The sequence below is a fragment of the Bacteroides sp. M10 genome (genome assembly GCF_014334015.1).
In the GTDB taxonomy this organism is placed as follows: Bacteria; Bacteroidota; Bacteroidia; order Bacteroidales; family Bacteroidaceae; genus Bacteroides; species Bacteroides intestinigallinarum.
Window position 1 is genome coordinate 6,642,654 of record NZ_CP060488.1, and the last position, 57,671, is coordinate 6,700,324.

Sequence of the window (57,671 nt, forward strand, 5' to 3'; positions counted from 1 at the left end):
TTATGGGAAGGTGTTGTATGGCTTCATCGTCATCTGTGCAAACATTGTCGGACATTGCACATACAACGTCCCCGTAACAAGTATCTTGATGTAAGCCGTGCATACCTTGCTTACAGTAAACTGCGTAAACGCAGGAAATCACAGACCCGTATGGTTAAACGCAGACTACTTCAGTTATTGGAAAAGTTACTGGATCAGCTGGAGCAGCTTCATTCATCCTACAGACACAGGCTTACACTATCCTCTGATTATCAAAGACGTTTCTCGGTCATACAGACGGTCCTTGAGCAAGGGAAGAATTTATTTGCAGGCAAAAAAGTGCCTAACCGTATCGTGAGTATCGACCGGCATCACCTTCGCCCCATTATCAGAGGCAAGGAAACCAAATCCGTTGAATTCGGAGCCAAGGTCAACAATATACAGATAGATGGAATCTCCTTTATAGAACATATCTCCTTTAAGGCTTTTAACGAAGGAGTACGTTTAAAAGACTGTATTCATCTGCAACAACAACTGACCAAGGTTAGGGTTAAGGCGCTTGCGGCGGATTCAATCTATGCTAATAATGCCAACCGGAAATTTTGTACAAAATATCATATAAGTACTTCCTTTAAGCGTAAGGGCAGAGCTGCCAAAGATGAGCCGCTTCGGAAGATCTTACGGTCGGAACTTAGCCGTGAAAGAGCTACCCGTCTGGAAGGAAGTTTTGGTACACAGAAACAACATTACTCACGGGCCAGGATAAAAGCCAGAAACAGAAAAACGGAAATACTTTGGATTTTCTTTGGAATACATACGGCCAACGCGGTATGTATGATAGAAAAGGTTGAAAAGAAAAAAAGAACGGCAGCATAATCAGACTGAAATAAGAGCAGAAGAGGAGAGGTTTTTAACTTCACCTAAAAAAGCATGTGCATAACGCAGCGTTGCGAAGAAAAAACAATAATATGTAAATAATATTCTTGTAAAAAGATAGAAGAATCGAGAATTTACCAGGAAAAATACAGAGAAAAGTTCACGAAAAGGAGAACTGCTCTCTGTATTTACAAGAAAGAGGGACATTTACTGAATATCCCTAAAGACTTTTATGTTTCTCATAGATCTAAATACTGTTATTATATACAAATGTCAAGTCGACTCATTGATCGGCCAGTTTATAAAGTTCATATCCTCCCAATGCCAGTACATAGGGCAGATTAAGAATAACGTCAGCATCCTTCTCCACCTCTTCGGGGTACTTTTGCAGCAATTCGTTGAAAGGCATAATGAGAGGGTGTTGCAAGAAAACTTTATCTTTCACCTCGGCACGTCTCCAGCCAGCCACTGTACGCTCGGCATTCCATCGGTATTTCTCCATGCGCACCAACAGATACAAAACTTGAGACGGAAGATTCTCATTGAACATAGATCCGGATATGCGTGCCGGCGAACGTTCGCTCCGCTTAATACCGTAGCCCAGCGTACGACAAAATACACTATAGGCATCCAGTTGATAGCGGTTAGCCCAACGTAACGGCTCGCTCAATTTATTCCACAGATACTGTGCCTGGTGATTCATCAAAATGAAGTCGGCAGAGTGGTTGCCATAAGATTCATACATCTTCTTCAACACCTCTTTCTGCTTGAGGCTTTCATCCGTATAGCAACAATCGTAGAGATAATTCACATACAAAGCCAGTTTATCCTGCAAGATGTTTTTCTTCATTCCCCTGTCTACCATGCCGAACACCTTGACATAACGATAACGCCCTTGCTCATCGTCCACTATCGACGACAAATCGTTATTGAAATCCTGACGGATAAGTACACGACACTGATGCTGATAAACCTCATGCGGCAAGTTGAGCCCTAATGAGAGACTCAAATCGGGATCATGCACACAAATAGCCACTGTAAGCATACAGTGTTTATTTTGTACCCATTGTTGTAAACGGGTGCGCATAGCAGTACTACAAATATCGTCATGGCAATATTCTACCTCAATATCGTCTATCTGACTCTCTATATAAGGAAATTGAGCTTTGAAGTAGTCTTTCTGTGACTCCATCTCTCGATCTACCAAAGTGATGCGGGTACGTATGCGTTCATCTGTCGGCAGACGGTCATCGTAATTGGCATAATGGCAGATACGTAGTGCTTCAAGCAGCAACGAGCGTCCCATCCGATTGAATCCCACAATAACCAGATGCACATAGTCTTGGCTAGTAGCATTCCAGCTTCCATCAGGTTGTTGCGTTATGCTTATGGGGCGATAGTCTAGCGGATCATAATACCTTTCACTATCGGCAGCATAGAGACTCCATAGTTGCCGTGCCAAATTCTCGTGGAGGTTAAAGGGACGGAAAAAGATATTAGGTTTCCCCTCAACGCAAAACACCTCCGGCGGCAGATTCATTTTCTGTATGTTAGAGTATGAAGGGATACTGTCAAACTGCACATATACAGGCATCACCTTACCATCGGGGCATTTGCCACGCAGAGCACTTACCAAATGCACAATCGCTATATTTTTAGCATCGCGTCCGCAACGTTCCTCATCACCCAATACATACACTTCACTCGCGCTCGCTATGTTCAACCGCTGAAGTTCTTCGATCGACTCAATGTTGCCAAAGTAAACAAGCACTTGCCGCTCTATTTCGATGGGCAAGGCAGACTGTATGCGATGGCGTACCGTTGCCGCCTCTATACCGCTCATCAGTAAGATACGTACCGAAGGACATTCGTTATATAGTTCGCGTATCATATTGATAGATAGTTCATTGAAGCCTATCAATACATAATGTTGAGTTATGTTGCGGTAAGTCATTCGCCCCGTGTTTACTACATCCACACGCCGCTCTATAATGTTGGAAATGGTAGAGATGAGTACACCGCCCAATAAAATGGATCCCGAAAAGCTAACAATTCCCAGCAATAGCCTGCTAGACCAAGCTGTCTCGTTCATTTGGTTACCAGGATCCACAAAGTTGTTGTACACCACCCAGAGCCTTTCGCCCCATTCCTCATGTCCATACAATTGGATAGAAAAGAACATGACGATGATAAAGAAAATAGCCAGCACCGTAGCAATAGTAACGAGTAACAGGGTGAGTTGCGACTTGATACCCCCCGAAATGGTGCGATCCATATACTCTTGTGAGAATATCTTCTTGTAGTAGTTTATAAAACGGTTCATGCTTATAACTTATTGATAGCAAAACATACAAGTCCTGCCCATATTGTGTACATTTCGAGCTATTTGTTCTGATAATCGTACCATATCATGCACCAATACCATATAATCCGTATCAATGGGATTTAGTTGACAGTCGTGTTTCATAAATAGAACATTTAGAGTTGTGTACAAATATAGTATTTTTCAACAAACCAGGTAGTTTTTCACTTAACTATTTTCAGCAGTGTACTTTACCTTGTCATCGTGCGGCAGCATATAAAATGAAAATCACCAGTACAAGAAGACATTAATCGCAAGATAACAGCTATGGAACGAAGTAAAATTCGTATAAAAATGGAGTAAGACATTCTACTTCCATAAAGTAATATCTCCATAATCTTTATTGTATTTAAGATTATTCAGTGCATAGATTTAAGATTTTCTATGCAGAAAACTAGAATCTTTTATGCACTCGAGTAGTTGTCACCTTACAACGGGACAATAGTCACCTTATAGAATGACGAACGTCACTTTATAAGGTGATATTAATCATTCTATAAGGTGACCATCTATCTCTGAAAGGATGAAAACCACTAAAGATACAGAATAAATCAGTAAAAAGCAATAGTAAGATAGGAAATTTGCCTGGAATGCAAACACACTTAATTTATTTCAATACAGCATAATAAAGAGGCCGCATTCATATCATACAGATTAAATCTAACCTGCTAATTGCAGAACCTCCATCTCTCACTCTCTTTGTGATATGACGGACTTTTTACTTCCAATTATCTTATCCCTTTTCTATTAGAAATTTTTCCGGAAAGTACATCCATTTCTCCATTCCGAACATCCGTAAGCGGTTTTTCCTTTAATAATAATTCCCTTACCACAAAGCGGACATGGCTGACCTACAAACGTATCTACATCACCTGTAGCAGAAGGAATTGAAGCAGGAGTAGTAACCGGAGCCGGAGAAGGTGCCGAATTAGAACTCACTTCACTTACCGCTTTTTCTGCTTTCGGCTTTTTCTCTTTCGGTACACTCGGTTTACGTTCGCGCTTTTTAGTTTCTTTCTTTTCTTTCTCTTCAGCTTTTGCAGCTACTGCATCCTGAATAGTAATGCGTCGGTTTGTATTATCAGAAAGTACACTCATCACTATTTCCGAAACCATCTGTTTCAGTTCTTCGAGAAACTGGCGGGCATCGTATGTCTTCTTTTCAATTTCGCGAAGCTTCTTTTCCCAAATACCTGTCAGTTCCGCCGATTTCAATAATTCTTCGTGAATGAGCTGCACCAACTCCACTCCTGTTGGGGTGGCAATCAGGTTCTTTCTTTCTTTACGAATATAATTCCGCTTGAATAATGTCTCAATAATGGCAGCACGGGTAGACGGCCGACCGATACCATTCTCTTTTAAGGCATCGCGAAGTTCGTCATTATCCACCAGTTTTCCGGCTGTTTCCATTGCACGAAGCAAGGTCGCTTCAGTATAAGGTCTGGGCGGCTGTGTCCATTTTTCGTTCAAATCGGGAATGTGAGGACCACTTTCACCTTTTACAAAGGTAGGGAGTACATTTTCATCCTCTTCCTCTTTTTCTTCAGTAGGATCTTTTACGTCCTTTGCAAACACGACACGCCATCCCGGTTCCAGGATTTGTTTTCCGGTTACCCGGAATTCTATCTTATCCACTTCGCCCATAACGGTAGTAGTAGAAATCTTACAGTCCGGATAGAACACGGCTATAAAACGACGAGCTATCAAGTCATAGACACGACGTTCCATATCCGTCAGGTTTTGAGCATAGACTCCGGTGGGGATAATGGCGTGGTGATCCGTCACTTTCGAGTTGTCAAATACCTTTTTCGATTTAGGAAGTGTAGTGCCGGCTAACGGAGCTGTCAAGACTTCGTAATCACGGAGTCCTTTCAGGATAGCGGGACATTTCGGGTAAATATCGTCACTCAAGAAAGTGGTATCGACACGCGGATAGGTAGCTACCTTCTTCTCATAAAGAGACTGGATTAGTTTCAGCGTTTCATCAGCCGAATAAGCGAATTTCTTATTACATTCTACCTGAAGAGAAGTCAAGTCGAACAAACGTGGGGCGAACTCTCTCCCATCTTTCTTGCCAACACTGGTGACTACAAACGGAAGATCTTTTATGCGTTCTACCAATGCCTCGCCTTCTTCCCGGTTAGCAATAGGGTCGATACCCGGATTATCTATTTTCTTTTTTCCACCGTTCTTTTCTTCTTCCGCAGCTATTTCTTCATCACTTTTGCGGATAAGTGCGGAAAAAGTGGTATCCCGATAGTTGGTTTTCAGTTCCCAGTATTGTTTGGGTTCGAAATTGGCTATTTCCAACTGACGGTTGACAATCAGTGCTAAAGTCGGTGTCTGTACACGGCCGATAGAGAGCACCTGTTTATTTTGACCGTATTTAATGGTGTAAAGACGGGTGGCGTTCATTCCTAATAACCAGTCACCCATCGCACGGGAAAGTCCGGCTTCATAGAGCGACTGAAAATCTGTCTGATCTTTCAGCTTCGCAAACCCTTCCCGAATAGCTTCTTCTGTTAATGAAGAAATCCACAGACGTTTCACCGGACAGCGTGCACCTGCTTTCTGCATCACCCAACGCTGAATCAATTCTCCTTCTTGCCCGGCATCACCGCAGTTGATGATTTCATCTGCGTTCTGCATCAGTCCCTCGATAATGTGGAATTGTTTTTCGTATGTAGGATTCTCTATCAGCTTGATGCCGAAACGTGGAGGAATCATTGGCAGGCTACCTAAATTCCACGATTTCCAGTTAGGCGTGTATTCATGCGGCTCTTTCAGGGTACAAAGATGCCCGAATGTCCAGGTCACCTGGTATCCGTTTCCTTCTATATATCCTTCTTTTCTGGTATGAGCGCCGAGTACTTCGGCTATATCGCGTGCTACTGATGGCTTTTCGGCTATGCAAACTATCATTTTTTCTCTTCTTGTTTTTACACTAACAGCTTACAAAGTTACACGATTATTTCTCATTGACCGCATGAAGAGAGAAAAAAGTCCATAAAGGCATAGATCGGAGAAGTTCCACTGAATGAAATAAACCGCATCTATTCATATATTCATCTACTATGAAATCTTCTATTGAAAGCTGGACAAATGACAAAATTAGGAGAAGAAAAGGAATATAAACAAAAAAACATCCCACCTTTTAAACCTAAACCGGTCTAAAAGGTGGGAATACAATATGATTCAAAAGAATTTCAGAGATTATTCTTCATCCATTAGAATTTCCAAAATCTGACAAGCAGCTCTCGCTACCGGAGTACCCGGACCGAAGATAGCAGCTACACCTGCCTTATACAAGAAATCGTAATCTTGTGCAGGAATAACACCACCGGCAATCACTACAATGTCTTCGCGACCCAGTTTCTTCAGTTCTTCAATAATTTGCGGAACCAATGTCTTATGTCCGGCAGCCAGTGAAGAAACACCTACTACATGAACGTCGTTTTCAACAGCCTCGCGAGCAGCTTCCGCCGGAGTCTGGAACAACGGTCCCATATCCACGTCGAAACCACAATCAGCATAACCGGTTGCTACGACTTTAGCACCACGGTCGTGACCGTCCTGTCCCATCTTTGCAACCATGATACGAGGTTGACGTCCCTCTTTCTTCGCGAACTTCTCGGCCAGTTCACAAGCACGTTTGAAGTCGCTATCGTTTTTACTTTCTGATGAATACACGCCTGATATCGTTCTAATTATTGCTTTATAACGTCCTACTATCTGTTCGCAAGCATAAGAAATCTCACCCAATGTTGCGCGAACACGAGCTGCTTCCACAGCCAATTCCAACAAGTTACCCTTGCCAGTCTTCACACATTCGGTAATTGCTGCCAATGCTTTGTCCACTTCAGCCTGGTTACGTCCATCTTTCAAACGTTTCAGGTTTTCAATCTGTTCAAGACGAACGGCTGTATTATCAATTTCAAGAATATCAATCGGAGCTTCTTTTTCCAGACGATACTTGTTCACACCGACAATTGTCTGCTGACCACTGTCAATACGAGCCTGTGTACGTGCAGCAGCTTCTTCGATACGCATCTTTGGAATACCAGTTTCGATAGCTTTCGCCATACCACCCAGTTTTTCTACTTCCTGAATCAAATCCCAAGCTTTGTGAATCAACTCGTTGGTTAAGGTTTCTACATAGTAAGAACCACCCCATGGGTCAACGTTCTTACAGATGTTCGTTTCCTCCTGGATATAAATCTGAGTGTTACGGGCAATACGTGCGGAGAAGTCTGTCGGAAGAGCAATAGCCTCATCCAATGCATTGGTATGCAAAGACTGAGTATGTCCCAGAGCCGCAGCCATCGCTTCGATACAAGTACGTCCCACATTGTTGAACGGATCCTGTTCGGTCAGTGACCAACCGGAAGTCTGTGAGTGGGTACGCAATGCCAGTGATTTCGGGTTCTTCGGATTGAATTGTTTCACAATCTTTGCCCACAACATACGTGCAGCACGCATCTTGGCTATTTCCATAAAATGATTGGTTCCAATCGCCCAGAAGAAAGACAGGCGCGGTGCAAATGCATCAATATCAATGCCTGCTGCCGTTCCTGCACGAAGATATTCCAAACCATCAGCCAATGTATAAGCTAACTCGATATCCGCGGTTGCACCTGCTTCCTGCATGTGATAACCGGAGATAGAAATAGAGTTGAACTTAGGCATCTTCTGCGAAGTGTATTCGAAAATATCAGAAATAATCTTCATAGAGAATGCAGGCGGATAAATATAAGTATTACGCACCATGAATTCTTTCAGAATATCATTCTGGATAGTACCGGCCATTTCTTCGAGTTTAGCACCTTGCTCCAGACCGGCATTGATATAGAATGCCATAATCGGAAGTACAGCTCCATTCATTGTCATAGACACAGACATCTTGTTCAATGGGATACCATCGAACAGCACTTTCATATTTTCCAATGAACAGATAGATACACCGGCTTTACCTACGTCACCCACTACACGTTCGTGATCGGGGTCATAACCGCGGTGAGTAGCTAAGTCGAATGCCACTGACAAACCTTTCTGACCGGCAGCCAAATTACGGCGATAGAATGCATTTGATTCTTCGGCGGTAGAGAATCCGGCATACTGGCGGATAGTCCAGGGACGAAGAGTGTACATTACTGAATACGGACCGCGCAGATAAGGAGGAAGTCCGGCAGCATAGCCAAGGTGTTCCATTCCTTCGAGGTCTTCTTTTGTATAAACAGGCTTCACTTCAATGTGTTCCGGTGTTTTCCAGTCAGCGGAGATACCGTTAGCCTTTTGCCATTCAGCACCATTAGTCGGCTGAAATGCGGCATATATATCGATGTTTTTAAAATCTTTTCTCATCTTACTTCAATAGTTTAGCGTTAAACTCTTTCAAGGTATCCAATACATTGACACGAACATGGATGAAGTTTTCGATACCTGCAGCTTTCAGGTCGTCCATACAAGCCGGAGCACCGGCAACGATAAACATAGCACGACCATTCAGTGCTTTGAAAGCAGGAATTGCATATTCAGCATATTCATCATCGCTGGAACAAATAACAACAATATCAGCTTTTGCAGCCATAGCCGCCTCTACTCCTGCTTCTACTGTCTCAAATCCCAGATTATCAACGACTTCATAACCAGCACAAGCCAGGAAGTTACAAGAATATTGAGCACGTGCCTGACGCATGGCCAGATTACCAATGGTTAACATGAACGCTTTCGGACGTTTGCCTGATGCTTCTGTTTCGAGACGCAATGCTTCAAACTGACTGGCAGCACGATCGAACACCAGAGTATCCACCTCTTTTTCGCAAGTGTGAGAGTCACCTCCGCAACAACACTTACCTTCAACAGGTTGCTTATTGCCAGCCTTCTCATTGAAGTTCGGGAATTGGTTGGTACCCAACAGCACTTCACGACGCTGTGCAACTGCTTTATGACGAGCTTTGTTGCTCTCATTCACAGCAGCCTGAACAGTTCCTGCTTTCAATGCCGCATAGAAGCCACCTGCTTCTTCTACAGCAAGGAAGAGCTCCCAAGCCTGTTTTGCAATAGCCACAGTCAGATTCTCAATATAATAAGAACCGGCAGCAGGGTCAATCACTTTATCAAAATGAGATTCTTCTTTCAGCAACAGTTGTTGGTTACGAGCCAGACGTTCTGAGAACTCGTCCGGAGTCTCATAAGTCTTATCAAACGGAGTTACCGTCATAGAGTCTACGCCTCCTAATGCAGCACTCATGGCTTCAGTCTGTGTACGAAGCAGATTTACATGTGCATCAAACAAAGTAAGATTGAAAGTAGAAGTTTCGGCATGAACCGCCATTTTTGCTGCGCAACGACATTCTCCGTTAGAACCTTTATTCTCGCAATCACGCACACATTCGGGATTGTAAGAAGCTACAATATTTGCCCAAAGCAAACGTGCCGCACGGAATTTCGCTATTTCAAGGAAATAATTGGAACTGATACCAAAATTAAATTTGATTTTCTTGGCTACTATGGCAGCAGGAATACCGGCATCAGTCAATTGACCCATATATTCATTTCCCCAAGCCAGAGCATAACCCAGTTCCTGAGAAATATAAGCGCCTGCATTATTCAATGATAAAGCGTTTACATTCAGCACACGATAGAAAGGAAGCGGCTGAATTGCTTCAATCAAAGATTTGGCTGTTTGTACCATATCACCTTTCTCCTTGCCACGAGTCAGCATCTTGTTGAAGAAATCATAGTTGATAGAACCTTTCAGTTTCTTCACATCATAATCTTTCTTCTGGAAATAAGCTACCAGCAGATTAGCCAACTCAACCACATGCCCCTGACAAGTTGAGAAATTCAGTTCAACACACTCTGCCTGAATATCACTTAACAGTGTTTCAATATATTCCGCATTAAGTTCTTTTGCTTTCACATGGAAAGAAAGTGAGTCAACACCCTTATTTAGGATATCCAGTGCTTTCGCATTGGCTTCTTTCGGACATTCTACTCTAATTTCCTGACGAACCAACCATGCATTGTTGTCTTTTTTAGTTCCTCTTAAATAAGGGAACTCTCCAGGAAGTGCATCAGTAGTTTTTAAATCCTCCAGATCTTCCATCCGATAAAAAGGTTTCACTTTAAACCCTTCGTTTGTTTTCCAAACGAGCTTCTTCTCAAAATCAGCACCTTTTAAATCGGCTGTAACCTTCTCCATCCATTGTTCGGTGGAGGCAGGAGAAAAGTCTGAGAAGAGTTTTTCTTTTTTGTCTGCCATAGTTTATTTAAAATTAAAACAAGATTAATATTGTCTTTATTTTTATCTATCTCTTTCTAAATGTCAGTCGTTCGACCTGCAAATATAACCAATAAGTTAAAACGAATCTCTTTTTTAGGGAAAATTCGCACAGGACGCCCCGATTCGTCAAGTGCATACAATCTGTATAGAAATTCTTCATTCTTTATTTTTTTTAGTTCTCCATTTATTTGATTTGCTCCAATGTTATGAGTAATTTTGCACCCGTTTTTAGAAAAACATTATAAAAACTGCTATATTATGGATTGGTTACAAAGTTTATTGTGGGACCCCAGCTCCGTAGCTCACATCGTGCTTCTCTACGCATTTGTAGTGGCAGCCGGAGTGTATTTGGGCAAGATAAAGATATTCGGAGTATCTTTGGGCGTCACATTTGTTTTGTTTGCCGGCATCCTAATGGGACATTTCGGCTTCACAGCCGATACACACATCCTACATTTCATCCGTGAATTCGGATTGATCTTGTTCGTATTCTGTATCGGTCTTCAGGTGGGGCCATCTTTCTTCTCTTCTTTCAAAAAAGGAGGAATGACATTGAACCTGTTGGCTGTAGGCATCGTAGTGTTAAATATTGCTGTCGCACTGGGGCTTTATTACCTCTGGAACGGCCGGGTAGAACTGCCGATGATGGTAGGTATCCTTTACGGAGCAGTGACAAATACTCCGGGACTTGGTGCTGCCAATGAGGCTCTGAATCAGTTGCATTATACCGGTCCGCAGATTGCTCTCGGTTATGCATGTGCTTATCCCCTCGGTGTGGTAGGTATCATTGGTTCTATCATTGCCATCCGTTACATCTTCCGTGTCAATATGGCGAAAGAAGAAGAAAGCCTGAAAATCCAAAGTGGAGATTCACACCACAAACCTCACATGATGAGCCTGGAAGTTCGCAATGAATCAATTAGTGGAAAAACGCTGATTGAAATCAAGAATTTCCTGGGCCGTAAGTTCGTTTGCTCCCGAATTCGCCATGATGGTCATGTAAGTATTCCCGACCATGAAACAGTGTTTAATATAGGCGACCAGTTATTTATCGTCTGCTCGGAAGAAGACGCTCCTGCAATTGTAGTATTTATCGGAAAAGAAGTGGAGCTCGACTGGGAAAAACAAGACCTCCCAATGGTTTCCCGTCGTATTCTGGTTACCAAACCGGAAATCAATGGTAAAACATTAGGTTCTATGCACTTCCGTAGTATGTATGGGGTCAATGTCACTCGTATCAACCGTTCCGGTATGGACCTGTTTGCCGATCCGAATCTGATACTTCAGGTAGGTGACCGCGTTATGGTGGTAGGACAGCAAGATGCAGTAGAACGTGTTGCCGGTGTACTGGGTAATCAGTTGAAACGCTTGGATACACCGAACATTGTTACGATCTTCGTTGGTATCTTCTTAGGTATCCTTCTGGGTAGTCTTCCGATTGCATTCCCGGGTATGCCGACTCCTTTAAAATTAGGTTTGGCAGGCGGACCGCTGGTAGTGGCTATTCTTATCGGACGTTTCGGTCATAAGCTGCATTTAGTGACTTATACAACCATGAGTGCCAACCTGATGCTTCGTGAAATCGGTATCGTTCTCTTCCTTGCCAGTGTCGGTATAGATGCCGGTGCCAATTTCGTGCAAACGGTAGTCGAGGGAGACGGATTACTATACGTAGGTTCTGGTTTCCTTATCACCGTTATCCCGCTACTTATCATCGGCACCATCGCAAGATTATATTATAAGGTAAACTACTTCACCCTGATGGGATTGATAGCCGGTAGTAATACCGACCCACCGGCATTGGCTTATGCCAATCAAACAACCTCCGGAGATGCTCCGGCAGTGGGATACTCTACAGTTTATCCGTTATCAATGTTCCTCCGTATTCTGACGGGACAGATGATATTATTAGCAATGATGTAAATCAAGTTTAGCATATAAACAATAAAGCCGGCTATATCCAAATGGAATACGCCGGCTTTATTTATTTTTTCAATCTGCTTTTCTATCCTGTCATACAAGCTGCAGTTTCTTTACTACAAATTCTTCAATGAACCGCACTGTCTCTTCAATTCCCAAAGAAGAAGAATCGATGCACAAATGATAAGTAGCTGCTGCTCCCCACGTTTTATAGCTATAATAATTATAGTATTCCGAACGTCTCTTATCCGCTTTTTCGATCATTTCTTCTGCAGCTTCCGCATCAATATGATGCATGCCACACAACCGCGCTATGCGATCTTCTTTAGAGGCTGAAATAAAAACATTAGCGCAACGAGGATGCTCTCTCAGAATATAATCTGCGCAACGTCCTACAAAGACACAAGATCTTTCTGCTGCCAGATGACGGATCACATCACTCTGTACTTTGAACAAGGCATCATTGCTCAAGCAGTTGTTACATGGCATAGCTCCCTCACTGATAAAAGGGAAACGCATACCGAACAGTCCGCCAATAATACCCTGCGAGGCTTTTTCATCAGCCTTTTCAAAAAACTCCTTACACAATCCACTTTCCTCCGAAGCCAGATTAATCAGTTCCTTGTCGTAGAAGTTGATTCCCAAACGGGCTGCCAACTTCTCTCCTATTTCTTTTCCGCCGCTACCTAACTGACGGCCGATATTGATAACATAATTACCGCTCATAGTACATTTTGTTTTATGGTTCTGTAGCAAACATACGACTTTTTTCTAAAAATCACATCATCAAACGAAAGTTATATTTGAAAGTGACTATGAAATATCCTTTTATTTCCTGGTTACGGAACTCATAAAAACCATCAGAAGAAGTCGTACGGCCGAAACTTTTCCTCTTCCCGAGAATATCCGCCCAATAAGCAGACAGTTCCGCTTCTTTCTTTTTCAAGAACCGCCAGCTGGCACTTGCATTCCACAACATCTGGTCATCTTCGCCTTTACGGATATTCGTACCATTACGGAAAGAATAAGCCCCGTCAGTCCGTAATTGCAAGCCAAAAGGAAGATCAACGTACCCCTCAAGACGAAAACTATAATTACGCGTATAGGTATCGTTATCATTGATAGAATTAAGCGAATACTGATAATTCCAGGAAGTAGAGAAATCAATACCTCCCCAGGTGGGCTGATAAGATACATTCGCGTCACACCCCAATCCGGTATCACGTGTCGTACTTTTCTTCGGTTCGAGGCTCTTGTCTTCATTAATCATACTGACACGATTGCTATGATTACCGTTCATATCCAACCGCAAGGAAAAATGTCCCAGACGCTTCCACCAGTTGGCACTTCCATATACATTCCAGTTTCCGTTAATATTAATAGGAGATGTCTCACGTCCACCGGTTTTTGCATCATATAGCACTACCTGCGTCACACTGTTCTGTTCCATCTGCCCACCGATATTCGCAGATATACCTTTTTTTGAATGTTGAAAGCCCACACGGACACTATGAGAAAACATCTGTTTCAAATCCGGATTTCCCCGGGTGATATACAACGGATTACTGTTATCCGTCAGCGGCATTAAATCAGATAAAGAGGGTTGCCGGGTTCTACCGCTATAATTGAAAGTGATCCGCGCCTCCTTCTTTTTCCAATTCACCCATATCATAGGCTGAAAGTCGATAGTATGCACGGTAGTGTCTGCATAGAGCTTTCCCATTTTCCGTTCAATGGCACGTTTTTGCGGAGTCATCCCCAATGAGGCATTAAACATCCAGGTATCATCAGAGTAATTAAGCCCCACATCCAGGTTATGTCCATTCGTACGACTATGACTCCGATTACTCAAACTATCCACATATCCTGCTTCATAGTCGGGAGGTAGCTCACCAAAGACTTCCGACTTCGTCAGAGAAGATAATTCATACGTATCACGATTATCACGCTCATAGCTAGTATCCCAGTTATATGCTACCCGAAAATGCATCTTCTTGCCAATAGGCTGGGCAAAGGTAATCCCGACTCTCCATGAATTATTTTTTTGAGGCGACTTCAAATACTGGTTACGATAAAGCACCGAATCATTACCCAATTTATCTTCGAGACGGAAATAAGTAGTTTTGGAAAGCGAAAAACTTTCATTATCTCCCCACGAATCCGAGTTCTGGATATTCAATGCCAGCGTTGTACCTTTTTCATTCAGACGTCTCATAATACCCATCATCCAGCTATAACGGTTCGACTGATTTTCCGAACGCGACCGGTTCTCACTACGGTTCACTTTTATATCCCGGGGAATAGATTCAAAGTCATCAAACAAGCTCTCATGACTTATGCCGGGAGGAGCATCAAAGGATGCATTCTGGCTACTGTTTTCATTCCTATTAGGAGAGATTCCTAAATTACCGGTAAAATGTATACGTGTACGTTTATCTACTTCCCAGCTTCCCATGAAGTTAGAACTAATCGACCGCCCCTTAGAATTACTTTCGTTAGTAGACGCAGAGTATTGATTACCTGCCGGCAAATACTGTTCCTGATAAATGGAAGAAAGATTTCCGTTCCGGTTCAAATTATAGTTCACACTTCCGGTCAGGGAGAATTTCTTACCGAATTTATGAGTCATATTCATTCCTACCGAATTGTTGATATTATCCTTGTACGTACTATTCTGGTATCTGTTGGTAGACTGTGCGATAAAAGAAAGATTATCTCCGTCTTTACTAAAATAATTCACTTGCCCCTCAAAATCCTTCTTCTGGTTATTCCCGTATCCTACCGTTGCATTTGTCAGCCAGGTTTTATTCAATTCATCCTTAGTCTGCAAGTCAAGTACATATTTCTTTTCTCCTGAACTAATTCCGGTGAACTCCTCTTCTTTCGATTTCTTATCATATACTTTCAACTTACTAATCAGGTCTGCCGGAAGATTTTCGAGTGCCGTCTTTTTATCTCCGGAGAAAAAAGCTTCGCCATTTACATTGATTTCACTGATGGGCTGTCCGTTGTATGTCAACGAATTATCTTTCTTATTATATACCAATCCGGGAACACGCTTCACTAAATCTTCCAGATAAGCTCCTTCACGAGTTTTAAAAGCGGCAGCATTGATAACCGTAGTATCTCCCTCCATCACTACTTCCTGCAATTTTCCCGTTATCGTCACTTCACTAATCTGAATATCATCATCTTTCAATACCACTGTACCGATATTCACCGATACAGAGTCTTCCAGTGCCCGGTATACAGATTGCATTCCCATAAAAGAGACCTTCAACAGGTATTTCTTTTTCTTCTGCGGTTGATAATTAAGAATGAAACGCCCATTCTTATCACTTGTTATTCCCTTGATAAAGGCAGAATCGCTTTTCGCCAAAATAACAATGCTGGCAGATGGTAATGCCCGCTTCTCATTACTGCCGGCTTCCATTGTCTGCACTCTTCCTCGCACAGTTCTCACTTGTTGAGCATACAGAGCAGTATGTCCCCAAAGTAGCAGCAAAAGCAATCCCACTAACTTACAAGCGTTCATATCTAATAGTAGTTAAGTCTGATATTTATGTTGATCTAAAACAAATCGGGACAAAGTTAATAACTTTTACGTAAAACGTTTAATCCCAGAGTTATTTTTTATACCTTTGTCCATCCATTATTCAATCAGCAACTTAATGAAAAGGATTATATTAATCACAGGAGGACAACGATCCGGTAAAAGTTCGTTCGCGGAAAAAAAAGCGCATGAACTTACTACGTCACCGGTTTACTTGGCCACTGCCAGGATATGGGACGAAGAATTCAGAAAAAGGGTGGAACGCCATCAAAAGAACCGCGGTCCTGAATGGACAAATATAGAAGAAGAAAAAGAATTGAGCCGTCACAATGTAGCGGGCAGAGTCGTAGTGATAGATTGTGTAACTCTTTGGTGCACTAACTTCTTTATGGAGTTTGATTCTAATGTTGCCTCCTCATTGGAAGCCGTCAAAAAAGAATTCGACAAATTTACCCAGCAGGACGCCACTTTCATATTTGTAACTAATGAGATTGGTTGGGGGGGAGTTTCCGAGAACAAACTGCAACGTAAATTCACAGACTTGCAAGGTTGGACCAATCAATACATCGCATCGCATGCCGACGATGTATATCTCATGGCAAGTGGTATTCCCGTAAAAATAAAATAAACATGAAAACGTTTCATATTCAAAAGCCGGATGAAGCTATCAAAGAAGCTCTGATTGACAAAATCAATAATCTGACCAAGCCTAAAGGATCGCTTGGAAGACTGGAAGAAATCGCTTTGCAAATCGGACTGATCCAACAATCCCTTTCTCCACGATTAACTCATCCTCAAAATATAATCTTTGCCGCAGATCATGGCATCGTAGAAGAAAAAGTCAGCCCATCTCCTAAAGAAGTAACCTGGCAACAAATCAGCAACTTTCTTCATGGAGGAGCAGGGATTAACTTCCTGTGCCGACAGCACGGTTTCACTCTTAAAATTGTAGACGCAGGAGTCGATTATGATTTGCCTTATGAAAAAGGCATCATTAACATGAAAGTCGGAAGAGGAACACGCAATTTCCTTCATGAAGCAGCCATGACACCTGAAGAGATGGAACTCTGCCTGGAGCATGGTGCCCAATGTGTGGACACTTCTCACCAGGAAGGCTGCAATATCATTAGCTTCGGTGAAATGGGAATCGGAAATACTTCGCCCTCTTCCTTATGGATGACTTGCTTCACCGGAATCCCATTAGATCAATGTGTAGGTGCAGGAAGCGGACTCAATCATCAGGGAATAAATCACAAATACGAAGTTCTGAAAAGATCTCTCGAACAATATCCGGGAGAGCATTCCACAGAAGAAATCCTCTGCCGTTTCGGAGGTTACGAAATGGTAATGGCCGTAGGAGCAATGCTCAAAGCTGCCGAACTGGGAATGGTTATTCTAATTGATGGATTTATTATGACCAATTGTATTCTTGCCGCTTCACGCCTTTATCCGGAAGTGATGAGCTATGCCATATTCGGTCATCAGGGAGACGAGAGCGGACATAAGCTATTATTGGACTATCTCGGAGCACGTCCCCTACTCAATCTCGGACTAAGACTTGGAGAAGGAAGCGGTTCCGTTTGTGCCTATCCCATTGTAGATTCTGCTGTAAAAATGCTGAATGAGATGGATTCATTTGCTCATGCTTCTATCACTAAATATTTCTAAGATGAACCAGATACTTGCCGCCCTCATATTCTTTACACGATTGCCTTTCTGGAAAATAAAAGAAGTTCCGCAGGAGTGTTTCAAACACGTTGTCAGTTATTGGAGTTTCAGTGGCTGGCTGACCGGGGGAATGATGGCATTGATTTTCTGGGGAGCCAGTACTATTTTACCTCACGGAGTAGCCGTAATCCTGGCACTGACTTCACGTTTACTTATCACAGGAGCATTGCATGAGGATGGATTGGCCGATTTCTTCGATGGATTCGGAGGTGGAACGAACAGGGAAAGCACGTTACGCATCATGAAAGATTCCCATATCGGAAGCTACGGAGTTTTGGGATTAATCATCTATTATCTGCTTGCTTACAATCTACTGGTCGCACTTCCCTTAACAGTTACTCCTTTCTTATTACTAAGCGGAGATACCTGGAGCAAATTCATTTCTTCCAATATCATCAATTACCTGCCCTACGCACGGAAAGAAGAAGATAGCAAATCCGGAACAGTATATACAAGAATGAATTTGGGGGAGATCGTTATGTCTGCGATGGGGGGAATACTGCCTCTCCTATTACTTCCTCCAAGCTACTGGCCCGTGTGTATATTTCCTATTCTGGTATTCTCCTTTATCTGCCGGATGATGAAACGACGTTTGAACGGATATACCGGAGATTGTTGTGGTGCATTATTTCTCTTAAGCGAAATAAGTTTCTGGCTGGGAGCAGTGATGTCTATCTATATAAAATAAGTAATCCTATGAATATTTATCTAATCAGACATACCTCTGTCGACGTTCCTAAAGGTCTTTGTTACGGTCAGTCAGACGTTCCTTTACGTCCTACATTTGAGATAGAAGCAGCCGTAACCAAAGCTAAAATCGAATCCATTCACTTTGATATGGCTTACACCAGTCCTCTATCCAGATGCACCCGTCTGGCACAATATTGCGGATTCGGAGATGCCATCCGTGACCCAAGAATACTGGAACTTAATTTCGGAGATTGGGAAATGCAGTATTTTGATAAAATCAAAGACCCGAATCTACAGTGCTGGTACGACGATTACTTGAATGTAAAAGCAACCAATGGAGAATCGTTTGCCGATCAGTATAAACGGGTAGCCGCGTTTTTAGACGAAGTCAGACAAAAGGAGGCTGAAAATATAGTAGTATTTGCTCATGGCGGCGTATTGATTTGCGCACAGATTTATGCAAAGTTGATTCAACCGGAAGAAGCATTTCAGGCAGTACCTGCCTATGGAGGAATTTTTCTATATCAAGAGCGCCCGTAAACAAACAGTCAGGACAATCATCATCTCTTCTGCACGACGGTTGACAGCAACTCCCATCCGCATATCGGATGTGTCCAGCAAACGTTCATTCACTCCGATATAAGGCTTTGTAAAGAGTTGACCAAAATAGTGATGAGGACCGCCGAAACGACAATTCAGGATACCTGCAAGAGCGGCTTCCGGATAGCCGGAATTGGGACTTGCATGTTCCCTGCCATATCTCTTCACAAATGACAGGAGTTTCAGCCGACCACTTGCCAAGACCATCAGAAAAGCAGTAAGACGGGCAGGAATATAATTAGCGACATCATCAACACGAGCTGCCACACGCCCAAAAAGGAGATAACGATCACTATGATAACCAATCATGGAATCAAGCGTATTCACCATTTTGTAGGCCATCATTCCCGGAACGCCCAACAACAAATACCAGAAAAGAGGAGCAATCACTCCGTCACTCAAATTTTCCGCCAAAGTTTCAAGAGCAGCAGTCCTGACTTCCTGTGCAGAAAGTTCGGAGGTATCACGCCCTACAATACGGGCAACCTGAATACGTCCCTCTTCCAAAGAACGATCAACCGCCTCAAATACCATTCTGACCTCTTTAATCAATGTAGTTCCGGCCAGACAAAAGAAAATGCAGATTATATCAAAACCGATCACCGCAGGAGTTCCTAAAAAAGAAAGGGCATATTCGATTCCTATGGTGACCGAATAAACGAACAGGATCAACAGAACAGACATGATTCCTCCTTTCCATAACTTATAAGATCCTTTATTCAGTCTCTTTTCCCCGAAAGCAATCATCTTGCCGAACCAGATGACAGGATGAGGCAAAGACACCGGATCACCGAATAGACGATCCATCAACCAGGCCGGCAATAAAACACGCAGCACTACTCCTATAACGATAAAGTAACTCATCATAAACAAAAATATATCTTAACTCATTATCTGCTCCATCCATTCACTGATTGCTTTCACCAGCTTATCATTTTCTTCGGGAGTTTGCGTAGCAATCCGAAAGAAACGCTCGTCCAATCCCTCAAAGTTGGATGCATCCCGAATGAGTATTCCATGATTCACGGCTAGAAAATCCTTAAGGGCCGCCGCTTTCCCCATACGTAGTTTTATCAACATATAGTGCGTATCAGTTGGCCATATTTCTAACATCCCCGTGGCAAGCAGGAGGTTTGTCAGTCGCTCACGTTCTGCCAGAAGTTGCGGAATATCCGCTGAAATGCCGTCTCCCTCTTCCAGAAGATATTTTGCGGCTTCAATAGCCAGGCTATTCACAGACCAAGGCATCCGACGGCAACGAACATCATCGGTCAATCCCTCGGAGGCAGTAAAATAACCTACCCGCAGTCCCGGAATCGCGTATTGCTTGGTCATTGAATGGAGCAGGATCACATTTGGAAAGGAAGCGGCTTCTTTAATCCCAAGAAGTGACTTTAATGTGAAATACTCGTAAGACTGATCGAATATAAACAATTTATCAGGATGAGAATCGACCAATGCTTTCAGGTCTTCCTTATTTCGCACTTCACCTGTCGGGTTATTCGGATTGCAGATCCACACCAATTCCGCATCTTCCGGTAAAGCGTCCAACGAATAAAAAGGCTTCACTTTGTGCCGATGTACCCGGCATGCGTCCGCATACTCGCTAAAGGTTGGTCCCAACACAGCTGAAATACGTCCTTGAAAGACTTGTGCTATCAAGTAAATAGCTTCCGTCGCTCCATTAGTCACACAAACTTGGCGGGGAGTGAGCGAATACCTCCGGGCTATTTCACTTTCCAAAGAATAAGGCATCGGCTCGGGATAACTGCAAATGGTAGAGAGCCGCTCATTCAGTCGTTGGTAAAGTCCCGAATGATCGATCCGGTTATACACATTCGAACTGAAATTGCTAACTATTTTCTTTCCGTATTTATAAAGATCGTCTCCGTGTCCCTCAATCATTTCTTTCTAATATTTTATAAAGTAACGGCATATTGATGTGTTTTCTCACATGTTCCGCCAACTTATCATATTGTTCTTCCTTGAATGTTGCATAGTCAAAGGTCTGCTGTTCCAGTTTGTCGGCATAAGGCTTGAGCAGGAAATCTATAAATGACTGGTTGTCAAGTATGCCATGAATATATGTTCCCATACACTTCCGGCCATTCCGGTAACCATCCTCTCTTCCATCCTCCAGTTTATTTAAAGGAGAAGGGGAGAATCCTCCGGCAGGTACGCTTCTGCCCATGTGTATCTCATATCCCTTACAAACCGTATCCGACTCATCAAAAGTGAAATTCACCTGCCGGGTCACTTTATCTCCCTGCATGGTAGTGATGACAGGAAGTAACCCCAAGCCGGGAAGTAATTTAAAACTTCCCTCTACTCCGTCAGGATCGCGTACTTCCAGCCCCATCATCTGATAACCGCCACAGATGCCCATGATGGTCGCCCCTTCCCGATGAGCTTTCAGAATAGCTTGTACTACTCCGTTACAGCGCAATTCATAAAGATCATCCAGCGTATTCTTGCTTCCGGGCAACAATACAATATCTGCTTTCGCTATTTCATTCACATTATTGGTATAATACAAATGCACCCGTTCATCCCGTTCCAACACATTAAAATCGGTAAAGTTAGACAGATGACGCAGCAAGATCACAGCTATATTGATTTTTCCGGCTATAGCCTCCCGGTTTTTAGACTCAAGCATCACAGAGTCCTCTTCTTCTATATAAATTCCCTTATAGTAGGGCACTACTCCAAGCACAGGAACCTTGCAGAGGTCTTCGATCATCTTTATTCCGGACTCAAACAGGCGGATATCCCCTCTAAACTTATTGATAATAATACCCTTAATCAATGAACGTTCTTCCGGAGTCTGCAACAGAATAGAACCATACACACTGGCAAATACACCACCACGATCAATGTCCGCTACCAGAAAAACATCTGCCCCAGCGTGTTTTGCCATAGGCATATTGACCAGGTCGACGTCCCGCAGATTAATTTCCGAGATACTGCCGGCCCCCTCCATCACTATCGGATTATATCTGGTAGCGAGGCGATTATACGACTCATTGACTACTTTTCGTAATTCTTCCCTTCCCTCCTTGCGGAAATACTCATACGCATTCCGGTCACCGATTGGTTTCCCCAATAACACAACCTGCGAAGTATGTTCGGAACTTGGCTTCAACAACAACGGATTCATATCCGTATGACAGGGAACACCGGCAGCTTCCGCCTGAACGGCTTGCGCCCTGCCGATCTCCAATCCCTCGGGAGTGGCATACGAATTCAAAGCCATATTCTGGGCCTTGAACGGTGCAGGATGATATCCGTCCTGCTTCAATATGCGACAGAATGCCGCAGCCAGAATACTTTTCCCGACATCGCTACCTGTTCCGGCAAGCATAAAGGAATTTAGTTTTTTCTTCTCCATCTTTCTATTTACTTTGGTCAGGGGTTGAAGCTTTGCGCTTATAACCGAAAGCTTTCCATTTCTCTTCAGTCCAGTGCTGCCGATACATTTCATAGCGTGCCATGACAAAGAACAAGTCGGATAATCGGTTGATGAATTCAAGCAGAGATTGCGGCACCGGGTCCTGCCGATGTAATGTGCAAAGCCTCCGTTCGGCACGCCTTGCTATAACACGCGCATGATGCAATTGTGCAGAAATTTGTGTACCACCCGGTAGTATAAAATAGCCATTATCTTCCATAGCGGTATTCATTGTATCCATTCTTTTTTCCAGAAGACCGGTCAGATCCGTACGCAAGGTATTCGGGTTTTCGCCCCTTTTAACGAATGGAGTAGCCACATGACTCATGCATGACATCAGTTCCATCTGTATTTCATACAGCCATTCGTGCCATTCATCCTGTTCAGGAAGAAGTGAGCGGACTATTCCTATCACCGTATTCAGTTCGTCAATCGTACCGTTAGCCTCAATCCTGATATCATCTTTTTCGACACGCTCACCACCAAAGATTCCGGTAGTTCCATTGTCACCCGTACGGGTATATATTCTTCTCATCATTCCCAAAGTTTCATTAAGTTCATTTCACCCCAATAGAGGTGTGTATAGCCTGCAATCAGATTCTTATATCGATAAAGCGGAGTGGAAACAGGATTTCCTTTTGCATCTGTCACCTCCGCAATGGATGGAAGTTCTTTTTCAATGGAAGAGTAATGAAACTCATGTCCTTTCCATACCTGCTCTCCTATCCGGAGGGTTCGATAACCAAGCCTTAATTTCATATTTTCCATAGTAGCCCTCTGATGCAGTAATCCGACCATGGCATATTGTTTTCCATCCATTCCCCGGATACTGTCACAAAGATACATCATCCCACCACATTCGGCAAGCAAACGACCTCCGCTTTCCACATACATTTTTAATTGTTGCTTGACGGCTATGTTACTTTCCAGCTCTTTCAGGAAAAATTCGGGATAACCACCCGGCAAATAAACTAAATCACAATCGGGCAGATGTTCATCGCTCATGGGACTGAAAAAGGTAACTGTCCCTAATTCTTTCAGACGAGCCAAGTTCTCCCGGTACATGAAATTAAATGCTGCATCCTGCGCTACTGCTATCTTCCATTTTCTTTCTAAAAGAATGTCTTTGGAGATTTCTGTCGATGGAATCGAGGTATGTGCATTATAATCAACCAATGGTACACTACATACTTCAAGAATCCGGTCAACCGCCACATGCTCTTCAATCGCCTGCGCCACCACAGAAGCGAATTTATCAAACTGATAGGAAGCATCCAACGTCAATCCCAAATGACGGGAGGGTACTTCCAGTTCTTTCAATCGAGGAAGAAAGCCGAAACATTCTACACCTACATCTTCACAGGCTTTCTGTAAAAAAGAGTAATGGCGTTCGGAAGCTACCTGATTGAATACCACACCGGCAAGTCGCACCGACGGATTGAAATATTTAAAGCCATATAGAATCGGAGCTACTGTATAAGACGTTGATTTGGCATTGATTACAAGAACAACAGGGATATTCAATAAGGCGGCAATAGCCGCACTGCTTCCCTCCATTCCTTCGAAGCCGTCGAAAAGTCCCATCACTCCCTCGGTCACACATACATCCATTGCAGCCGCGTATTTTGCATACGTCTCCTTTACATGTTTTTGAGAAGAGAGCCAGAGATCGAGATTGACGGAAGCATTACCTGCTGCCATCTCATGATACTTCGTATCAATATAATCAGGACCACATTTATAAGGCTGCACATTCAGTCCTCTATCACGAAACAGTCTTAACAACCCTGTTGTAAAGGTTGTTTTTCCACCTCCCGAAGAAGCGGCTCCAATTAAAAAATGACTGGTCTGTTTCATCGTTTTATAGCTTTCAGTGTATCAATGGGATTATGCTCGTCTACTGTCAGTCGGATCACTTGTTCAAGTTTCAATCCATTATCGTCTATTGCTTTCTCAAATTGATTCCTACTGTCTTCGGATACAGAATTAAACACCAGCGTCCCACCAACAAGCAATAAAGGAGCTATTTTCTTTATCATTTCTCCCAACTTGCCACCATGACCTCCAATAAAGACAGCATCAGGCATGGGAAATTTCTCTAACGGTATATCCAAAAAATCTCCAATCACCGTCGTTATTCCCGGACAGCCAAACCGATGACTATTCGTTTCCATCAATTGCCGCCCCGCCTCTCTTTTCTCAAAAGCAACAATATCGAGATGAGGAAATTGCAACTTCGCCTCAATGGAAACAGAACCAGTACAAAAACCCACGTCCCACATCACCGATCTGTTTCTCAAATCGAGCAGACTCAATGACAGCAGACGAACAGGCATTTTGGTTATCATATTCGCCCGCCCGTCCAACAATTCAAACTGCTCTTCCGGAATTCCGAACGACCGTTCACGAACGGTAATACGCTTTAAAATCACACAATTCGGCATCCTGAAATGCCTTTCCATCGCTTCCTCCACACTATATTCTGCCACTGTTTCCTCTTCATTCCCCAACTGCTCACCCACAATCATCCGGTAGTTGGCATATCCGTACGCTTGCATCCGGGCAGCTATGGATGCAGGTGTTTTTTCTCTGTCAGTGAGCGAACCAATCAATGTCTCTCCGGAAATAAGAGCCTCATCCAAGGCTTTCCACGGTCTGCCAGTCAGAGAAATCGTCCGCATATCATGATAAGGTAACAAGGCTTTGTGCGCTAAAAGCTGCAAGGAACTAAAAGACGGATAGACTTTGACAACAGCCTCGGGCAGTTTACGCATCACCGTATTGGCAAAACCAAAAAACAAAGGATCACCGGAAGCAAAAACTACTATTTCCTGATAACCGGCATAACACTCGAACACAGCGTCAAGAGGCACAGTTATATCTATCCAAACCGATGATTCCGGTAACATGGCCGCCACAATTTCATGATGTCTCTTTCCACCCGAAAAGACATGAGAACGGGCAATCAAAGCCTGAACCTCCTTACTGAAAGAGAGTTCGCGACTATCTGTTATTCCTATGATATGAAATTCCTGCATTCTGTCATATAAAATGTCTATACTCTTCTATACATCTCTGCCGGGGCGCAGTGTCCGGGCATCATCAAAACATAAAATCGCGTTCACCAATGTAGCGGCAAGATTACTTCCTCCCCGTCTGCCCTGAACAATAATCTTCGGTACTTCCGTGAATGTCTTTATCATGTATTTCGACTCTTTCACATGCACGAATCCTACGGGAGCGGCAATAACCCCGGACGGGTGTGCTTTTCCTTTTCGAATCAGATCGCACAGTTCTATTAATGCCGTAGGTGCATTACCAAATACAAAAAGAGCATCCGGATGTTTTTCTACAGCCAGGCGAATAGCTTCCTGTGAGCGGGTAGTTCCCCGTTTCTTCGACTGTTCCACTGCACGTTCGTCGGAGAGATAACATTTCACTTCCACCCCTAAACGCTGTAAAGCACCTTTCCGTATGCCGGCAGCTACCATCGTGACATCTGTGATAATCGTCTTAATCCGTCCGGAAGCAATCTGTTCATACAAGTTCTTTACAACCTCCTTATCCGTATATACCAGCTTCTCCATTTCAAAATCCGCTGTGGTATGTATGGCATGAAATAAAGCCCACTTACGGTCAAGGTCGATCTCTTTATTCTGCATCTCTTCCTCTATCTTCCGGAAAGAGTTCATCATAATCTCCTGTCCTTTTCCGACTTCCCCCTTTTCCTGTTCGCGATAATATCCGCGAGGAGTTACCATCCGGTTCTGAAATTGATAAGTTTGTGAATTGCCAATCAGTATTACTGTAAACATATCCACTTCTTCCGGATCGAAATCCTGTAAGGTGGTCACTACCACCGTTTCTTCTTCCCGACCTGCCTGACGGACATAACCTACGGGCGTTTCCGGTGAACGGGATTCCTGAAAGATTTCTTTCAGACGATAAAGCTGCCAGTAACGTCCCTCACTCTTAGGGTTGTAAATGGCTGTTACAAAGTCGGCAGTAGCAGCGGCAGTGATTCTTTTTTCTATGATTTCCCAGGAAGTCATCAAGTCGGACAGAGAGATAATGCAAAAATCATGACCGATGGGAGCACCCAGCAATGACGCAGCTTTCTGGAAAGCACTGATACCGGGCAGCACGAGGATCTCGACCTCACTCCCCCGTTCCCGTTTCATTTCATAAATCAACGGAGCCATCCCATAGATTCCCGCATCACCGGAACTGATGACACAAACAGTTTTTCCCTGTTCAGCATATTCAAAAGCCAATTCTGCACGGGCTTTCTCCCGCTTCATTCCGGTATCTATGCATTCTGTCTGTTCCGACAGCCAGGAGGTAATAAACTGAAAATAATACTTATATCCAATCACTACATCTGACTCTTTCAAGGCATTAACGACAGCTGGAGTAATATCTTCCGGGCTACCGGGACCGATACCTGCTACTATGATCTTATTTTCTTTCATACATCTTCAGGATTATACCTGAAACAAAGGTAAAGATAAAAACTTAAACAAGATAAAATGTAATCAGATAGTTCTGAATAAAAAATCACAGAATATCCTGACTATATAAAAAGCCAACTAAAATGATCCCGTTTTATTTATAGCAAATACGGCCATTTTGGTTGGCTTTATTTTGTTTATTAGCAGTATGATTATTTCACACTCAACTAATCAACCAATTATTCTTCTTCCGCATCCGGATCATACATTGCATCATTATCAGCGACCTTCTTCTCAATATGGCTAACCCATACGCTTACAATCTTGGAATAATCACCTAATCCTTTGATATCACAGTTAGCCAACGGGCAAGTATATCCGGCTTTTGCCAATTCATAGCGCCAACTTCCTTCTTCAGCCGTGGCACCAACACCACCCTTCATATCATTATTAGCATGATCGCCTGCAATAGACATCAACGGATGACAGATCACATTACCTGATTTCTTGTTAGCTGCCTGCATACGGGAAATCATATCGTCTATATAATTATCTTCCATATCTACAGTAGCCACAAAATAATTAGAATTAAGTTTCTGCAACTCTGCTTCCATCATCGTGTAGCGAGAGTTACCATTCCCGTAGTTATAATTTTCGGGATTTCCATGTCCCATGAAAGTCACAATATTATTCGACTCCACTTTACTTTTATAAGTTTCATGCAGAATCTTTGCTACATTGGTTACATCTTCCTCTGTTTCCAACAACGGACCACCCAAATATACTTTCACGTTGGCAAATTCCGGGTGCTCACCATCATTATGGAAATCTTTCACGACATTCTGTACCCGAAGGAATTCTTCGCCGGGAATAACATGAAGAGATTGCACGCAAACCGTCTTATATCCTGCCAGACCAATAGCTTCCAAATAGAAAGAAGGTGCATAATAATTCCAACCTTTTGCCGCGCAACGGGTCATACAAATCTCCGAAGTGAAAGAAAAATAAATATCCATGTTAGGGAACTTACTAGCAAACTGCGCTTTCATATTATTGAAAGTCGTTTGAGGCGCATCCCACGTACTACCAAAAGTCACTAGCAGCAAGGCTGTATCATGCTTTTTGTTGGCTTGTACTTCGGCAGTTACTGCTTCCATCTTCTTATCGTGGTTGGATTTTGCCACATCATCATCGTCGTCGGAGCAAGATACTGCCGAAAGGGACATTACAGCTACTAAAGCTGTCATCATCATAAATCTAAACTGTTTCATGTCTTTAAAATTTTAAAGGGTTAAACATCATGTATTTTTTGTCTTTTTTTGTCCGAATTGTATCATCAACGAACCATAGAAAGTTCGTCCCGCTGTAGTTGTACCATAATTCAGGCTGTGATACGTTGTCTCATAATAATTGAAGATATTATCGATTCCCGCATTCACCTCGGCATTCCATCGTTTGCCCAATTTGAATTGGTGACGGGTATTCAGCCTCCAAAGATTATAAGCCTTGCCATTTCCATCATCCTGATAATAACGTTTACTCTGAATACGTCCATAAACTCCAATGCCAAGACGATAGTTACTCCGTCTCCACGCATGCGTCCAGATGGCACTCACAGTAGCACGATGATGAGCCATACCATCAATAATGACATGTTTCATTACTTGATCTTCTTCATCATATTGGTTCGCTTCAGTATCCAGATAGCTATAACCTCCTGTCAGAGTCAGTGATTGGACCGGTGTCCATTTGGCATTCACATCCACCCCATAAGTACGGGCATCATCCATGTTCTGATACTGGCGTACACGGGCAGGATCATAGGTAACAACCAGATCACCCGGAGCCTGCGAAAGAGGAATAGTGACTAGAGTTATCATATTATCTACCCAGTTACAATATCCCGTGACATTGATACTGAAACGAGTTCCATTATATTCCAGTCCACCGGAAACATAACGGCTGGTCTGTGGATCCAACTCCGTATTTCCCAGATTCAATGAGATTATTGACATCTGACGGATATAACGGTAATGCAATTCTTTCAGTGTCGGTGTCTTGAATCCTTCCGAATAGGTAGCACGCAGATTAAAAGCTCCTAACTTATAAAGTGCCGATACTTTCGGAGTGATGCGCACACCAAAGTTCTGATTCACTGTCAGTCTCCCTCCCGCTGTGATATTCAACCGTTCAATAGGCGTCCATTCATCCTGCGCATAGAAAGAGGTCGTATAATCGGATACCTGATCTTTTTCATCCAGTCGACGGGGAGCATCCAGCCAATTGATTTCCGTATCAGTACCCACACTCAAACGATTGAAGTATGGCAGATTGAATATACCTTTCAACTGCAATAACAAGCGGCTTTGATCGCTTTGCAATCCTTTATCACCAGGGAAATATGGAAAACTGATCTCCTTGCCACTATCATCATACTCCTTATCCCAAGTCTCGCGAGTGTACATATAATAATAAGCATGACTATCATAGTTGACGTCCAGCATAATGCTATTGCTATTTTTCAGCTTCAACTTACCTCCTGTCGCAACAGAAGAGTTACGATAAAGGAAATCATAAGTCTTATAGTCAGGCACTCCGCAAGGACGATATATCCGTTTGCGATAAAAGCTACCGTCAGCGTAAAGGCTCAAATCCTTTGTAGCCTGATAATCGAAACGCTGTGCCACTTGCCAGTCCGTATAGCGATTTACAGTCTTATTGATGGAATTGGTTATAGGATATTCATAACGGTTCGGATCTTCATAAGTTGTATTCTGCCATCCGTCTGAATGCTTCAGTTGGAAATTAGTGGAAGAAGTAAATTTACCAACCTTGAACTGTACGGTATTCGACTGCCGGAATTCTCCATACGATCCGCCGCGACTTGTATTTTCTATCAAAATATTTTCGCGGTGTTTCTTTAATATAATATTCACCACTCCTGCAATAGCATCACTTCCGTAAAGTGCCGAAGCAGCTCCTTTCACGATTTCAATACGTTCAATACGAGCCGGATCGATCAAGCCCAGATTATTCTGTCCGCCTACATCACCATGCATCTTCTTGCCATCAACAAGGATTAATATATAACCATTGCCGAGTCCTCCCAATTGCATATTGGCTCCCATATCACCAGCACTAAAATCAAAAGAAGCACACAGTCCGCTCAAAATATCTTCCAAGGTAGCCCCTGCATAACTATCCAGCATTTTGCGGCTAATCACTTCCGTCTGCACAGGTGCATCTTTCAGATAGTGTTCCGTTCCCGTACCTGTCACCACTATTTCAGGAATCGAATCCTGCATGGCGACATTGCTCTGTGCACTTACCTCTGCGGATAAAGACAACAAAACAAGTCCTGTTAACCATATTTGTCTCATTCGTTTCATCTACCTTTTATTATCATTAAAGAGAAATAAGGAAATTCCCTTGCCAATATATCTTTCTTATCACACGTATAAAATTCCCCGTCCGCTCCCACATTCTCGAAATAATGACAGACAAGTCCTTCCTCCAAACTTATAAAATGCTTCACTTCCTCCTCACACTGCGATAGTTTCATCACTACCGCCACTTCACTACCGGAAGCAATCCGGCTGAACAGTTCCCTGTCCACTTTTCCCGGACACACCGTCAACCGTTCTTCTTGTTCCACAATGGAAAGACCGATGGAAGCCGCCGCTGCAATAAACGCCGGAACACCGGCAATCTGCTTGATAGGTATCCCCGCTTTTTTGAGCCTTCCGACCAAATAACTGGTAGAAGAATAAAAACCTGCATCTCCTTCAGCCACTATCGCCACACATAAACCTTCCGAATACAGGCTGACTATTTCTTCAAAAACCTTATCGTAAGCCTCATAAGCCATCTCACGCTTCTTACTCATCGGCAATGTATAGCGTCTGATAGATTCTTTCTTTATCTTCAATTCTTTCAGAAGAACAGAAGACCGGGAACGCGCATTTGTTTTCGGGCAAAAAATAGCATTTGCCCGACATAGTGTAGCACCTCCTATCAAAGAGATAAGCCCCGCTTCACCCGGACCTAAAGAAACGATATATACCGGTTTCAAATCTTCCATCTCTCTTATCGATTATTTCTTATCCTTATTTTCTAAAACGAATCGTCAGGCTTGCATAGAAAGCTCTTCCCGGTGTAATGGTCGAATAAGGTTTCTTCGTATTCCAGGGACGGTCGTCTACCCAGTCGAACAGGTTCTCAACACCCAAACCGGCATTCAGAATGAAATATTTCAGATTGAATGTATGTCCTGTATTCAAATCCCAAAGCATAAAACCGGATGAATCATAGTCATACGTTTCGGAATATCTCTTTCCCTGTCCGCGACCAACCATATTGATGTTCAGTCCATACAATCCCCAGTTCTTAGACCATTGCGCATTTACGTTTCCTGCATACTTGACACTTTTGTCAATCGGTTTGTCCGTTATCAGATTTCTTGCATCCAACAGCGTATAGCCGGCTCCCAGATTGAATCCAAGTCCCAGGTAAGCATTTGCATTTACATTCACCCCTTTGATTCTCACTTTATCGATGTTGTCACGCTGGCGCACTTCATCATAATCACCGTACTGTGCAGCTTCTTCATCGCTCAAAGTACGGTAATTAATCATATCCGTCACATTATTTACAAAAGCCGTTGCTGATACAGAAAAACGGGAATGAGTATATTCCAGATTCAATGAGAAATTCTTGCTTTCTTCCGGTTTCAGTTCCAGATTTCCGATAGTATAGCGATTGGTAGTCTTTGCCAGATCCGTAGCGTAAATTTCAGAAAGAGTAGGCGTGCGGAAACCTGTTGCAAAAGACAATCGGCCACGGAAACCACCCTCCCTATACATAATAGAAGCTGTCGGAGTGAAATGATCTTCAAATGTTTCATTATAAATGTAACGCAATCCCACTACTGCTTGCAGAGATTCGGCAATCGTCCACTCATCCTGTGCATATAAAGCCATGGTGTAGAGCGTCTTATTAGAGATATTGTCCGATTCACTTTCCAGCTTTTCATCCAGATATTCCAATCCGGCAGACAGTTTGTTCTTGCTGTTCACCTTGATAATACTCTTCACATTTCCCCGGTAAAAATATTGTTTCTTACGAGTTTCCTTATCTCCAATCTTGAAGTCACCGCTTTCCTGAATATAGTCATAAGCCGACTTGTAATTGTCCGAATAGAAATCGGCATCGATATATGCTTTCTTATTCACAATATACTTCATACCGAAACCATACGTATAATTCTCATGATACATATTATATTTATATTCCGTTACCGGACGGTCATTCAGGAAATTATAGTACGAACCCTGTGCATACAGCGTTGTCTTATGATTCAGAGAATAAGAGAAACTCTGGTTGACCGTATTCGAATGATAACCGGTGAAAGCCTGTTTATCGGTAGGATCCAGTTTCACTTCCCCTTTTTTATTCACCGTTTCGGTCATCGGATGAAGTTTCCAGCCATCCGACTGTTGGCGTTGGTAAGAAGTATACGATGAAAGTTTGCCAACATTCAAATCCAGATTCACAGCTTCCGAAAAACGTCCGTGGTCACTCACCTTGGTAGTGCTCGATGCGTCAATCTTGTTTTTGCTGTCATCCGTGATGATATTAATAACTCCACCAATGGCATCACTACCATACAGCGCAGATGCCGAACCGTTCAGTATTTCAATTCGTTTCACGTTTGCCATGTTGATGCGCATCAACGCATCATCGCCAATCAGTTTCCGTCCGTTCACTAATACAAGGATATAATCGCTATTCAAGCCATTAAGCACCATTTCCGTTCCCATACCGCTGGTAGAGAAAGAAAAGTTAGAAGTGAGTTTGGTAAGAGCCTCCTCAAGATTCGTAACATTGGCCTCCTTGATATCTTTGGCAGTCAATACATTTACCGGGATGGGACTATCCACCATCCGGCGATGTGTTCCGGTTCCGGTCACTACCACCTGGTTTAAATTGTTATGACTTTCCGTCATGCGTATCACGACGTCATTTACACTCTTTGAAGTGGAATACCGTTGCGGTTCATAATTGAGATGTGATACTTGCAGGGTTTGTTTGCCATCAGGCAATCCCTTGATTATAAACTCTCCTTTTGCATTCGTAGTTCCCCCCTGCAGACTATGGTCCACCCGAATATTCGCTCCGACAACAGGCTCTCCGGTTTCAGAATTCAACACACGCCCCTTGATTGTAACCTGAGCGGACACAACACAACATACACCGACCAACATGGTGGTCAAAATAAGTTTTTTCAACATTTTGTGATTATGCTTAAATTTCTATAGTTTATGTTCTTAGCCCCGAGAACAAGTTAACTATTGTTTCTTCCTTAGGCAGGTTTCCTGACTTCATCCTGAAAGTTCGCCTTCCCGTGCATCCGGCACAGTGGCAGTAGTAAAACTTTCAATAGATGGATGTTACAGTAGCGGGCACTGCTCCGGATTCACACCGGATTCCCTTTTATGTTCAATCGGACGATTGAAAACATCACCTAAAGTGCTGCAAAATTACTACATTTAATTTGTATCTCATAACATATCTAAAAATATTTTTAGTAACACGAAATTTACACTACCTCTCAAGAAAAGAAACTGATTATTATTGTACTTTTGCAACATTACCTCAATTAATTATTTTCAGGATGGAAAAGAGCGTTCAGACAGCAATCATTTTAATTTCCGAGTCAAGTCTGCCCATAGCCAGGAATATAAGCAGAGAGTTAGCAGAATCCGCCATATACCTCAAAGGAGAAGCAGAGGGATGCGAAACAATCACCTCGTACAGCGGATTTATGAAAGAACATTTTTCCGATTTTAAAGCAATCGTTTTTATCGGTGCACTCGGCATCTGTGTGAGAAGTATTGCTTCCTGCATCCGGAACAAATATACCGATCCGGCAGTGATTAACGTTGACAGTACCGGACGTTTCGTTATCTCCGTACTGTCCGGACATATCGGAGGCGGCAATGAACTGACACGAATCGTTGCGGGAATCACCGGAGGGGAAGCCATCGTCACCACCCAAAGTGATAATCAACAGTTGTGGGCGCTGGATACGTTTACCTCCCGTTACGGATGGAGAACTTCGGCAACACCGGCTTCCATGAATCAGGCTATTTTTCAGTTTGTGAATAAACACAAGACAGCCCTGCTGCTTAGTGTCAAGGATAAAGGAACGGCCGAACTTGAACAGAGCTGTCCGGAACATACAGATATCTATTATAGATTGGAAGAAATACCGCTGGCCGAATACCAATTACTCATCACTGTTGGTCCGTGGGAATATGACGCTCCTATCCCGACACTGCAGTTCTATCCGCCCGTGCTTCATATCGGGGTAGGCTGCAAAAAAGAATGTTCTCCACAAGGAGTCTGCATTTATATGAAAGATGAATTATTGCGACACCATCTTTCTCCACTTGCAGTGAAAAGCATTTCAACGATTGAACTGAAAAAAGACGAACCGTTGATTGCAGAATTACATACGCAGTTCTCAAACAGTGAACTACATATTTATAAAGCCGAAGAACTGGCAGATATCAGCGTTCCGAATCCCTCCGAAAAAGTGAAAGAAGTGACAGGCGTTGATGGGGTGGCCGAAAGTTCTGCTATCCGTGCCTCCGATTACGGCAGATTGTTGATGGAAAAGCAAAAAGGAATACTATCCGAAGGGAATAATTTCACCTTTGCCGTAGCACTTTCTGCTGATAGTGACCGCAACAACGGGCATATCGAGATTGTGGGGGCCGGTCCGGGCGACCCGGAATTGATTTCTGTAAGAGGCAAGAGAATGCTGGAAAAGGCAGGCCTCATTCTTTATGCCGGCAGTCTGGTGCCACGCGAACTGACGTATTACGCCAAACCGGGCGCTACAGTCAGAAGCTCGGCAGACATGACATTGGAGGAACAATTCACCCTCATGAAGTCTTTCTATGACAAGGGATTGTTTGTGGTACGTCTCCACACAGGTGACCCGTGTATTTACGGAGCTATTGCCGAACAAATGGCATTCTTCGACCAATACGGAATGAGGTATCACATCACTCCCGGCATTTCTTCTTTTCAGGCCGCAGCAGCAGCCCTCAAATCACAGTTCACCATTCCTGAAGAAGTGCAAAGCATTATCCTCACACGTGGAGAGGGTCGGACACCGATGCCTGAGAAAGAAAAACTTCATTTGCTGGCGCGCTCGCAAAGCACGATGTGCATCTATCTAAGTGCTGCTATTGTGGAGCAGGTACAGGAAGAACTCTTGCAAGCCTACTCTCCCGAAACGCCCGTAGCTGCCTGCTACAAACTCACTTGGAAAGAAGAAAAGATATATCGCGGCAAGCTGAAAGATCTTGCTCAAATTGTCCGTGACAACCATCTGACTCTTACTACCCTGCTTGTAGTCGGTAATGCCATCGACCACCGGGAGGGATTATCCAGACTATATGCTGATGAATTCAAACATCTTTTCCGCCCATGATACTGATTTTCGGAGGAACGACGGAGGGACGCACTGCCGCTGAAACCCTCGATGAAGCAGGACAACCCTTTTATTATTCCACACGTGGCACCCTTCAGGAAGTCACGTGCAGAAATATGACGCGACTGACCGGCAACATGGATTCAGAAAAAATCATTTCTTTCTGCCGTGAACACGACATCCGATTAATAATAGATGCCGCCCATCCATTTGCGCAACAACTCCACCAGAATATCTTCCTCGCGGCAAAAGAATTAACGATCAAGGTAGTGCGCCTGGAGCGTATCTATCCGGAATTATCGGAGGAAATCATTTGGTGTGATGACTTCGAAGGCGCCGTCGCCCGTATGAAACAGGACGGTATAGAGAAACTACTGGCTCTTACCGGCACTCAAACTATTACCAAGCTACAAGGTTTCTGGAAAGAGCATGACTGTATCTTTCGGGTTCTGGAACGGTCGGAATCCGTAGATATTGCCATAAAGGCAGGATTCCCCAAAGAAAAACTGATTTTCTATCAACCCGAAGAAGATGAATCACTCCTTTTTAAGCAACTTTCCCCGCAAGCGATTATCACAAAAGAAAGCGGCAGTTCGGGAGGCTTCATCGAAAAAATAGAAGCTGCTCTGAAAAACGGAATCAAAATTTATGTGGTCCGCCGTCCTCCCCTGCCCGAGGGCTTTATTACAGTAAATGGGAAATACGGATTGAGACGGGCTGTTGAACTAAATGTACCGGGATTTTATGCCCTAAGAAGTGGATTCACTACCGGAACCTGCGCAACAGCCGCAGCCAAAGCCGCTTTACTTGCATTGACAGAAGAATGTTTTGAAGAAAAAACGGAAGTGACATTACCGGATGGAGAAAGGGTCGTCCTACCTATATATAAGGTAGAAAAAACGGATGAGAATACCGCCACTGCCAGTGTCATCAAAGATGCCGGAGATGACCCGGACGTTACCCACGGACATCAGATTGTAGCCACTGTATCTTTTTCCGATTCTCCCGGCATACATTTCCTGCAAGGAAAAGGGGTGGGAAAAGTCACACTTCCCGGATTGGGATTAGCCGTCGGTGAACCTGCCATTAATTCGACTCCCCGGAAAATGATCGTCAATGAACTATCCTTGCTTTATGGAGGAGGGCTGGACGTAACTATCAGCGTTCCCGAAGGAGAAACACTGGCTCTGAAAACATTCAACCCGAAATTGGGAATTATTGGAGGGATCTCCATTATCGGAACTTCGGGTATTGTGAAACCTTTTTCTTCGGAAGCATTCGTCGATGCCATACGCAAGGAAGTGGAAGTGGCCTATGCAGTTAATGCGGAACGATTGGTTATCAATTCCGGAGCCAAAAGTGAGAAATTTGTCCGGAGCCTCTATCCGAATCTCCCTCCACAGGCTTTTGTGCATTACGGGAACTTTATCGGAGAGACATTAAAAATAGCAGCAGAGACTGGTTTTCAAAAGGTAAGCATGGGGATTATGATAGGAAAAGCGGTAAAACTGGCAGAAGGACACTTGGATACTCACAGCAAGAAAGTGGTAATGAACAAAGACTTTTTAAAAGAAATAGCTATTCAGTGCAGCTGTTCAGATGAGACTTTAGCATTGATCGAACAAATGACGCTTGCCCGCGAACTATGGGGAATACCAAACAAGAAAGATAAAGAAATTTTGTTCAACAAGTTGGTGCAACTATGTCATATACACTGTACACCACTTTTTCCCAAAGGAGAGCTCGCCATTTTATTAATCAATGAGACTGGGGAGATTTCATATCAATTTCACTCTACCCTATTCTAAATCTATTATTGGCAGGTTTATTTCTATGCGGTTTTGAAATAAGTCAAGTCATAAAAAATAAGCTGAAACATAATCCCAGCGAGCATTTACTAGAGAATTAAAAAGTGAAAATCTGCTGTCATCTGTCACATCTTTGTATTTAAACTTCTGACAATGAATGAGTAGTGGTGTGACGGCAGCATGTGACAGCACAGTGACAGTACTTTTGCTGTCACATGTTCTCCCACGATTCTTTCTTCTCTTCCTTTTCTCTTTCCTGAAAATCACAACCTGTATAGCTTCATATTTTTTAGTCATAGAAAAACATTCGTTTCATACCTTCAAACCATTGGTTTCATGGGATGGAACTTTAGTTTCATAAGCTTGAAACTCTAGTTCCAATTGCTTGAAACCATTAGTTTCAAGGCTGGAAACTCTAGTTTCTCTTAGTTGAAACTTTAGTTTCAAACAAAGGAAACTTGCTTGGAACTTGCTTCTAAAAGAAGGAGTGAGAAGAGGTGACAACAAAAGTACTGTCACTGTGCTGTCACATGCTGCCGTCACACCATTACTCATTCACTGTCAGATGTTTAAATACAAACATGTGACAGGTGACAGCAAATTTTTACTTTTTAATTCTGTAGTAGAGTGTTAAGAGATTATATTTCGGCTCATTTCCATACAGTTTTGAGGATTTTTTGAATCAACTATATCTGCTATTCACCAGATAACCGGACACCAACTTGAGCAATACCTCAATGTCTTCCGCTTTTCGAACTTCATTCTCCGGCAAATGCAGCAAAAATCCTTCCGTCTGAAGATTACCTGTTTCTATGTAAACATCAGATTCAATCTCACGTCCTGCCAGAATTCCATTTCGCAAAAGAGCTTTCCTGACCATCGCATACTTTTGGCCATGCCCTTCAAGACGCATCTTTACAGAATATTCATTGTTGATTTTAAATAATCCTGTATTTTGGTCGAACATGATTCCTTTACGGGAAAAGAAGTTACTTAATGTACCATTCAGTGACAAGTCTTCAGGAGTTCCGATAGTCACACCGTTTTCTTTATCCATCATCCAGACTTTATCGGCAATCTGTAAAGCCAATTCCAAATCATGGGTACTCATGAAAATCGTTTTCCCCGTATCGCGGGATAATCGATGCAACAGTTGCATCATCTCCACTTTACTTGGAAAATCAAGGAAAGCAGTCGGTTCATCCAGAAAAATCACAGGTGTTTCCTGCGCCAACGCTTTGGCAATCATTACCTTTTGTTTTTCTCCGTCACTCAACGTATGCATCATCCGACCGGTTAGCACCTCTATCCCCACACCGGCTATCGCACGGGAAACAATTTCTTTATCTCCTTTCTTCAACACTCCCCAAAAACCGGTATAAGGACTTCTTCCTAACGCTACCATCTCTTCCACCGTCATATTACGCAAGTCGCACTTTTCTGTTAGCACCACACTGATGACTTTCGACATATCCGCATCGGAATATTTCTCAACCTCTTTATTCATGATCCGAATCTCTCCCGACAATTTCGGTAGGAAACCGGACAGTGTATGCAACAAAGTGGACTTTCCCGCTCCATTGGCTCCAAGCAGACAAGTGAGTTCGCCAGCATAAATACTGGCATTGATATCACGGGCTACGATATACGTTTTATGCTTTCCTTTATAGCCTGTGGCCAGGTTCCTGATAGTTATGGTTTCTTGCTCTTGCATGTTAAGTTTCTCCCTGTTCTGATTATCATTCATTTACCTCTCCCTTACGCTTACGGAACAACACCGACACTACCACCGGTGCACCGACCAAAGCTGTGACGGAGTTGACCGGCAAAGCACCTTCAAATCCCGGCATACGGGCTATCAGATTACACAATAACGCCATTGCCGCCCCTACCAGTAAAGAAGAAGACATCAATATCCGATGGTCGGAAGTACGGAACAAAGCACGGCAAAGATGCGGCACAGCCAGTCCCAGAAAAACAATTGGGCCACAATAAGCCGTTACAATCGCCACCAAAGCTCCGGAACAGGAGATTACCAACAAACGGGCACGTTTGATATTCAAGCCCAGATTTCGCGCATAACTGTCTCCAAGCAACAACAGATTCAATGTCTTAATCAACAGAAAAGAGAGTGGAAGAAGTACAGCCATTGTGCAAAGGAATGGGAATAACTGGTCACCGGAAATACGGGAAAAGCTTCCTAATCCCCAAATGACATACGCGCGAATATCTTCTTCAACACTGAAAAACTTCAAGACTCCAATCACAGCATTGGCTACATAACCAATCATCACACCGATAATCAACAGAGTCACGTTTCCTTTTACTTTCTGTGAGGCGAAAGCAATAAGCGCCATGATAGACAATGCTCCTGCAATAGCGGCAACCGTCAGCGCCAATTCACCAATCAGCCCCAGACTGCTCAACGCCACTCCTCCAAGACTGCCTGACAATAAAACGACAAAAGCTACTCCCATACTCGCTCCGGAACTAATCCCCAACACTGAAGGCCCTGCCAATGGGTTTCTGAAAACTGTCTGCATCTGCAATCCGCTGACGGACAACCCTGCTCCGGCAACCAACGCAGTGACTGCCTGGGGCATTCTCGATTTCCAGATAATATTCGTCCAGATGTGGTTCTCATGATCTCCCCACAGGCAAATATCCCATACAGCACGAAACGGTATAGATACAGAACCCAATACGAGATTCAGGAAGAAAAGAAAAAAAATCAATCCAACCAACAGAAGCATCAACAACCAGACAGGAGTTTTCATATCCTTCTCATTTTAAAAGCTCATAAAAAACGGGAGTATATTCCGGTAGCAGTTCCGGATGAAATACTTTAATCAAATCTTTCAGCAGCACTTCCGGATGAGTGGGAACATTCTCATAATAAGGTTTCTCCTTGAGATTGCAATAAATCACTCCTTTATCTTTGAATGCCCGGAAATCAGCATACCGGGAATCCTGCGCTTTCAAGGCGTCGTAAGTGAACGTGCCGTTATGACTGTTCAATATCCGCCAATAATCAGCACTTTCCGCGCGGCTATAAACAGTCTCAAAGTCTAAAGTCACTCCACCTGTATTCGGATCATCTTTTAGGAAATAATCGGCACCGGCATCCCGGAAAAGTTGTGCGAGGAAATTACGTCCTCCTACGGCGTACCAGTTGCCGCCACGCAGCTCACCACTAAAAACAACCGGCTTTTTCTCAATCTTTGCCGTCAGCTGCTTCAATGTATTATATTCAGTCTTAATCGAATCAAAGATCGCATTTGCTTTCTCCTCTTCTCCAATCAGCAGACCGATAAACTTAATCCATTCTGCCTGCCCGAGGGGAGAATTCTCTTTATATCCCAAATGCGGAATCAAAGGAATACCTACCTCTTTCAATGCGTCATATCCTCCCCGTTTAAAAGGAGAAATCAGAATCAGATCGGGATTCATGGAGATAATGACTTCATTATCAAAGTTCCCCTCTATCCCTATCTTACGAATTTTCTTCTCTTTCAACCGGCGTTTTACTTCCTCATTAAACAAATGGCGGGTACTTGTGATACCTACCACATGATCCAACTCATCCAGTTTTATAAAATTGGACAGCTGCAACGAAGTCATACAAATGATATTCTTAATCGGAACGGGCTGCACTACATAATCAGCGGATACTTTATTTTTCGCAAAGGCTTCCTTATCCCTGACAAACGCATACTGATAAATTTCCCCTTTACCTTTTTCTTTCTGCGGGTCTTGAATAGTTACCAGACACCCTCCCTCTACATATTGCACTTCGAAACCTTCAGCATATTCCGGAAGAATGATCCGGGAGGAATCAGAGGTGCTAACCGCCACTCCGACTGCCTGCGTATTGTTTTTACTTTTCTGTCCACAAGAAACGAGAAATAACAAAAGGCAAACAACCGGCCAGTATTTTCCTTTCAGCCGCATACTATTATATCTGCTCATATTTTATCTATAAGATTAATCTTCAGATTATTCAAGTATTTTTCGAACCTTACTCCCGGAAAGTATCGAAAACTTCATTCTGGCAGGTCTTCTGACTTACTCCATTTTCCTGACGCCCTTCCCGCCTCTTCATGATCGAGACAGTGGATTTGAGTATTGCAGGAAAACTTCAGCGGAGCTTACAGCAGCGGGTCTGTTCAGGATTTTCACCTGATTCCCTTTTCACCACTCTTTCCGTAGCATCGGAAAAGTGACACCAAAATTCACCTTGCAAAGATACATAAATAGGAATGATTTCGGAGAAAATGCAATAAAAAAAGAAAGAATATCTCCAAAGATACTTATCTTTGCCCCACAATGTCAATCTTCAGACACCGAAAATTATTTATTCATTTAAAAGATACACGAATAAAGATGAAATCTCCTATTTCAATCCTCACATGGCTATGTCTTCTCTTCCTGGCTAGTTGTATATCCAACAAGAAGACTTCTCTCGAGGCTTTCAAACAGGATGTCTATACACCTGAATATGCTACCGGATTCAAGATTATGGGTGCGGACAATACCGCCAGCACACTTATTCAGGTTTCCAATCCATGGCAGGGAGCCAAAGACGTGAAAATGTCTTATTTCATTTCCCGCAACGGTGAACAAGCGCCTGCCGGATTTACCGGTCCTACGATTCCTGCCGGAGCCAAACGCATCGTATGTATGGCTTCTTCCTACATCGCCATGTTCGACGCATTAGGACAAGTGGACAGAATTATCGGAGTATCGGGCATCGACTATGTATCCAATCCATATATCCTTGCACACAAAGATTCTATTAAGGATATGGGACCCGAAATGAATTATGAGTTATTATTGGGACTGAAACCGGATGTTGTCCTGTTATACGGTATCGGAGATGCGCAAACTGCCGTAACAGACAAACTGAAAGAACTGTTTATACCTTATATGTATGTAGGAGAATATTTGGAGGAATCACCGCTTGGTAAAGCCGAATGGCTGGTAGCTCTTTCCGAATTAACAGACAGCAGGAAAAAAGGCATCGAGATATTCCGTGAAATCCCTAAACGTTATCAAGTTTTGAAAGCGCTCACCGAATCGGTAGAGCAACGTCCTACCGTTATGCTCAATACCCCGTGGAACGACAGTTGGGTGATGCCTTCCACACAAAGTTACATGGCACAATTGGTAACTGATGCGGGTGCGGATTACATCTACAAAGAAAACAATTCTAACAGTTCCACTCCCATCGGACTGGAAACGGCTTACAAACTGATACAAAAGGCCGACTACTGGATTAATGTAGGCATGGCTTCTACGTTGGATGAACTAAAGACGGTCAATCCTAAATTTGTAGACGCCAAAGCTGTACGCGAAAAAACTGTTTACAACAACAATTTACGAACAACACCGACAGGAGGTAATGACTACTGGGAATCTGCAGTAGTACGTCCCGACATCGTATTGCGTGACCTGATTCATATCTTTCACCCCGAACTCGTATCCGATTCACTTTACTATTACAGACACCTGGAATGAAACAGCCTGATAAACGTACTCCCTTTTTATTCATTACACTGGGTATAGTTGCCATACTGTTATTACTGATAGACATGGCAACGGGAGATACATATATTCCTATCACCAAGGTATGGGCTGTACTCACCGGAGGCGAATGTGACGAAATGACACGGAATATTCTCCTTTCTATCCGTTTCATACGGGTAGTGGTAGCGGCTTTGATAGGAATAGCACTCTCCGTTAGCGGTTTACAGATGCAAACAGTATTCCAGAATCCGTTGGCAGATCCTTACCTGCTGGGAGTAAGTTCCGGTGCAGGACTGGGCGTAGCTCTGTTCATACTAGGTGCTCCATTACTTGGATGGGCGGAGTTTCCAATTCTTCAGTCGCTGGGTATCGTAGGTTCGGGCTGGATAGGAACTGCCGTAATCTTATTGGGAGTAGCCATTATCAGCCGGAAAGTAAAAAACATTCTCGGTGTATTGATCATGGGAGTTATGATAGGCTACGTAGCAGGCGCTATCATTCAGATACTCCAATACCTAAGTTCGGCCGAACAACTGAAAATGTTCACACTCTGGTCAATGGGATCTCTTAGCCATATCACAGTCACCCAATTGGGAATCATGATACCAATGCTATGTATCGGCTTACTGATTTCCGTAGCCTGTATCAAATCGCTGAACCTGCTACTGCTCGGTGAAAATTATGCACGAACGATGGGAATGAACATTAAACGTTCACGCACGTTCATCTTCGTTTCTACCGCACTGCTGACAGGAACGGTCACCGCTTTCTGTGGTCCGGTAGGATTTATCGGCCTGGCAGTACCGCACGTCACACGACTGCTGTTCAACAACGCCGACCACCGGATACTGGTCCCCGGCACCATGCTGACAGGGCTTATCAGCATGCTTCTCTGCGACATCATCGCCAAGAAGTTTCTGCTTCCGGTTAACTGCATCACCGCCTTACTAGGTGTTCCGGTTATTTTATGGGTAATTGCTAAAAACTTGCGTAGATTCAAATGATAGAACTTAAAGAACTGACATTAGGATATGGACAGCGCACGCTGTTGGAAACGGTAAATGCCCGAATCACAGGCGGACAACTCGTTGCCCTGTTAGGACGTAACGGAACGGGAAAGAGCACCCTGCTCCGTGCTATGATGGGGCTGGAAAAGCCTCAATCAGGAGAGATTACTCTGCAAGGAAAAAACATAGCATCATTGAAACCGGAAAAATTAGCCCGGAATATAAGCTTTGTCACCACCGATAAAGTACGTATCGCTAATCTCCGCTGTAAAGATGTAGTAGCCTTAGGGCGTGCTCCCTATACCAACTGGATCGGCCAACTGCAACCGGAAGACCAAAAGCGGGTGGATGACGCTATGCAGCTAGTCGGTATGTCCGGTTATGCAGAAAAGACAATGGATAAAATGTCCGATGGCGAATGTCAGCGAATCATGATTGCCCGTGCTCTTGCACAGGATACTCCCGTCATCCTGCTTGATGAACCGACCGCCTTCCTGGACTTACCTAACCGCTACGAGCTCTGTTTGCTTTTAAAGAAACTGGCACAGGAAGAAAAAAAATGTGTCTTATTCTCCACTCATGACCTCGACATTGCCTTATCGCTTTGCGACTCCATCATGCTCATCGATAATCCGCAGATGTACACGCTGCCTACTCCGGAAATGGTGGCTAGCGGACATATAGAAAGACTTTTCCGAAATGAATCCGTCACGTTTGATGTGCAGGAGATGAGAGTACGCATCAAATAAACAAACAGATATCCGACAAGAATCAGACTGTGTATAAAATAAATAGGTAGCATTCATTTGGGTTCCTATATAAATTCGCTATCTTTGCCCCGAATTGGTTTCAGATAGCCATATCAACTATCTGAATTAAAAGGGAATCGGGTGTAAATCCCGGACAGTCCCGCTGCTGTGAAACTCCATTCAACTTCTTGATATTTACTTTTACCACTGACCAGGTATCGATAGTCAAGGTCGGGAAGGCATCAGGAAGGGAGTCAGTCAGAAGACCTGCCATTCATACCTTTATAGTTGTTTTTACTCGTGGGATAGGAAAACGGCAGACTGTAAAAAAAGAATCGAGTAGTCATGACATCGGAAATGATTGAAGGAGGATAAATTCTCTCTAGCTAAAATATCAAAAGGACGGCATTAGACCGTCATGCTCAATGTGTGCGTATCCCCGCAGAAGTGATTTCTCCGGGGGTACTTTTAACTAAAAAATATCATCATATAATAATCACAATGGAAGTTCTAAGAAATTTATTTGAAGGTTACCCCAATCTTTGGGGCGGCGGAGTGGCACACTCCGTACTGATTCTGTCACTAACCATAGCGTTTGGAATCATCCTTGCAAAAATCAAAGTGCGGGGAGTATCTCTGGGAGTTACCTGGATACTCTTTGTCGGAATCGTATTCGGCCATTTCAACATGAATCTGGACGAACACCTGCTCCACTTTCTAAAAGAATTCGGATTGATTCTGTTTGTTTACTCAATTGGTTTGCAGGTAGGGCCCGGCTTTTTTTCAGCATTCAAAAAGGGGGGCTTTACCCTGAATATGTTGGCCATGCTGGTAGTAGTATTAGGAGTAACCATCACTGTTATCCTGCACTTCACCACCGGAACTCCGATTACCACAATGGTAGGTATTTTGTCCGGAGCTGTCACCAATACTCCGGGGCTGGGAGCCGCACAACAGGCCAATAGTGATTTGAATGGAATAGATGCTCCCGAAATTGCTTTGGGATATGCTGTCAGTTATCCGCTGGGTGTAGTAGGTATCATCCTTTCACTGCTTGCTTTGAAATATCTCCTTCGCATCAATACTGCTCAAGAAGAAAAAGAAGCAGAAGTCGGTCTGGGACATCTCCAGGAACTTACCGTACGTCCTATCTCCATTGAAGTGAGAAACGAATCGGTAGACGGCATCAGGATTAAAGAACTCCGCCCGTTACTGAACCGTAAGTTTGTCATTTCCCGCATCAAACACCGCGAGGGTGGAGAAACCGAATTGGTCAATTCCGAAACAATTCTACATGTAGGGGATATCATATTAGTGATCTCTACCCCGATTGACGTGGAAGCAATCACTATATTCTTCGGAAAGGAAATCAAAATGGAATGGGAACAACTGAACAAAGAGCTCATTTCACGCCGTATCCTGATTACTAAACCGGAATTGAACGGGAAAACGCTCTCACAACTCAAAATCAGAAATAACTTCGGAGCAAACATCACCCGTATCAATCGTTCGGGAGTAGACTTGGTAGCTTCTCCACAATTACAGTTACAAATGGGAGACCGTGTCACCATTGTAGGTTCCGAACTGGCTGTTGCCCATGCAGAGAAAGTACTTGGCAACTCCATGAAACGCTTGAATCACCCGAACCTGATTCCTATCTTTATAGGTATCGCTTTAGGATGTATTCTGGGAAGTCTTCCTTTCGCATTTCCCGGAATCCCGCAACCTGTGAAACTAGGACTGGCAGGCGGTCCGCTCATCGTTTCTATCCTGATTAGCCGTTTCGGTCCGAAATACAAGCTGATTACTTATACCACCATGAGTGCCAACCTGATGCTTCGTGAAATCGGTATTTCCATCTTCCTCGCCTGCGTAGGTTTAGGAGCAGGCGAAGGCTTTGTAGACACAGTCATTCATGGCGGAGGATATATATGGGTAGGCTACGGAGTAATCATAACCATCCTGCCACTTCTAATTACAGGATTGGTAGGACGGTATTATTGCAAGCTGAATTATTTCACGCTTATCGGGGTTCTGGCTGGTTCTACTACCAATCCGCCGGCATTGGCTTACTCCAATGACCTGACCTCCTGTGATGCACCTGCCGTTGGTTACGCTACGGTCTATCCGCTCACCATGTTTCTGCGAGTATTGACGGCACAAATATTGATTCTGTCGTTGGGATAATGACGTCCAACTTCTTGCATATCGGTTACAAATCAATAAATTACCTCTTCTTATCTCATTACCATATAGTAAAAATTACCAAATGGTAATTTTTATCTCCTCTCATACCCCTACCTTTGCCGCCATTTTCAACGACAAAGGTAGAAAGTTATGAAAGATAGTATTGATTTCGGTAGTATGAACATCTCCACGTTGTTCCGTAAGTTACTAATTCCTACGGTACTTGGGATGGTATTCTCGGCGCTGTTCGTTATTACGGACGGGATATTTGTAGGAAAAGGAATTGGCAGTGATGCACTGGCAGCAGTAAATATCACCGCACCGCTTTTTATGATTGCAGCGGGTATCGGACTGATGTTCGGAGTGGGAGCTTCGGTGGTGGCTTCCATTCATTTATCTCAAGGAAAACGCAAAGTAGCAAATATTAATATCACTCAGGCAATTGCTTTTTCCGCATTGCTCATACTTATCCTGTCTGCTCTGTGTCTTTATTTTATAGAGCCATTGGCCAGATTATTGGGTAGTTCGGACCGATTGTTGCCGTTGGCCGTAGAATATATGGCATGGTATCTTCCTTTTCTCGTATTCTACGAAGTATTAAATATAGGAATGTTCTGCATCCGCCTGGATGGTTCGCCCACCTATGCCATGATGTGTAATGCAGTTGCAGCCATACTCAATATCATACTGGATTATATATTCATCTTCGAATTTGGTTGGGGAATAATGGGAGCAGCTTTTGCCACCAGTCTGGGGACTGTTGTGGGAGGGTTGATGACACTAATTTACCTACTCCGTTTCTCTCATACCCTCCATCTATGCCGGATAAAGTTAAGTATCAAAAGTCTGTTATTGACTCTTCGCAACATCGGTTATATGATTAAACTGGGAAGTTCTGCTTTTATCAGTGAAGCATCCATTGCCTGTATGATGTTTCTGGGGAACTACGTTTTCATCCACCATCTCGGTGAAGACGGAGTGGCAGCCTTTAGTATTGCCTGTTACTTCTTCCCTATCATCTTCATGGTCTATAATGCCATTGCACAATCCGCACAACCCATTATCAGCTATAACTTCGGAGCCGGACAGCCCGAGCGTGTACGAAAGACACTGCATCTCGCCATTCGGACCGCTTTAATCTGCGGTATCAGCTTTTTCATTCTTACCGTACTATGCTGCCAAGACATTGTTTCGCTATTCATTGACCGCAGCTACGCTGCATTCGATATAGCAGTAAACGGACTTCCTTATTTCGGAGCAGGATTCATTTTCTTTGCCGTCAACATGATTGGCATTGGTTATTATCAAAGCGTTGAAAGAGGTCAGCGGGCAACAATTATCACTCTTCTTCGGGGAGTAGTGTTTATGTTAATCGGATTCTTTACGCTCCCTCCGGTATTGGGTACACCGGGTATCTGGCTAGCCGTACCATTGGCAGAGTTATTAACTACTTTCTATATTTTCGGAATTTATTTGAAAGATCGTTTCATTGTCTGCCGACGATAAGTATCTTTGCAATATGAGAACATTCATTGAAAAACTTTGCGATAGATACAAGGTATCAGAAACCGATGTACAGTCTCTACTGAACTGTATGGAAAAGGTACATTTCAAAAAGAGAGATTTAATAGTACGCGAGGGGACAAAGAACTGTAATCTTTATTTTATCAAGACAGGAATATGGCGAGCCTATTATCATAAAGACGGAGTGGATACTACCATCTGGTTTGCTTCAGACGGAGAAGCTGCTTTCTCCGTCTGGGGTTATGTAGATAATGCCTACTCATTAATAAATATTGAGGTCATGTGTGACAGTGTGGCCTATTGTATTTCCCGAACAGCTCTGAATCAGCTATTCGCCTCATCCATCGGACTCGCTAATTTGGGGCTCCGCCTCATGGATCATCAGTTTCTTCAACAGGAAAACTGGCTTATCAGCTCGGGAAGCCCACGGGCTAAAGAACGCTACCTCAACCTTATCAGAGAGACTCCGGAATTATTGCAATATGTGCCTTTAAAACATATTGCGTCTTACTTGTGGATAACTCCGCAGTCGCTAAGTAGGATTCGGGCGAAGATAGCATCTTCTCCGCAATAATACTATGCTTTCGCGGTCTTCACCCCAAAAGCACAATAAGTCAAATAACACACACAAGCTAAAGTAACAAAAACACCTCCAATAACACCTACTGTTCCAATGGCAAACCCAATCACCGGAGTAACTACTCCGCCACCAGCAACAGCAGTAATCATCAAACCGGAAATCTGATTTGCTTTTTCAGGCCTTGCCTGTAAAGCCATCGAATAAATGATAGAAAATACGGATGAGGCAAAGAAGCCGACAGCACCGATACAAATCAGATTCACCATATCATTTTTTACAAAGGCCAGAATAAGCAAAGAGAAAATACAGGCAACAATATTCACACGGAAATATTTCATTTCAGCAATACGGGCTAACAAGAAAGCACCCAGCAAAGCACCTACCGTACGGCTTAAAAAATAAACCTGTGGGGCAAACTTCACTTGTTCTGTCGTCCAGTCAAATCGTTCCGCCATCAGTTTGGAGCTGATAAAGTTAGTAGCAACATCTACTCCCACAATAAAAAAGATACCCAGAAATAACAACAGAATCGTTTTATCCTTCAACAAAGAAAAAGTATCACTGATAGAAAGTTGTTGGGTTGCGGCACTGGAATCTTCCCGTTTAACAGGCGTAGCCATCAGCCAAATGGCAGATAATAACGTGATAAAGCCCAATATAGGAAAACAATAATACCATTTGTCATCTCCAAAGTGTGCTACAGCCAGCAACACAATCTCCGGTCCGACGAGAGAAGACACTGCTTTAATCACTTGTCCTGCCGTCAAACTACTTGTCAGCAAACGTTGGCTGGTTACCACATTACTCAATAACGGATTCAGCGAAACCTGTAAAATAGCATTGCCAATTCCCAAAAGAGCATAAGCTATCATACAAGTCACACTGTTATAAACGACTAATGGCAGCAGCATCCCCACTACCGTTATTCCCATACTAAGCAAGACCGTATTTTTACGTCCCCATTTGTTCATCTGATTTCCAACAGGAATACCTAAAAACAGGAACCAGATAAAAACCAATGAAGGAACAAATCCCGTCATCACGGGAGACCAGTTGAAAGTACGTTGAACATAATCGGATGAAATACCGACTATGTCACAGAAGCCCATTACAAAGAACCCGAAAAGAACGGGAAGGGCGGCATAAATAGAATTTTGTGTTTTCATGTTTAACCCACTATATTATAAAATATAAAATCCCCGGTGTCCTGTCAAACAACATCGACACCGAGGAAAATAAACTGTTTATTCAGAACAATGAGGCGGATTTTCCACTCCCCATTTCTCATTCGGTTGATTTCCCATTGTGAGTTTCAATGTCCCACCTTTATAGAGTTCATCCCGGTACAACCAACACTGTTCCAATGGCTTGCCATTCAGCGTAGCCGACTGTACATAATATGCGTCCGGTGTATTACCCGTCGTTTCAATTACAAACGTTTTTCCTGTTGCATTCACCGGACTCAGTTTGATTTCAATCTTATCAAACAATGGACTGCCCATCTGGAAAGTCGGCCGTTCACAAGAACCACCCTGTACATCGAACAATCCCATTGCTGCCATCACATACCAGGCTCCTAACTGCCCCTGGTCTTCATCCTGACCGTAACCATAACCATGTTCTCCATTTGTTCCATAAAACTCATCACAGATCAAACGCGTCCATTTCTGCGTCAAGTAAGGTTTACCTGAGAAATTAAACAACCATGAAATATGAAGACTGGGCTGGTTTCCATGATTATAAGGGCTCTGTAAACCAGAGAAAGCATTTACTACTTTTCCACCACCAAAGATCGACTTACGGGCTTCTGTGAAGATAGAATCCAACCGGTTGTTAAACTCATCTTTTCCGACTTTTTCAATCAAACGAGCCGGATTCTGCGGTACAAAGAAAGTATATTGCATCGCATTTCCTTCCTGAAAACCTCTCCATGATTCCAATGGATTAAAGTTATCAATAAACTCACCATTGGGTACTCTCGGACGAATCATCTTCAGCGAATCATCAAACAACTTTTCCCAACCTGCAGAAAGCTCCATCAAACGCTTATAATCTTCCGTACGCCCCAAAGCTTTGGCCCATTGAGCCACTGCATAAGCACTAAAACTATATTCCAATGTGTGAGACACGGAGAAGCTCGAACCTTCCGGATGTGTACCGAAATGAACACTGTTCTCATAAGGCACATACCCTCTTTCTACAAATTGTTTCACATCCATCTTACCTGCCCCTTCAATGCGGCCTTCCCAGCCTAATTCATTCTTTAAAGCTGCCTGATAAGCTGTTTCCACATCAAAGTTACGAATTCCACTATTATAAGCACCCGCAAAAGCGATACTCACCATATTGGTTCCCACTCCGGAAACATACTTGCTGGTGGCAATACCATCCCCCAGCCAACCGGCATCCTTATACACCAGCAACTGACTGTTTACAAAGTCATTATAGTATTCCGGATATGCCAATGCCCAAAGAGAAGTCAGATTCCAATAAGCTCCCCAAACCGCATCCGTATTATAGTGATTATATTCCGGTTTACCATCCTTAGTCAAAGGTATCTGACCGATGGTACCATCATTTTTAGGATAAGCTCCGTTGACATCGCTGGCAAGCCCTCTACCCAATAATGCATGATACAACCCGGTATAGAATTTGATTTTACTATCTTCCGTACCTCCGGAAACCAAGATACGGCTCAAAGACTCATTCCATTTATCCGTAGTCGCTTTCATAGCCTCATCAAAAGTCAAGTCTTTCGCCTCCGATTCCAAATTCACTTTCGCATTTTCTATGGAAGTATACGATAAACCTATTTTTACATTGACTATCTCGTCTTTCTTTGTTTTATAATTCAGGCACATGATAGCACCTGGCCCTTTTATTTCATTACGAGCCATCAAAGCACTATCTTGATAGAAAACTTCGACAGATTCCGGCGCACGGTCCAATTTAGCATAAAAATACATGGCAACCGAAGCACCCGCCTGATACTTCTTCACATATTCCGGTTCTGTAATTACATACCCTTCGATAGTATTTCCATCTACCTGTTTGATGTACGCATCACGTACAGCTCCACTTTCTCCCTGGCGATTGCCGATATTAAACAATATATGAGCATTCTCCGATTCCGGGAATGTATAACGTTGGAATCCGACACGAGCCGTAGCAGTAAGTTCAACCTTTACCTGATAATCCTTTAATAACACAGAATAATATCCCGGACGTGCAGTTTCATCTTTCTTATCAAAGCGGGAACGGAAACCTTTATCCGGTTCTTCCAGCTTTCCGGGGTTCGTTTTCACTTCTCCCGTAACAGGCATCAGTGAAATTCCTCCTATCTGAAACTCGTGCAGGCAGGGAAAACCATCAATAGAAGTATGACCGTCCTCATAACCTACAGCCTCCCAACCTTGATTATTTCCGTACGTACCGTTTGTAGATGCACCCAGCTTAGCTAAACCGAAAGGTTCGGCAGCCGGAGTATAGAAAAACCACCGACTATGAACCGTACCAATATTCGGATTCACATACTCTACCAGATTGGGACGATCAGGTGTTTTACACCCTACGATACCTGCCAGAATCAACAGGCTACCTATCCATTTCAATTTCATCATTTATTTATTTTTTCTGTTTTAACTTCTCCTTTAATCATCGCCACACGTGCATAATATTCAGGCACACACGAAGCATCCAACAACCATTTCGGTCGGCGTTTTTCATCAGTCCGTCCTGTCCAGTCATGATACATCAATCCGGCCTGATCGCGTGCATGATCCCAAGCATAATCCAGCCCTTTTATCATTGTATCCACATATTTTGGATCTCCCGTAACATTGTACAGATCGTGATATCCTCTGAACAAGACCAGATTAAACCAAGGCAAATCGGCAATATAGGGAATACCTTCTTCCGTGTATTTAAAGAACACTTTGTAACTTCCCTCCGCTAAAAATTTAGCATTATCCAGATACGCCTGTTCGCCTGTATAATTATATAAAGCTACAGCTGCTTGTAGCAAAGTACCTGTATTGTAAGTATACAAATCCGGGCATACAGCCGAAGTCGTCGTAAGCCATGAGTTCCAGACCACTCCCCTTTCAGGATCTTTCAGATATTTATCAATCCAATGATAGAATTTCTTTCCTACCTCCAGATAGTAATTGTCTTTAGTCGCTTCATACAGTTTTAAAGCCAACACCATCGCTTTTCCATTAGAGCAGGCTGGTTTCTGATCCTTCACTCCTTCCAGCCAGGAAACAGCTCCTTCAAAGTTCTCATCCCAACCACTTAAAATAAAGGTCAATACCTGTTTCGCCTTCTCCAGATAATGAGGATTTTTAGTTACCAGATAAGAATCAATGTAATCAATACCCACCAAACCATTATCGTCATAATAACGGTCTACCTTCCCAAATTGAACAGGGTAAGCCTGATAACCGAAAGGAACGCGTGTTGTATCATAATAATGTTCCATCGCCATCACCATCGAATCAACATAAACTGTATATTTCTCCGGTTCGATGGCAGCCATCAATACTGCTGAAGAAAAGACACCACTCATAGGCCACAGGTAAGAAACCTCTTGTGCCTGTCGGGTAGAATCATTAAAATAAGTGAGATCAGGACGATGACTACCAGGATAATATTCAGAGAAGAGGCCGTATTTGGGAACCCGATAGAGTTCCCAGACACGTTGAAACATTTCTTCCGCCTTATCTTTGTTCGGAGTCGCTTTGGGCTCTCCTGCACAAGAGAAAAGCATGAATACCGCTGATACAAATAAAACTATATTTCTAATTTTACCATTCATACACTATTCTTCCGTCACAGTTTCCCCTTTATACAAAGCTATAATTCCCAGAGATTCTAGTGCAGCATCCTGCATCAACAACTGTTCAGCCCGTTTCGGGTCTGTTCCAGTCCAATCTTCATAAAACAGTCCGCTTGACAAACGAGCATTCTCGTATGCATAATCCAGGAAGTTGATGAATGTTTTGATATAATTACCTGCATTTTTGTAATAAGGTTCAATATCAATAAACGCACGAACCAGTTTGGTTGTAAACCAAGGATCATGATCGGGATAAGCCAGAGCTAGTCCGTTAAGCGGACGTACAAAATAATTATATGCACCATCAGAAGAAGCAATGGCACTATCCAGATAAGTCTGTTCACCCGTTATCTTGTACAAACGGACTCCATTAGAAATCATTACACCAGTATTGTAAGTCCATTTTGTTTTATTAATAGATCCGTCTGCTTGTTTATCATTCCAGTAGCAACCATCTTCCGGATCACGCAGATTATTCAACGTCCAAGCATATAAGCGTTTTGCCAAAGCTAAAACATCCTCTCTTTCCTCTTCGGGACATACTGAATAATATTCAAGTAAGAATAGTGTTGCATATCCATTGGCACACGTAGGCTTATTAGAATCACTAACTCCCTGCTGTCCCTTCTGATCCTCATTCCACCAAAGACCTCCTTCAAATGTGTCATCTTCACCTTCTTGCAAAAATGCTACGATTCTTTTGGCCTTTGTCAAATAGTCTTGATTATTTAACAAATTAAAAGCCTCTACCAATTCAATCCCTACAATAGAGTTATCATCATAAAAACGCGTTCCACTACCGGTAGTACCATTAGTTTGAGAGCCATAAGCACCCACAGCTCCAGCGGGAGTTGAATAATAAACTTCAAAGCGGTCAACCATAGCTGCATAATTCACATCATAGCCCAAAGAATGTAAAGCTGCGACTCCTGATACCAGTCCGTCATACGGCCATAAGAAAGAAGCCGGATTATCAGTATCTTTCTTGGGATAATTTTCATTATACAATCCTTCTGTAGCCCCGCTATTGATCCGATAACACTGATTAATCAAATCAAACTGCTCTTTAGCGCGTTTATGATAAACGACTTCCTCTCCGGGTTCTGACGGAGCAATCGGTGTAGGCGGAATATATTTCTCTACGTCATCTCCGGCACAGGAGAATAATAGTGCCGGAAGAATAGCTAAAATAGTCTTTATCTTTTTCATAACTTAGTTTTATTAATTAATCGGAGTCACATTAGTAAATGTATGTATCATTAATCCATCCGCATTTGTATCGATAGTAATAGTCGCGTGCGTATAATCCAGACTACCTTTCATTTTCCAGAGATGATCCCATTGAGACCACTGGAACTCATACAAAGCATAGAAGGAAGCAGGTTCTCCACCTACCGGACGTTCGGCACTCACGCCATCACCTCTACCCCAACACATATCACCACCATTCACTTGAGCTAAAAAGTAGTAACGTTCTTCTATCCAAGTCAACCAATCAGGAGCCCCAGTTTCCGGCTTGGCAGGATCAAGGAAACGAATATCACCTTCTCCTACAAATTTACCGTTACCAGCATATTCCAATACGGCTATATCACCAAATGTCGCTCCCCAAATACAACGAACAGAAGAGCCTATTTTTTCTGTTGTCATAGCCATTGTATTAAAGTTTACAGTCAAACGGGTTACCTCTTCGGAAGCAGTTACTGCCGTTTCACCATCACCCTCTCTCAACTTCGAACTATCATCAATATAATAACTGAATGTTTCACCTGTCGTAGCAGACTTGAATGAGATATTTCCAGCAGACAATTTTGTATAAATCTGGAAAACTCCCTCTTCTACACAACGGAACGGAATTCCGCCTTGTCCACTATTCTCCGTAGCCGAACCATACAAATACAATTCTGCCGGAATATTATCAATTCCCTCTCCACGAGTCACAGTGATACTAGCCACCTTATCGGACTTCTTTACTACTCCTCCTTTCGAAGCAGTCACTGTCCATTTAATATCCCCTGTTCCCAGAGGATAAATACCAGCATTTCTGGCAATCGTATTAATAGCAGCATGAGTAATCGACAAACTGGGATTGGCTCCCAAATCACTTTTCATTGTAGCCAGTGGTTTTGAAAAGTCGCCGTCTGCCTTGTCAAACAAAACCTCGTACAATACAATTCCGCCATCTGCCGCACCGCCTCCGGACCACGACAGCACAACAGGTACTGAAGATGACACATCCAACTGGATAGAGGCAGGGGAATTCAATTCCGTAGGGACTGTAAAATCCGCATTCAATTCATAATCTTCCTGACAGGATACCATTGCCAGAAATACTGAACATATTAATAATATCTTTTTCATAATCGTTCCTTTTTGAGTCGTTAAACCAATTACCAATTCGGATTCTGTACCAAATTACCATTCAAGTCACGTTCAGCCTGTGGTATAGGCCACAAATAATGTCTATTTGCATTAAAGGCTCTGTTTTCAACCCGAACGTATCCGTTATCCGTACCTACCACTTCATTCGTTTTCAATCCGTGACACCATCCGTTCAATACATCATCCGCAATTCTCCAACGGATAATATCCTTATGACGATGCCCCTCCAATGCCAGTTCCGAACGACGTTCATTCCGTACAATCTCAATCAGTTTATCCTTAGAAGCTCCTTCCGGAAATTCCACTGCTGAAGCAAGTGTAAATCCGGCTCTATCACGAATTGGTTTAATAGTTGCATCCCAAGCCGTCTTATCCAGTTCACCTAACTCTGCCAATGCTTCCGCATTCATCAATAGAATATCAGCATAACGAATCAAAATCGGATTCAAACCGGAATAAAGAGTAGCACGATACGTATTATCCCAGTATTTCTTGATATAATAACCAGTAGCCGAACAATCCGAGCCTACACCGTATCCATCTTTACCTTCTCCTTTCTCACAGTTGATAACGACTTCTGTTCCGTCAATCAACGTATATGAGTTTCCGGTATACATCACTGTTGCTTTCAAACGCGGGTCACGATTAGCATACGGATGACTTTCATCGAACGATGTTCCTGTTTCTTTGATTGTCTTTCCATCCAACATGATATAGCTGTCTACCAATTCCTGTAAAGGAGAAAGCTGGGAATATCCCCCCAATGAAGGTGGCAGGAAAGCATACATCATCTGATGTTCACGACTGGTCGGACGATACTGTGCATCCAAAATTACTTCAGAGTTATATTCATTGGCGATCTCAAACAATCCCGCATAACTAGCCTTTTTATCATCGCTGTAAAAAAGTTTAAATCCTCCCTCCGTCATAATAGTAGACGTGATATTTTTCACTTGCGTCCAGTTACCTTCGAACAGATAAATTTTAGCTTTGATAGCCATTGCTGCCCAACGGGTAATCCTTCCTTTATTATCCGCATCATAAGAAGTCGGCAAATAATTACCGTTAATCACTTCATCCAAATCCGCCAACATATTAGCAATGACAGTAGCTCTGTCGGTACGTGCGATAGACATACTTTCCTTAATAGAAAGCACTTTCGTTGTATAAGGCACATCTCCGAACTTCGTATACAATTCATAATAATTATAAGCACGAAGCACTTTAGCCTCACCGATATAACGTTTCTTCAATTCCGGATCTAAATCAGGAACCCGGTCAATATTTTCGAGCAACTGGTTGCACATACGGATACCCGTATAACGTCCGTCCCACACCTTTTTCACATAGGCGTCCGCTGTAGAATATGAACCATTGCCAATGTTCTGTGTAAAATCATTGGGTTGTTTGGTGTATGCATTGTCCGTCATAGCTTCACTGTAAAGCTGTTCGTCCATATTTCCCAAATACGTATAGCAAGTATTCAACGCCTTGACAGCTGCTTCAGGATCTTCTTCCCAATAGGTCAAGTCCGTTTCTCTGTCATACGGTGCCGTATCCAAGTCAACACAAGAGGCACCGCCCACTACCAAAACAGCAGATAAAATCAAATTCTTTATAGATGTTTTCATCACGGTACAGTTTAAAATTTAACATTAAGTCCAAATGAATATACT

General features: G+C 43.1%; 41 protein-coding genes and 3 riboswitches (2 of these 44 cut by a window edge). Of the genes, 14 read left to right on the forward strand and 27 right to left on the reverse strand.

Going from position 1 to position 57,671, the window contains the following annotated elements:
* Positions 1-855, forward strand: the 3' portion of a protein-coding gene (locus H8796_RS24830) for a transposase (protein WP_004326161.1). It extends 504 nt beyond the left edge of the window; the window shows 855 of its 1,359 coding nt (coding positions 505-1,359); its start codon lies beyond the left edge, outside the window; its stop codon occupies positions 853-855.
* A gap of 283 nt (positions 856-1,138) precedes the next feature.
* Here the strand turns inward: H8796_RS24830 and H8796_RS24835 are convergent, their stop codons facing one another.
* The 4 genes from H8796_RS24835 to mutA form a co-directional block, all read right to left on the reverse strand.
* On the reverse strand, positions 1,139-3,178 hold the full coding sequence (locus tag H8796_RS24835; protein WP_004326162.1) for a hypothetical protein: 2,040 nt from the start codon (positions 3,176-3,178) through the stop codon (positions 1,139-1,141).
* A gap of 786 nt (positions 3,179-3,964) precedes the next feature.
* A complete protein-coding gene (locus H8796_RS24840; RefSeq protein WP_004326163.1) occupies positions 3,965-6,139 on the reverse strand; it encodes a DNA topoisomerase 3 in 2,175 nt (724 codons plus the stop codon).
* 291 nt (positions 6,140-6,430) lie between these two features.
* Positions 6,431-8,578: a methylmalonyl-CoA mutase gene (scpA, locus tag H8796_RS24845; RefSeq protein WP_004326164.1), complete on the reverse strand. Its 2,148-nt coding sequence runs from the start codon at positions 8,576-8,578 to the stop codon at positions 6,431-6,433.
* A 1-nt stretch (position 8,579) separates the two neighbouring features.
* Complete coding sequence (gene mutA, locus H8796_RS24850; RefSeq protein WP_117934163.1) at positions 8,580-10,481, reverse strand: methylmalonyl-CoA mutase small subunit; 1,902 nt, start codon at positions 10,479-10,481, stop codon at positions 8,580-8,582.
* Between the two features lie 279 nt (positions 10,482-10,760).
* On the opposite strand from mutA, the gene H8796_RS24855 reads away from it, so the two are divergent.
* The gene (locus H8796_RS24855) at positions 10,761-12,425 is read left to right on the forward strand and encodes a putative transporter (RefSeq protein WP_004321876.1); all 1,665 of its coding nucleotides are present in this window, start codon (positions 10,761-10,763) and stop codon (positions 12,423-12,425) included.
* Between the two features lie 90 nt (positions 12,426-12,515).
* On the opposite strand, the gene H8796_RS24860 is transcribed toward H8796_RS24855, so the two are convergent.
* The gene (locus tag H8796_RS24860; protein WP_004299434.1) at positions 12,516-13,148 is read right to left on the reverse strand and encodes an AAA family ATPase; all 633 of its coding nucleotides are present in this window, start codon (positions 13,146-13,148) and stop codon (positions 12,516-12,518) included.
* 52 nt (positions 13,149-13,200) lie between these two features.
* Complete coding sequence (locus H8796_RS24865; RefSeq protein WP_117971416.1) at positions 13,201-15,957, reverse strand: outer membrane beta-barrel protein; 2,757 nt, start codon at positions 15,955-15,957, stop codon at positions 13,201-13,203.
* 136 nt (positions 15,958-16,093) lie between these two features.
* Between H8796_RS24865 and cobU the strand changes: the two genes are divergently transcribed.
* Genes cobU through cobC form a run of 4 tightly spaced genes read left to right on the forward strand, consistent with a single transcriptional unit; the run spans position 16,094 to position 18,933 of the window.
* Positions 16,094-16,603: a bifunctional adenosylcobinamide kinase/adenosylcobinamide-phosphate guanylyltransferase gene (gene cobU / locus H8796_RS24870; protein WP_008024847.1), complete on the forward strand. Its 510-nt coding sequence runs from the start codon at positions 16,094-16,096 to the stop codon at positions 16,601-16,603.
* A gap of 2 nt (positions 16,604-16,605) precedes the next feature.
* Positions 16,606-17,643 carry a nicotinate-nucleotide--dimethylbenzimidazole phosphoribosyltransferase gene (gene cobT, locus H8796_RS24875; protein ID WP_008024849.1) on the forward strand — a complete coding sequence of 346 codons (1,038 nt, stop codon included), beginning with the start codon at positions 16,606-16,608 and terminating at the stop codon, positions 17,641-17,643.
* Between the two features lies 1 nt (position 17,644).
* Entirely contained in the window at positions 17,645-18,391 is a 747-nt protein-coding gene (locus tag H8796_RS24880; protein WP_008024850.1) for an adenosylcobinamide-GDP ribazoletransferase, read from the forward strand.
* Positions 18,392-18,399: 8 nt separating this feature from the next.
* Entirely contained in the window at positions 18,400-18,933 is a 534-nt protein-coding gene (gene cobC / locus H8796_RS24885; protein WP_008024852.1) for an alpha-ribazole phosphatase, read from the forward strand.
* On the opposite strand, the gene cbiB is transcribed toward cobC, so the two are convergent.
* The 11 genes from cbiB to H8796_RS24940 form a co-directional block, all read right to left on the reverse strand.
* Positions 18,913-19,860, reverse strand: a complete 948-nt coding sequence (gene cbiB / locus H8796_RS24890; protein ID WP_008024853.1) for an adenosylcobinamide-phosphate synthase CbiB — start codon at positions 19,858-19,860, stop codon at positions 18,913-18,915. The genes cobC and cbiB overlap by 21 nt on opposite strands.
* Positions 19,861-19,875: 15 nt before the next feature.
* Positions 19,876-20,898 (reverse strand): threonine-phosphate decarboxylase, encoded by a 1,023-nt coding sequence (locus tag H8796_RS24895; protein ID WP_008024855.1) that lies wholly within the window; start codon positions 20,896-20,898, stop codon positions 19,876-19,878.
* Positions 20,891-22,381, reverse strand: a complete 1,491-nt coding sequence (locus H8796_RS24900) for a cobyric acid synthase (protein ID WP_032812047.1) — start codon at positions 22,379-22,381, stop codon at positions 20,891-20,893. Before H8796_RS24900 ends, H8796_RS24895 begins: the two co-directional genes overlap by 8 nt.
* Positions 22,382-22,385: 4 nt before the next feature.
* A complete protein-coding gene (locus H8796_RS24905; protein ID WP_187344009.1) occupies positions 22,386-22,976 on the reverse strand; it encodes a cob(I)yrinic acid a,c-diamide adenosyltransferase in 591 nt (196 codons plus the stop codon).
* The gene (locus H8796_RS24910) at positions 22,976-24,298 is read right to left on the reverse strand and encodes a cobyrinate a,c-diamide synthase (RefSeq protein WP_008024862.1); all 1,323 of its coding nucleotides are present in this window, start codon (positions 24,296-24,298) and stop codon (positions 22,976-22,978) included. Before H8796_RS24910 ends, H8796_RS24905 begins: the two co-directional genes overlap by 1 nt.
* Positions 24,295-25,479 carry a bifunctional cobalt-precorrin-7 (C(5))-methyltransferase/cobalt-precorrin-6B (C(15))-methyltransferase gene (locus H8796_RS24915; RefSeq protein ID WP_008024863.1) on the reverse strand — a complete coding sequence of 395 codons (1,185 nt, stop codon included), beginning with the start codon at positions 25,477-25,479 and terminating at the stop codon, positions 24,295-24,297. Before H8796_RS24915 ends, H8796_RS24910 begins: the two co-directional genes overlap by 4 nt.
* A 27-nt stretch (positions 25,480-25,506) precedes the next feature.
* Entirely contained in the window at positions 25,507-26,913 is a 1,407-nt protein-coding gene (cobJ, locus tag H8796_RS24920; RefSeq protein WP_008024866.1) for a precorrin-3B C(17)-methyltransferase, read from the reverse strand.
* A 218-nt stretch (positions 26,914-27,131) separates the two neighbouring features.
* On the reverse strand, positions 27,132-28,163 hold the full coding sequence (locus tag H8796_RS24925; RefSeq protein ID WP_008024868.1) for a sirohydrochlorin cobaltochelatase: 1,032 nt from the start codon (positions 28,161-28,163) through the stop codon (positions 27,132-27,134).
* Positions 28,164-28,190: 27 nt separating this feature from the next.
* Positions 28,191-30,281: a TonB-dependent siderophore receptor gene (locus H8796_RS24930; RefSeq protein WP_233530305.1), complete on the reverse strand. Its 2,091-nt coding sequence runs from the start codon at positions 30,279-30,281 to the stop codon at positions 28,191-28,193.
* Entirely contained in the window at positions 30,278-30,973 is a 696-nt protein-coding gene (locus H8796_RS24935) for a precorrin-2 C(20)-methyltransferase (protein WP_049702095.1), read from the reverse strand. Before H8796_RS24935 ends, H8796_RS24930 begins: the two co-directional genes overlap by 4 nt.
* Before the next feature lie 25 nt (positions 30,974-30,998).
* On the reverse strand, positions 30,999-33,182 hold the full coding sequence (locus H8796_RS24940) for a TonB-dependent receptor (RefSeq protein WP_008024874.1): 2,184 nt from the start codon (positions 33,180-33,182) through the stop codon (positions 30,999-31,001).
* Between the two features lie 56 nt (positions 33,183-33,238).
* Positions 33,239-33,434, reverse strand: a riboswitch (cobalamin riboswitch).
* A 131-nt stretch (positions 33,435-33,565) separates the two neighbouring features.
* Here H8796_RS24940 and cobM point away from each other — a divergent pair.
* Both cobM and cbiD read left to right on the forward strand, forming a co-directional pair.
* Positions 33,566-35,395, forward strand: coding sequence for a precorrin-4 C(11)-methyltransferase (cobM, locus tag H8796_RS24945; RefSeq protein ID WP_117934171.1), 1,830 nt, complete (start codon positions 33,566-33,568; stop codon positions 35,393-35,395).
* A complete protein-coding gene (cbiD, locus tag H8796_RS24950) occupies positions 35,392-37,203 on the forward strand; it encodes a cobalt-precorrin-5B (C(1))-methyltransferase CbiD (protein WP_008998862.1) in 1,812 nt (603 codons plus the stop codon). The genes cobM and cbiD overlap by 4 nt, the downstream gene beginning before the upstream one ends.
* 682 nt (positions 37,204-37,885) lie before the next feature.
* Here cbiD and H8796_RS24955 read toward each other — a convergent pair.
* From H8796_RS24955 to H8796_RS24965, 3 genes are read right to left on the reverse strand one after another with little or no spacing between them, the layout of a single operon-like run.
* A complete protein-coding gene (locus H8796_RS24955) occupies positions 37,886-38,917 on the reverse strand; it encodes an ABC transporter ATP-binding protein (protein WP_233530308.1) in 1,032 nt (343 codons plus the stop codon).
* 25 nt (positions 38,918-38,942) lie between these two features.
* Positions 38,943-39,980: an iron ABC transporter permease gene (locus H8796_RS24960; RefSeq protein WP_117934174.1), complete on the reverse strand. Its 1,038-nt coding sequence runs from the start codon at positions 39,978-39,980 to the stop codon at positions 38,943-38,945.
* Positions 39,981-39,987: 7 nt separating this feature from the next.
* Positions 39,988-41,172, reverse strand: a complete 1,185-nt coding sequence (locus H8796_RS24965; RefSeq protein ID WP_081352696.1) for an ABC transporter substrate-binding protein — start codon at positions 41,170-41,172, stop codon at positions 39,988-39,990.
* Positions 41,173-41,235: 63 nt separating this feature from the next.
* Positions 41,236-41,448, reverse strand: a riboswitch (cobalamin riboswitch).
* A gap of 138 nt (positions 41,449-41,586) precedes the next feature.
* Here H8796_RS24965 and H8796_RS24970 point away from each other — a divergent pair.
* From H8796_RS24970 to H8796_RS24995, 6 genes are all read left to right on the forward strand, one after another.
* Complete coding sequence (locus tag H8796_RS24970) at positions 41,587-42,720, forward strand: ABC transporter substrate-binding protein (protein WP_187343894.1); 1,134 nt, start codon at positions 41,587-41,589, stop codon at positions 42,718-42,720.
* Positions 42,717-43,733 carry an iron ABC transporter permease gene (locus tag H8796_RS24975; protein WP_049702091.1) on the forward strand — a complete coding sequence of 339 codons (1,017 nt, stop codon included), beginning with the start codon at positions 42,717-42,719 and terminating at the stop codon, positions 43,731-43,733. The genes H8796_RS24970 and H8796_RS24975 overlap by 4 nt, the downstream gene beginning before the upstream one ends.
* On the forward strand, positions 43,730-44,485 hold the full coding sequence (locus H8796_RS24980; RefSeq protein ID WP_004299412.1) for an ABC transporter ATP-binding protein: 756 nt from the start codon (positions 43,730-43,732) through the stop codon (positions 44,483-44,485). The genes H8796_RS24975 and H8796_RS24980 overlap by 4 nt, the downstream gene beginning before the upstream one ends.
* A 78-nt stretch (positions 44,486-44,563) precedes the next feature.
* Positions 44,564-44,775: riboswitch (cobalamin riboswitch) on the forward strand.
* Between the two features lie 211 nt (positions 44,776-44,986).
* Entirely contained in the window at positions 44,987-46,672 is a 1,686-nt protein-coding gene (locus H8796_RS24985) for a putative transporter (RefSeq protein ID WP_115484969.1), read from the forward strand.
* Between the two features lie 150 nt (positions 46,673-46,822).
* Positions 46,823-48,178 carry an MATE family efflux transporter gene (locus H8796_RS24990; protein ID WP_117934176.1) on the forward strand — a complete coding sequence of 452 codons (1,356 nt, stop codon included), beginning with the start codon at positions 46,823-46,825 and terminating at the stop codon, positions 48,176-48,178.
* 13 nt (positions 48,179-48,191) lie between these two features.
* Positions 48,192-48,770, forward strand: a complete 579-nt coding sequence (locus H8796_RS24995; RefSeq protein ID WP_117934406.1) for a Crp/Fnr family transcriptional regulator — start codon at positions 48,192-48,194, stop codon at positions 48,768-48,770.
* 2 nt (positions 48,771-48,772) lie between these two features.
* Here H8796_RS24995 and H8796_RS25000 read toward each other — a convergent pair whose 3' ends face one another.
* From H8796_RS25000 to H8796_RS25030, 7 genes are all read right to left on the reverse strand, one after another.
* Positions 48,773-49,942 (reverse strand): sugar MFS transporter, encoded by a 1,170-nt coding sequence (locus tag H8796_RS25000; protein ID WP_117934178.1) that lies wholly within the window; start codon positions 49,940-49,942, stop codon positions 48,773-48,775.
* Positions 49,943-50,020: 78 nt separating this feature from the next.
* Positions 50,021-52,396 carry a GH92 family glycosyl hydrolase gene (locus tag H8796_RS25005; protein ID WP_117934180.1) on the reverse strand — a complete coding sequence of 792 codons (2,376 nt, stop codon included), beginning with the start codon at positions 52,394-52,396 and terminating at the stop codon, positions 50,021-50,023.
* Positions 52,393-53,592, reverse strand: a complete 1,200-nt coding sequence (locus tag H8796_RS25010) for a glycoside hydrolase family 76 protein (protein WP_117934182.1) — start codon at positions 53,590-53,592, stop codon at positions 52,393-52,395. Before H8796_RS25010 ends, H8796_RS25005 begins: the two co-directional genes overlap by 4 nt.
* A 3-nt stretch (positions 53,593-53,595) precedes the next feature.
* Positions 53,596-54,822 (reverse strand): glycoside hydrolase family 76 protein, encoded by a 1,227-nt coding sequence (locus tag H8796_RS25015; RefSeq protein ID WP_117934183.1) that lies wholly within the window; start codon positions 54,820-54,822, stop codon positions 53,596-53,598.
* Between the two features lie 12 nt (positions 54,823-54,834).
* Positions 54,835-55,974 (reverse strand): SusE domain-containing protein, encoded by a 1,140-nt coding sequence (locus tag H8796_RS25020; RefSeq protein ID WP_117934185.1) that lies wholly within the window; start codon positions 55,972-55,974, stop codon positions 54,835-54,837.
* A 29-nt stretch (positions 55,975-56,003) separates the two neighbouring features.
* On the reverse strand, positions 56,004-57,626 hold the full coding sequence (locus H8796_RS25025) for a RagB/SusD family nutrient uptake outer membrane protein (RefSeq protein ID WP_117934187.1): 1,623 nt from the start codon (positions 57,624-57,626) through the stop codon (positions 56,004-56,006).
* 11 nt (positions 57,627-57,637) lie between these two features.
* Positions 57,638-57,671: the final stretch of a TonB-dependent receptor gene (locus H8796_RS25030; RefSeq protein WP_117934189.1), read on the reverse strand. Its footprint extends 3,014 nt past the window's final position; only the last 34 of its 3,048 coding nucleotides appear in the window; the start codon falls outside the window, past its right edge; the stop codon is at positions 57,638-57,640.

Coding starts and splice junctions, on each gene's coding strand:
- H8796_RS24835 (WP_004326162.1), bottom strand. CDS start 3,178: ATGAACCGTTTTATAAACTACTACAAGAAGATATTCTCACAAGAGTAT.
- H8796_RS24840 (WP_004326163.1), bottom strand. CDS start 6,139: ATGATAGTTTGCATAGCCGAAAAGCCATCAGTAGCACGCGATATAGCC.
- scpA (WP_004326164.1), bottom strand. CDS start 8,578: ATGAGAAAAGATTTTAAAAACATCGATATATATGCCGCATTTCAGCCG.
- mutA (WP_117934163.1), bottom strand. CDS start 10,481: ATGGCAGACAAAAAAGAAAAACTCTTCTCAGACTTTTCTCCTGCCTCC.
- H8796_RS24855 (WP_004321876.1), top strand. CDS start 10,761: ATGGATTGGTTACAAAGTTTATTGTGGGACCCCAGCTCCGTAGCTCAC.
- H8796_RS24860 (WP_004299434.1), bottom strand. CDS start 13,148: ATGAGCGGTAATTATGTTATCAATATCGGCCGTCAGTTAGGTAGCGGC.
- H8796_RS24865 (WP_117971416.1), bottom strand. CDS start 15,957: ATGAACGCTTGTAAGTTAGTGGGATTGCTTTTGCTGCTACTTTGGGGA.
- cobU (WP_008024847.1), top strand. CDS start 16,094: ATGAAAAGGATTATATTAATCACAGGAGGACAACGATCCGGTAAAAGT.
- cobT (WP_008024849.1), top strand. CDS start 16,606: ATGAAAACGTTTCATATTCAAAAGCCGGATGAAGCTATCAAAGAAGCT.
- H8796_RS24880 (WP_008024850.1), top strand. CDS start 17,645: ATGAACCAGATACTTGCCGCCCTCATATTCTTTACACGATTGCCTTTC.
- cobC (WP_008024852.1), top strand. CDS start 18,400: ATGAATATTTATCTAATCAGACATACCTCTGTCGACGTTCCTAAAGGT.
- cbiB (WP_008024853.1), bottom strand. CDS start 19,860: ATGATGAGTTACTTTATCGTTATAGGAGTAGTGCTGCGTGTTTTATTG.
- H8796_RS24895 (WP_008024855.1), bottom strand. CDS start 20,898: ATGATTGAGGGACACGGAGACGATCTTTATAAATACGGAAAGAAAATA.
- H8796_RS24900 (WP_032812047.1), bottom strand. CDS start 22,381: ATGGAGAAGAAAAAACTAAATTCCTTTATGCTTGCCGGAACAGGTAGC.
- H8796_RS24905 (WP_187344009.1), bottom strand. CDS start 22,976: ATGAGAAGAATATATACCCGTACGGGTGACAATGGAACTACCGGAATC.
- H8796_RS24910 (WP_008024862.1), bottom strand. CDS start 24,298: ATGAAACAGACCAGTCATTTTTTAATTGGAGCCGCTTCTTCGGGAGGT.
- H8796_RS24915 (WP_008024863.1), bottom strand. CDS start 25,479: ATGCAGGAATTTCATATCATAGGAATAACAGATAGTCGCGAACTCTCT.
- cobJ (WP_008024866.1), bottom strand. CDS start 26,913: ATGAAAGAAAATAAGATCATAGTAGCAGGTATCGGTCCCGGTAGCCCG.
- H8796_RS24925 (WP_008024868.1), bottom strand. CDS start 28,163: ATGAAACAGTTTAGATTTATGATGATGACAGCTTTAGTAGCTGTAATG.
- H8796_RS24930 (WP_233530305.1), bottom strand. CDS start 30,281: ATGAAACGAATGAGACAAATATGGTTAACAGGACTTGTTTTGTTGTCT.
- H8796_RS24935 (WP_049702095.1), bottom strand. CDS start 30,973: ATGGAAGATTTGAAACCGGTATATATCGTTTCTTTAGGTCCGGGTGAA.
- H8796_RS24940 (WP_008024874.1), bottom strand. CDS start 33,182: ATGTTGAAAAAACTTATTTTGACCACCATGTTGGTCGGTGTATGTTGT.
- cobM (WP_117934171.1), top strand. CDS start 33,566: ATGGAAAAGAGCGTTCAGACAGCAATCATTTTAATTTCCGAGTCAAGT.
- cbiD (WP_008998862.1), top strand. CDS start 35,392: ATGATACTGATTTTCGGAGGAACGACGGAGGGACGCACTGCCGCTGAA.
- H8796_RS24955 (WP_233530308.1), bottom strand. CDS start 38,917: ATGCAAGAGCAAGAAACCATAACTATCAGGAACCTGGCCACAGGCTAT.
- H8796_RS24960 (WP_117934174.1), bottom strand. CDS start 39,980: ATGAAAACTCCTGTCTGGTTGTTGATGCTTCTGTTGGTTGGATTGATT.
- H8796_RS24965 (WP_081352696.1), bottom strand. CDS start 41,172: ATGAGCAGATATAATAGTATGCGGCTGAAAGGAAAATACTGGCCGGTT.
- H8796_RS24970 (WP_187343894.1), top strand. CDS start 41,587: ATGAAATCTCCTATTTCAATCCTCACATGGCTATGTCTTCTCTTCCTG.
- H8796_RS24975 (WP_049702091.1), top strand. CDS start 42,717: ATGAAACAGCCTGATAAACGTACTCCCTTTTTATTCATTACACTGGGT.
- H8796_RS24980 (WP_004299412.1), top strand. CDS start 43,730: ATGATAGAACTTAAAGAACTGACATTAGGATATGGACAGCGCACGCTG.
- H8796_RS24985 (WP_115484969.1), top strand. CDS start 44,987: ATGGAAGTTCTAAGAAATTTATTTGAAGGTTACCCCAATCTTTGGGGC.
- H8796_RS24990 (WP_117934176.1), top strand. CDS start 46,823: ATGAAAGATAGTATTGATTTCGGTAGTATGAACATCTCCACGTTGTTC.
- H8796_RS24995 (WP_117934406.1), top strand. CDS start 48,192: ATGAGAACATTCATTGAAAAACTTTGCGATAGATACAAGGTATCAGAA.
- H8796_RS25000 (WP_117934178.1), bottom strand. CDS start 49,942: ATGAAAACACAAAATTCTATTTATGCCGCCCTTCCCGTTCTTTTCGGG.
- H8796_RS25005 (WP_117934180.1), bottom strand. CDS start 52,396: ATGATGAAATTGAAATGGATAGGTAGCCTGTTGATTCTGGCAGGTATC.
- H8796_RS25010 (WP_117934182.1), bottom strand. CDS start 53,592: ATGAATGGTAAAATTAGAAATATAGTTTTATTTGTATCAGCGGTATTC.
- H8796_RS25015 (WP_117934183.1), bottom strand. CDS start 54,822: ATGAAAAAGATAAAGACTATTTTAGCTATTCTTCCGGCACTATTATTC.
- H8796_RS25020 (WP_117934185.1), bottom strand. CDS start 55,974: ATGAAAAAGATATTATTAATATGTTCAGTATTTCTGGCAATGGTATCC.
- H8796_RS25025 (WP_117934187.1), bottom strand. CDS start 57,626: ATGAAAACATCTATAAAGAATTTGATTTTATCTGCTGTTTTGGTAGTG.